At 46.2% G+C, this 57,671-nt stretch carries 47 protein-coding genes and 1 pseudogene (1 of these 48 running past the window's edge); 8 read left to right on the top strand and 40 right to left on the bottom strand.

Annotated elements, in window-relative coordinates; genetic code table 11:
• From NV381_RS15010 to NV381_RS14970, 9 genes are all read right to left on the bottom strand, one after another.
• Positions 1-740: the start of an AraC family transcriptional regulator gene (locus NV381_RS15010; RefSeq protein WP_258214103.1), read on the bottom strand. Its footprint begins 1,585 nt before the window's first position; only the first 740 of its 2,325 coding nucleotides appear in the window; its start codon is at positions 738-740; its stop codon lies off the left edge, out of view.
• 182 nt (positions 741-922) lie between these two features.
• Entirely contained in the window at positions 923-2,953 is a 2,031-nt protein-coding gene (locus NV381_RS15005) for an alpha-amylase family protein (RefSeq protein ID WP_258214102.1), read from the bottom strand.
• 118 nt (positions 2,954-3,071) lie between these two features.
• The gene (locus NV381_RS15000; RefSeq protein WP_258214101.1) at positions 3,072-4,616 is read right to left on the bottom strand and encodes an extracellular solute-binding protein; all 1,545 of its coding nucleotides are present in this window, start codon (positions 4,614-4,616) and stop codon (positions 3,072-3,074) included.
• 88 nt (positions 4,617-4,704) lie between these two features.
• Positions 4,705-5,586 (bottom strand): carbohydrate ABC transporter permease, encoded by an 882-nt coding sequence (locus NV381_RS14995; protein WP_258214100.1) that lies wholly within the window; start codon positions 5,584-5,586, stop codon positions 4,705-4,707.
• Between the two features lie 18 nt (positions 5,587-5,604).
• Entirely contained in the window at positions 5,605-6,570 is a 966-nt protein-coding gene (locus NV381_RS14990) for an ABC transporter permease (protein WP_258214099.1), read from the bottom strand.
• A gap of 38 nt (positions 6,571-6,608) precedes the next feature.
• Positions 6,609-8,615: an alpha-amylase family protein gene (locus NV381_RS14985; protein ID WP_258214098.1), complete on the bottom strand. Its 2,007-nt coding sequence runs from the start codon at positions 8,613-8,615 to the stop codon at positions 6,609-6,611.
• 170 nt (positions 8,616-8,785) lie between these two features.
• Entirely contained in the window at positions 8,786-9,229 is a 444-nt protein-coding gene (locus NV381_RS14980) for a hypothetical protein (RefSeq protein ID WP_258214097.1), read from the bottom strand.
• Between the two features lie 845 nt (positions 9,230-10,074).
• Complete coding sequence (locus tag NV381_RS14975; protein WP_258214096.1) at positions 10,075-10,386, bottom strand: hypothetical protein; 312 nt, start codon at positions 10,384-10,386, stop codon at positions 10,075-10,077.
• A gap of 178 nt (positions 10,387-10,564) precedes the next feature.
• Positions 10,565-10,789, bottom strand: coding sequence for a DUF1128 domain-containing protein (locus tag NV381_RS14970; RefSeq protein WP_258214095.1), 225 nt, complete (start codon positions 10,787-10,789; stop codon positions 10,565-10,567).
• Between the two features lie 191 nt (positions 10,790-10,980).
• Between NV381_RS14970 and NV381_RS14965 the strand changes: the two genes are divergently transcribed.
• The gene (locus tag NV381_RS14965; protein WP_258214094.1) at positions 10,981-11,382 is read left to right on the top strand and encodes a secondary thiamine-phosphate synthase enzyme YjbQ; all 402 of its coding nucleotides are present in this window, start codon (positions 10,981-10,983) and stop codon (positions 11,380-11,382) included.
• 94 nt (positions 11,383-11,476) lie between these two features.
• Here NV381_RS14965 and NV381_RS14960 read toward each other — a convergent pair whose 3' ends face one another.
• The 3 genes from NV381_RS14960 to NV381_RS14950 all read right to left on the bottom strand — a co-directional run bounded on the left by NV381_RS14960 (position 11,477) and on the right by NV381_RS14950 (position 14,264).
• On the bottom strand, positions 11,477-12,067 hold the full coding sequence (locus NV381_RS14960) for a TetR/AcrR family transcriptional regulator (RefSeq protein ID WP_258214266.1): 591 nt from the start codon (positions 12,065-12,067) through the stop codon (positions 11,477-11,479).
• Positions 12,068-12,170: 103 nt separating this feature from the next.
• On the bottom strand, positions 12,171-12,815 hold the full coding sequence (locus NV381_RS14955; protein WP_258214093.1) for a YigZ family protein: 645 nt from the start codon (positions 12,813-12,815) through the stop codon (positions 12,171-12,173).
• Positions 12,816-12,908: 93 nt separating this feature from the next.
• Positions 12,909-14,264, bottom strand: a complete 1,356-nt coding sequence (locus NV381_RS14950) for a glucose-6-phosphate isomerase (protein ID WP_258214092.1) — start codon at positions 14,262-14,264, stop codon at positions 12,909-12,911.
• 156 nt (positions 14,265-14,420) lie between these two features.
• Between NV381_RS14950 and NV381_RS14945 the strand changes: the two genes are divergently transcribed.
• Entirely contained in the window at positions 14,421-15,653 is a 1,233-nt protein-coding gene (locus tag NV381_RS14945) for an NAD(P)-binding domain-containing protein (protein ID WP_308861887.1), read from the top strand.
• A 107-nt stretch (positions 15,654-15,760) separates the two neighbouring features.
• On the opposite strand, the gene NV381_RS14935 is transcribed toward NV381_RS14945, so the two are convergent.
• Both NV381_RS14935 and tkt read right to left on the bottom strand, forming a co-directional pair.
• Positions 15,761-16,078 (bottom strand): pyrimidine/purine nucleoside phosphorylase, encoded by a 318-nt coding sequence (locus tag NV381_RS14935; RefSeq protein ID WP_258214091.1) that lies wholly within the window; start codon positions 16,076-16,078, stop codon positions 15,761-15,763.
• Positions 16,079-16,162: 84 nt separating this feature from the next.
• Positions 16,163-18,172, bottom strand: a complete 2,010-nt coding sequence (tkt, locus tag NV381_RS14930) for a transketolase (protein WP_258214090.1) — start codon at positions 18,170-18,172, stop codon at positions 16,163-16,165.
• Between the two features lie 288 nt (positions 18,173-18,460).
• On the opposite strand from tkt, the gene NV381_RS14925 reads away from it, so the two are divergent.
• Positions 18,461-19,570 (top strand): sensor domain-containing diguanylate cyclase, encoded by a 1,110-nt coding sequence (locus NV381_RS14925; RefSeq protein WP_258214089.1) that lies wholly within the window; start codon positions 18,461-18,463, stop codon positions 19,568-19,570.
• Between the two features lie 3 nt (positions 19,571-19,573).
• Entirely contained in the window at positions 19,574-19,792 is a 219-nt protein-coding gene (locus NV381_RS14920; RefSeq protein WP_258214088.1) for a hypothetical protein, read from the top strand.
• 85 nt (positions 19,793-19,877) lie between these two features.
• Here NV381_RS14920 and nirD read toward each other — a convergent pair whose 3' ends face one another.
• The 4 genes from nirD to NV381_RS14900 form a co-directional block, all read right to left on the bottom strand.
• Positions 19,878-20,207 (bottom strand): nitrite reductase small subunit NirD, encoded by a 330-nt coding sequence (gene nirD / locus NV381_RS14915; RefSeq protein WP_258214087.1) that lies wholly within the window; start codon positions 20,205-20,207, stop codon positions 19,878-19,880.
• 1,077 nt (positions 20,208-21,284) lie between these two features.
• A complete protein-coding gene (locus NV381_RS14910; RefSeq protein ID WP_258214086.1) occupies positions 21,285-21,767 on the bottom strand; it encodes a YhcN/YlaJ family sporulation lipoprotein in 483 nt (160 codons plus the stop codon).
• Between the two features lie 635 nt (positions 21,768-22,402).
• On the bottom strand, positions 22,403-23,296 hold the full coding sequence (gene purU, locus NV381_RS14905) for a formyltetrahydrofolate deformylase (protein WP_258214085.1): 894 nt from the start codon (positions 23,294-23,296) through the stop codon (positions 22,403-22,405).
• 37 nt (positions 23,297-23,333) lie between these two features.
• Positions 23,334-24,458 (bottom strand): deoxyribonuclease IV, encoded by a 1,125-nt coding sequence (locus tag NV381_RS14900; protein ID WP_258214084.1) that lies wholly within the window; start codon positions 24,456-24,458, stop codon positions 23,334-23,336.
• 192 nt (positions 24,459-24,650) lie between these two features.
• Here NV381_RS14900 and NV381_RS14895 point away from each other — a divergent pair, with 192 nt between their 5' ends.
• Positions 24,651-25,079 carry a DUF2621 domain-containing protein gene (locus NV381_RS14895; protein WP_258214083.1) on the top strand — a complete coding sequence of 143 codons (429 nt, stop codon included), beginning with the start codon at positions 24,651-24,653 and terminating at the stop codon, positions 25,077-25,079.
• Positions 25,080-25,872: 793 nt separating this feature from the next.
• On the opposite strand, the gene NV381_RS14890 is transcribed toward NV381_RS14895, so the two are convergent.
• From NV381_RS14890 to galE, 8 genes are all read right to left on the bottom strand, one after another.
• Positions 25,873-27,912, bottom strand: a complete 2,040-nt coding sequence (locus tag NV381_RS14890; protein WP_258214082.1) for an alpha-amylase family protein — start codon at positions 27,910-27,912, stop codon at positions 25,873-25,875.
• A gap of 46 nt (positions 27,913-27,958) precedes the next feature.
• Complete coding sequence (locus NV381_RS14885) at positions 27,959-29,416, bottom strand: sulfatase (protein WP_258214081.1); 1,458 nt, start codon at positions 29,414-29,416, stop codon at positions 27,959-27,961.
• A gap of 93 nt (positions 29,417-29,509) precedes the next feature.
• Positions 29,510-31,096 (bottom strand): extracellular solute-binding protein, encoded by a 1,587-nt coding sequence (locus tag NV381_RS14880; RefSeq protein WP_258214080.1) that lies wholly within the window; start codon positions 31,094-31,096, stop codon positions 29,510-29,512.
• Between the two features lie 58 nt (positions 31,097-31,154).
• The gene (locus tag NV381_RS14875; protein WP_258214264.1) at positions 31,155-32,075 is read right to left on the bottom strand and encodes a carbohydrate ABC transporter permease; all 921 of its coding nucleotides are present in this window, start codon (positions 32,073-32,075) and stop codon (positions 31,155-31,157) included.
• Positions 32,076-32,087: 12 nt separating this feature from the next.
• Entirely contained in the window at positions 32,088-32,945 is an 858-nt protein-coding gene (locus NV381_RS14870) for an ABC transporter permease (protein ID WP_419182271.1), read from the bottom strand.
• A gap of 826 nt (positions 32,946-33,771) precedes the next feature.
• Positions 33,772-36,078: a helix-turn-helix domain-containing protein gene (locus NV381_RS14865; protein ID WP_258214079.1), complete on the bottom strand. Its 2,307-nt coding sequence runs from the start codon at positions 36,076-36,078 to the stop codon at positions 33,772-33,774.
• A gap of 197 nt (positions 36,079-36,275) precedes the next feature.
• Entirely contained in the window at positions 36,276-36,455 is a 180-nt protein-coding gene (locus tag NV381_RS14860) for a YjfB family protein (protein ID WP_258214078.1), read from the bottom strand.
• Positions 36,456-36,635: 180 nt separating this feature from the next.
• On the bottom strand, positions 36,636-37,649 hold the full coding sequence (gene galE, locus NV381_RS14855) for a UDP-glucose 4-epimerase GalE (RefSeq protein ID WP_258214077.1): 1,014 nt from the start codon (positions 37,647-37,649) through the stop codon (positions 36,636-36,638).
• A gap of 234 nt (positions 37,650-37,883) precedes the next feature.
• Here galE and NV381_RS14850 point away from each other — a divergent pair, with 234 nt between their 5' ends.
• Together NV381_RS14850 and NV381_RS14845 are read left to right on the top strand one after the other, a co-directional pair.
• Positions 37,884-38,387 carry an NUDIX hydrolase gene (locus NV381_RS14850; RefSeq protein ID WP_258214076.1) on the top strand — a complete coding sequence of 168 codons (504 nt, stop codon included), beginning with the start codon at positions 37,884-37,886 and terminating at the stop codon, positions 38,385-38,387.
• Between the two features lie 442 nt (positions 38,388-38,829).
• Positions 38,830-40,569: a GT-D fold domain-containing glycosyltransferase gene (locus tag NV381_RS14845; protein WP_258214075.1), complete on the top strand. Its 1,740-nt coding sequence runs from the start codon at positions 38,830-38,832 to the stop codon at positions 40,567-40,569.
• A 211-nt stretch (positions 40,570-40,780) separates the two neighbouring features.
• Here NV381_RS14845 and NV381_RS14840 read toward each other — a convergent pair whose 3' ends face one another.
• The 13 genes from NV381_RS14840 to rpoN form a co-directional block, all read right to left on the bottom strand.
• Complete coding sequence (locus tag NV381_RS14840; protein ID WP_258214074.1) at positions 40,781-41,494, bottom strand: SDR family NAD(P)-dependent oxidoreductase; 714 nt, start codon at positions 41,492-41,494, stop codon at positions 40,781-40,783.
• A complete protein-coding gene (locus tag NV381_RS14835; protein ID WP_258214073.1) occupies positions 41,491-42,051 on the bottom strand; it encodes a DUF2179 domain-containing protein in 561 nt (186 codons plus the stop codon). Before NV381_RS14835 ends, NV381_RS14840 begins: the two co-directional genes overlap by 4 nt.
• A gap of 72 nt (positions 42,052-42,123) precedes the next feature.
• Positions 42,124-43,233, bottom strand: a complete 1,110-nt coding sequence (locus NV381_RS14830) for a Zn-dependent alcohol dehydrogenase (RefSeq protein WP_258214072.1) — start codon at positions 43,231-43,233, stop codon at positions 42,124-42,126.
• Positions 43,234-43,254: 21 nt separating this feature from the next.
• Positions 43,255-44,745, bottom strand: coding sequence for an aldehyde dehydrogenase family protein (locus NV381_RS14825; RefSeq protein WP_258214071.1), 1,491 nt, complete (start codon positions 44,743-44,745; stop codon positions 43,255-43,257).
• Positions 44,696-46,057, bottom strand: coding sequence for a lyase family protein (locus NV381_RS14820; protein WP_258214070.1), 1,362 nt, complete (start codon positions 46,055-46,057; stop codon positions 44,696-44,698). The genes NV381_RS14825 and NV381_RS14820 overlap by 50 nt, the downstream gene beginning before the upstream one ends.
• A gap of 78 nt (positions 46,058-46,135) precedes the next feature.
• Positions 46,136-47,269 (bottom strand): mandelate racemase/muconate lactonizing enzyme family protein, encoded by a 1,134-nt coding sequence (locus tag NV381_RS14815; RefSeq protein WP_258214069.1) that lies wholly within the window; start codon positions 47,267-47,269, stop codon positions 46,136-46,138.
• Between the two features lie 31 nt (positions 47,270-47,300).
• Positions 47,301-48,215 carry a glycine betaine ABC transporter substrate-binding protein gene (locus NV381_RS14810; protein ID WP_258214068.1) on the bottom strand — a complete coding sequence of 305 codons (915 nt, stop codon included), beginning with the start codon at positions 48,213-48,215 and terminating at the stop codon, positions 47,301-47,303.
• A 64-nt stretch (positions 48,216-48,279) separates the two neighbouring features.
• Positions 48,280-48,957: an ABC transporter permease gene (locus NV381_RS14805; RefSeq protein WP_308861880.1), complete on the bottom strand. Its 678-nt coding sequence runs from the start codon at positions 48,955-48,957 to the stop codon at positions 48,280-48,282.
• A gap of 19 nt (positions 48,958-48,976) precedes the next feature.
• Positions 48,977-50,107, bottom strand: a complete 1,131-nt coding sequence (locus tag NV381_RS14800) for a betaine/proline/choline family ABC transporter ATP-binding protein (RefSeq protein WP_258214067.1) — start codon at positions 50,105-50,107, stop codon at positions 48,977-48,979.
• Positions 50,108-50,396: 289 nt separating this feature from the next.
• Entirely contained in the window at positions 50,397-51,362 is a 966-nt protein-coding gene (locus NV381_RS14795; RefSeq protein WP_258214066.1) for a glycine betaine ABC transporter substrate-binding protein, read from the bottom strand.
• Positions 51,359-53,530 (bottom strand): PAS domain-containing sensor histidine kinase, encoded by a 2,172-nt coding sequence (locus NV381_RS14790; RefSeq protein WP_258214065.1) that lies wholly within the window; start codon positions 53,528-53,530, stop codon positions 51,359-51,361. Before NV381_RS14790 ends, NV381_RS14795 begins: the two co-directional genes overlap by 4 nt.
• Positions 53,531-53,545: 15 nt before the next feature.
• Positions 53,546-54,919 carry a sigma-54-dependent transcriptional regulator gene (locus tag NV381_RS14785; RefSeq protein ID WP_258214064.1) on the bottom strand — a complete coding sequence of 458 codons (1,374 nt, stop codon included), beginning with the start codon at positions 54,917-54,919 and terminating at the stop codon, positions 53,546-53,548.
• Positions 54,920-54,987: 68 nt separating this feature from the next.
• The gene (gene rpoN / locus NV381_RS14780) at positions 54,988-56,304 is read right to left on the bottom strand and encodes an RNA polymerase factor sigma-54 (RefSeq protein ID WP_258214063.1); all 1,317 of its coding nucleotides are present in this window, start codon (positions 56,302-56,304) and stop codon (positions 54,988-54,990) included.
• 269 nt (positions 56,305-56,573) lie between these two features.
• Here rpoN and NV381_RS14775 point away from each other — a divergent pair.
• Positions 56,574-57,098, top strand: a pseudogene (locus tag NV381_RS14775) (Rpn family recombination-promoting nuclease/putative transposase).
• Between the two features lie 97 nt (positions 57,099-57,195).
• On the opposite strand, the gene NV381_RS14770 reads toward NV381_RS14775, so the two are convergent.
• Entirely contained in the window at positions 57,196-57,327 is a 132-nt protein-coding gene (locus tag NV381_RS14770) for a hypothetical protein (protein WP_258214062.1), read from the bottom strand.
• Positions 57,328-57,671 lie beyond the last annotated feature (344 nt).

Here is a 57,671-nt window from a genome sequence, read left to right as displayed (position 1 = left end):
TCAGCGGACTGACCCAAATTATTTTTGTCGGTGGAATGCAAAACAATCTGGTTGTTCGAGTCCAGCAGCAGAAGGGATTGTTCTTTGGCAAATGTGTAGTTCACCAGGTTTTTTTCCAGTATGTCTTCCTTTACGTGAATGGCGAGAACGCCTTGCGCCTGCTGGTCAACCGTCATAAGAGGAAGCTTTCTGACAAAGGACAAATACCCCTCCCTGCTTGCAGAGGGCAGATAAACCCACTTGCCGGAGCCCTCCATTTTCAGAATCTGGTCGATATCCTCATGATCCTTATACTCTTTATAAGGCAAAAAGCCGTAGTTGTTCGTTATAACCGCACCCGATTGCTTGTCGTAAACCATGATTTCGCTAATTAAGCTGCTGGAGTTTTTACTAACCTGAAACGTATCTATAATCGAAGCATATAGCGCATAATCGTCAAAATCGGGCGTACCCAGTGTACCCTTAATAAGGGAATTGGAGGATATTTTGAGAGATTCATGCTCGATGCTGGTCAGCACGTTCTCCATCCTGTCTTTTAGAAGCGTTAAGGAAGCCAAGTTATCTACTTTGAACTGGTTCGTTAGCTTCACTATGGAAAAGTGATAATAGGCGCTGCCTGCAAGAACGATTGGAATGGATACGGACAAACAACCGAACCAAATGAGCCGGTTCAAATAATTGGCTCGCGGCAGCAGCGGAGCTATGACTTTTCGAATCTGATCCATCCACTTACTCAACATGTTGTTACCTCCGAGCCCCAAGGATAGACGGCCAAATCATTCCTTTACCCCATTAAATTCTGAGTACATTATAGCATATACAAAGCGGTTAAATGGGAAGAAGAAGGCCGGCCGGGCAGCACTTTAGCACCGCGGCACAGCCTCCTCACCCTTAATCATCCAGTTCAAGAAGGAATCGGGATTTATTGCATTTCTACCCGAATGCAGTCCCATACAAGCAGATTAGGAACCGTAAATACGAGGCTGCCTGACTCTTCCTTCGAGTAAGACACGGATTGTCCTGAAATAAGCTGGTGAACCGACTTCACCTGGCCATTGCCCGGCAAACGAAGCTTGACCTCGATTTGTGTAAGCGGGATATTGGCCGTCAATGGCCGTCGTCCTGCGCCATTGACCATATGGATCAGCAGATTGCCTTCCTTCTCGAACAACGTGATTTGAAGCCCTGGTATATGCGTTACTTCGATCAGCTTATCTTCTCCCAATGCGTAATCGATCGCATTGGATAGAAGCTGGTAATGCTCAACCAATTTGTATTCATTAATCAAATGGCTCAAGGAGAAGGGAAGATACAGAGCGCTTCCATTTCCTGTCCGGTTGGTTAGAGCGAGCGGCAATTCCGTATGGCTGACAGGCAGCGAAGCCCGCTCCGGAGGACGCCCTACCCCATCCATAGGCGAGAACGGCGGCACCAATGTCGCCAACACCTTCGTATTCTCACCTATCGGTGTACAATACGCTACTTTACCACGGTGAGCGATCAGCTCCGTATGCTCAAGGCCCTTCTGCAGCGGATTGCCGTTTCCTTCAAACCGCAGGTAGGAAGCTGTCAAAGACTGACTGACATAGATATTGTCGCTAACGCCCAGCAAAGCAAGAAGCTTCTCATTCCGCGGAACATTCCCTTCGATGATGACGCAGCCGCCCTGCTCCACATAAGCGGACAGGATTTCAATGAACCCATCCGTATATTTCATCCCCTCGGGAACTATCAACGCTTTGTAACGGGATAGCCGCTCTGGAACCGCTTGCTCCATCAACAGCACATCGAAGGGAACCTGTTGATTAATCAAGCCATCCGCCATGCCTTCAGCGGAAGCGTCGGCTGTCCACATCAGAGCTACTTGAGACAGCGGTTCCGCATTCTCCATATCCTGCTCGATCTGCTGCACATCATGATTGAATGCGCTAACAACATCAAGAATCCGCTTATCTCCGATTGTATCGGGAATACCCGTCAAGGAATGCCAGATGCTTCCCCCATGCGCCGGGATTTGTGCCAGCCAGAAGCGGTATTCAGCCGGCGGGAGCCCTGTATGCCTCCAATCCATGCCCGGTGAGGAGTGAACGATGCCGAATGGAATCGGTCTGTCCGGAAGCGATCGTCCCAGCTTCATACTGAGCGCCGGCTTCCAGAACTCAGGAATATGATGATGGCCGAGAGATAAAATATCCTGCGGCTCCGTGCACAGCATATCCGTCGTTTCTGCACGGTCGAACAGGTTGTCGTGGTACAGGTTATAGTACAGAATCATAGGGATATCGGGATTTTTAGTTTTGATCAAGGAATAAAATTGGTCCATATTATCGCGCATGCACGATGATGCCCAATCCTCAGCGAAGTCCTTCTTGCTTACTGGGATCGGCTGCCCGTACTTGGCGAGGTATTTCCGCTGGCAGGCTTCACACCAGCAATCGCTGTAGCCAGGGGCATTGAAGAAGATACCATCGAGATCATAGTTGCTTATGACTTCATCCAGAACAGGGAGCGCAACCGCCTCGTTGCGATAAGCCCCATTAATGCATGTATTCATCAGCATAGACCAAGGTCCGGGTCTTGTTAATCCGACAATGTCGGGCTCTCCATTCGCTTGCTTGGCAAACCACTGCGGCTTCTGCAGGTAGATCGAATCCTCTGCACGACTAAAATCGAATCGTCCGATAAAGCGAAGCCCCTGTTTATGGCAAGCTTCTATAACCTCCTTCAGCAAATCGGATGACTGAGGCAAATACTCGTTAACGGTATGAAAAGGAACCTTCGTAGGATACCAGGCGTAGATGCCGGCAACATTAAACACAATGGTATTAGCTCCCATTTCTTTCATCTGCGAGGCCAGTTTATCCGGGTTGATTAGTGCTGTGTCTTTAATTTGCAAATTCGGTTGAATGACGCGAAGCGGCTTTTGCCACCAAGCTTTAGCCATGTTTCCCATAAAGCGCCTCCTGAAAACGGCTGCCGAAAGGCAGCTTCGGCAGCCGTTCGTGGTTGATTTGGTGTTCCTCAATCTGTTCCAGCCGTATCCCTACAACTCTGCATTTAAATTGGAATGCTTACTTTTTGCCGTTAAATTCATCATTAGAAGCTTTATTTTCCTGATAAGCTTTCTTCATTTCAGGTAAATTATTAATTTTGTCGACAAATGCTTTGTACTCATCCATTGAAATCTGCCCTACGATAGCTTTGGTAACCATTGATTTCCACTCGTTTTCATATTTGGGCCAAGTGCTGTTGAACGTTGCCGAATAGCGGTAAGGATCTACTTTACCTATAGTATCGTATGCTTCAACTTCCTTTTTCTTAATATCGTTATACGCCTTGTCTCCCGAAGCGCTTTCAACTTTACCCCACTTGGCATAAGCAAGAACGCCAGCACCTTTGCTCGTTGTATTTACTTCTTTGACCCCTTGCTCGGTTAATACCTTTTGTCCGCCAACTACTTTATGGTGTATACCTTCTAGGCCGTAGTAAGCGAAATCTGTAATTTCATCCGATGCGGTTTGATCAAAGTATTTCAATAATTGCTTCACTTTAGCTTCCGGTACTTTTTTGGAGATATAATAGCCCCCGGATACGCCTGTAGATAATACAACCGCGTCTCCTTTAGGTCCCTTCAAGGTCAGCTCAAGAATTTTGGGGTTAGGCTGTGTTTTGGCGATGGAATCTTCCCACTCCTTATCCCACCATACACTGCGCACATAAGATGCCGCTCTCCCTGTTTTGAACAGTTCCTCAGCCTGTGTTTTCTTCGTTACCGAAAATTCCTTGGACAAAACGCCGTCCGCATACAAGCCTTTGAACCAGTTAACCATTTCGGCATATTGAGGAGTAAGTCGGGTATCAATCATACCGCCCTCCTGGTTATAGGTCGGATCCAGAGCGCCAAAACCTGCCGCAAACGCCAAGTCGCCATCATTGACAATAACACCGTGACCGATCAAGCCAAGCGTATCCTTCTTGCCGTTGCCGTCCGGATCGCTTTCTACTATCTTTTTCAACGCCGCGCCGTATTCATCCAATGTTGTCGGTACCGGAATATTCAGCTTATCCAGCCAGTCCTTACGGATCTTCATCCCTTGGTCAATCCTGGAGCGCGAACGCGGTACTGCATAAATTTTGCCGTCTACGGACAAATACTTCTCCCAGTTAGGAGCCATATTTTTCTTCAAATTCGGGTACTGGCTGAAATCGCCCAAAAGAGGCGTCAGATCCCAGAAGGCCCCGTTCTTAACAGCACTGCGAAGCGTCGGCCAAGTAGCATCCGGGGAGGATACAACCTCAGGGAGGTCGCCGGATGCGAACAGCAGATCCGCCTTTGTCTTTATATCACCGTCCGGCACCCATTCGATATCCAGCTTACTATTCGTTCTTTTTTGCCATTCGGTCCAGAAGGCATTATTCATGTCGGGCACCTCGTTATACAGACCGGCAAACATTTTGATCGATAATGGCTTATTGTCCTGAGCAGGATCTGTTTTGGCACCACCATCCTTGGTGGCCGTTCCGCTGCCTGAAGAGCAGCCTGCGAGTAAAGATCCTCCCATGACTACGGACAATAGAACAGCCGGCAGCTTCTTTTTCATTTGATTCGATTTCATCTTTGTTTCCTCCCCAAATTGATTTACTTAGCGTTTGTTCAACCCAACCTTTATATGTGATTCAATCGGCTTGTTCCAAGGCAGCTTTCTACCCTTTAACGGAGCCGAGCATAACCCCTTTGGCAAAATGCTTTTGCAGGAATGGATAGATCAGCAGAATCGGCACCATCGACATAACAATCGAAGCCATCCGGATCGTTTCCTGAGGAATCACCCGGTCATCGCCGCCCGCACCAGCCTGCCCAACTCCAGTCGAATCGGAATCAACAACCAATGTTTTAACCAACACCTGCAAAGTCCACTTCTTGGAATCCGATATATAAATGAGGGCATTGAAATATGTATTCCAATGGCTCACAGCGAAAAACAAAGTGAATGCGGCGATAGCCGGCATGGAAAGCGGAATAATAATCCGCAAGAACACTCCGATATCCGAGCAGCCGTCAATTTTACCCGAATCCTCCAGCTCAGCGGGCAGCGACTCGAGAAAGCTCTTGATAACGATCAAGCTCCAAGCGTTCGTAAGCGAAGGCCATATTAACGACCAATATGAGTTCAGCAGCCCCAGCTCTTTAACCAGCAAATAGCTCGGGACAATTCCTGCACTGAACACTAATGTGAAGATAACACCGCCCATCATAACGCCCCGGCCCGGCATCGCCTTTTTAGTCAAAGCATAAGCCAGTGTGAAGGAAACGATAATATTGAACACCGTACCGACCACCGTAATAAACGCCGTGCTTTTTAATGCATTCAAGAAGCTGTTCGTCGATAAGATGTATTTATAGGAGGCCAATGACCAGGAATCCGGAAACACATAAAATTTCAAAGGAATGTAAGCCTTAGGATCGGTAAAGGACACACTGAATACATATAAAAAAGGAAATATGCAGGTTATCGAAATCAAAGCCAGGAGCGTATAGTTCACCCAGTCAAACAACGTCATCTGCTTCTTAGCTACAAAGCTCATACGATCTGTCTCCTTTCTTTAATAGATTCCTTCATGCCCGAGTTTTTTCACAATATAATTGCTCGCCAATACCAGCACAAGCCCGACAACGCCTTTAAACATCCCCACTGTAATCCCCATACTGATCTGGCCTTTCAAAATACCATGGGTATAGGCATACGTATCGAACACTTCAGCAACGGACAATACGAGCGGATTCATCATAAGCAATATTTGCTCGAAGCCAACATCCGCCATATGACCAAGCCTTAATATTAAAAGAATGATAATGGTCGGTCGGATAGCCGGTAAAGTGATATGCCAGATTTGACGCCAACGGCTCGCGCCATCGACTACAGCTGCTTCATAACGCTGCGGATCAACGCCGGCCATTGCCGCCAGGAATATGATCGTGCCCCAGCCCGCCTCTTTCCACATGCTTTGCGCTGTCAGAAGTCCCCAGAAGTAATTCGGATTGGATAAAAATGAAATGGTCTCATGCCCCATGCCGCTTATTACTTTGTTCACGATGCCTACATCCGCCGAAAGGATGAAAAAGGTCATACTGGCAACAACAACCCAGGACAAGAAATGGGGCATGTAAACAATCGATTGATTAAAACGTTTGAACGCCTCATGCCGTACCTCGTTAAGCATTAAGGCCAGCAGAATCGGAATAGGGAATAAAAAGATGAGCCCAAAAATGTTGATTGCAAACGTATTGCGCATCATCATATAGAAGTTAGCGTCAGCGAACAGCTCGGTGAAATATTTAAAGCCCACCCATTCGCTGCCACTGAAGCCAGAGTAGGGGTTGTACTCCTTAAAGGCCAGCAATAATCCCCATAACGGAATAAATTTGAAAATAATAAAATACAGGATACCGGGCAATGCAAGCAGATACATATATTTGTACATAGCCATTCGCTTCAAGAGAGACGAGCTTCCGCTTCCAGCTTTGGTTCCGTTAATCGTTTTGTTGCTTACGACAGTCGATTGCTGCATTAAGGCACCTCCTTCACAAAAAAATTATATCGTCTATTCTACTCACTGAATTCCAGCACAATAGCATCGTACAGCTCCAGTGTTTCTACAACGAGGGTGATTCCTTCCTGATTAGAGCAAGTCGGCACATATTTCTGACGCATCAAACTATACGCCTTGCAGTTCTTTCCAGCTTGCCCATGTCCCACTACAATCTGGATGCCTGCGACAGCAATCGGATCGCTGTAGGTCACTCCGTTAAAGCCTGTCAAATTCAGCAGTTGGAGCATATGCTTGCTATCGTCGATCTTATTATAAAATAACTCCACTGCCTGCGGCGCATCCGTAGTTACGGCATAGCGGCCGTCGAGCATGTAATGGAGCAAGTCGGTCAGCACCCGCTTGTGGTCTTCATAGCCGTATCTGTAATATAGGGTGCCCGCTTCCCATGGCAAGTAGGCGCCTCTCTCTCTGCTCACTCCCACTCCATATTCGGACGACCTCTGATGTCCGTAGGCTCTTTCAGGAGGACCGAAGGTCGATGGCAGCACGAAAGGAAGCAATGTCTTCTGGTCTCCCTCGAAGGACATCTTGCTGAATCCCTCGCCGACAATAACCCAATCGCGAGCTGGAAAGCTGCGGAACACCTCTTTATCCGATGTTTCCAAATAAGCCGGAATCGTATCCGTGATGGTCTCTCTATACTTGGCCTGAAACAGCTCGTACAGCATTTCTCGGTTCCGTTCATCCCCTGTCAACGCATGTCCTGTAGCCATAATACGTACACCGCTGCTGTGCTGCAGCTCCTTCAGGGCGGCTAATTGAGCGTTGTCCATATTCCGAATGCCTGGCACGATTACCGCTTGAACGCCTTTAAGCTGCTCCAGCTTGGCCGATAGCCTGCCTTGCGGCACGACATCGAACTGGATATGCTGCTCCTTCAGCATTTTGAACCATCCGAAATATTCCTGCGGATTCGCACGGTCTAATGAGTCGGGCTTGATCAGTGCCACGTCAGCCATGGAGCCCAAGCTGCCGAAATATTTCTCGTTCTCTTTATGGAACCGGTATACTTCCTGCGCAGCTGTTATGTTCTCTTGATCCGGATATCCATCAAATATGCCAATGATGCAGAAGTCCAGCCCCGAGCCGCTGGCTATACTTTCATACAGCCGGATTTGCACTTCATTGGCAGATACGCCGGTGAACCGGTAGGTTAAATCAATCGCATTGATACAGCAATTGCTGATCAGCTTGTCATCCCAGCCGTCCTCAATCGATTTCACATTCTCTGAAGCTGAATACTGCCATACTGGATGAGGCCTGTGAAGGGCGGTGTTGGATTCATTACGGACAATATCCACCTGATGGGTGTGATACGTACATAACGCAATCTCCGGATTCTTCCGTTTGACCATCTCGTGTACGGAATCCAAAATTTCTTTTGTCGTAATGGACTGGAACTTTTTGTACTGCTGGTATACCTCATTGTTCGGGTCCCTGTTCTCCGGCAACCCAGTGCCATACATAGCCCGGAATCTTCGCTTGCAGTTGTCACAATAGCAGAGGCCATAATCATTTCCGCTGTAATCTTTAGTTTGATAGCCAAACATATTGAAGAAAATACCGTCAACCGCGTAGCTATCGAGAACCTCTTCGATAATCTTTAGCGAATGCTCTTGTTGGTAGCCACCATTAATGCAGGTATGCACAATCCCGTGATAATTGACTTCCTTGCCTTCCTTAGTCCGGTAATACCATTCCGGCTTGTCTGCGAACAGGCTCTCATGGGTTTTACTGAAATCGAATCTGGCGATAAAACGCATCCCATTCGCATGAGCCTTGTCTATTGCCTCCCTTAGCAAATCCTTCTTTAAATAGGGAGTCACATAATGATGCTCCAGCTTACTTGGATAAAATGCAAAAATTCCTCCAGCGTTAAGCATCAGCACATTTGCATCAAATTGTTTTAGCTGAGATATTAATAGATCGACATCAAGATCCGCATCGATTTCTCTCAAATTATTCTGAATCAATCGCAGCTGGTTATTATGCCACCATGCCATATATATCCTCCTTCCAGCTCTTTCCTCTTATTCGGTGCTGCTCTACACAGTTGATTATAGATGCATACGAAAAAGCAAAAAACGGACATTTCATGACTTACCATTCAATTGCCTCACTGAGCCGTTCCTGTCCTGTCGATACACTGACTCCTTACATACTGCGCATGGCCCTAGGGAATGGCCTGTCTCAACGATGACCAAAAATGTCCGGTTTCATCCAGTCCGATATATTTCCAAAAAGCTTTATAACGCCGGTACATAACATCTGCAAGCTTATGTCCAAAGTTACAGCTTCCTTTGTCTGCTTCGTGCTGCTTCGAGGTGAGCTTAAAAATTGCTGCAAAGAACAGCGAAGCCAAGCTATTCGCTTCCACGTAAGAAAAACCGTCAGCGATGACGGTCCTTTTATGTGCAAACTCATACGTTGTGCGTGGGGAGGGAATCCAGTGCGGGACTCCTACCGCTCTTGCTTCCTTTGATTGGCAGGCTTGCAGCGGTGGGAACACGGTCTTCAAAGTTAGGCTGCATACCCGGGCAGTTACCGGGGTGACGACCTGGGCGGACGCTATCGCTCTTCCATTCCACCCATGCCTGCACATAACCTTAAACAACACGCAAGTACTGCACTACGGAAGTGAAGGGCAATGCGGAAGTAATTGTTCCTTTATCACCTGAAAAGTCCAAAAATCAGAGTGATACGGGAACAGCCAGTTCCGTTATTGCTCAGTTTTTGTACATAAATGCTCCAATTTGGCCAACATAACGGAATTCCCGCTTCCGCTATCGCCCCAGATTGGAGGCAGCAGATGGAATAGCGGAAATCTCCGTTCCGTACAAAATCCTCCAGGGATCATAGCCGCTATCCATATAAAAATCCTCCTTGATCATGTCTTAAGCTCTAATGCAGCTCTAATCTAAACAAGGTAAGCAGGTTACTCGCTCATTCTTCATTCCTACGAAAAACTTTCTATTTCTTTGTATCATCTAACATGAATTCCGCTGATTAACGGAACGTCAATGCTCTATTGTTCGAGAACTCATCCCATTTCGTGAAGTCGCGGAACTACGATTCGTTATTTCGACTTTTATAGCCTGAAATGCGATATTTTAAACAAATAAGAGATCCTAGTTCCGTTTCACTTGAATAATAACGTTAAAACAATGAAATAGCGCACCTCACTTCCTTTTAAGCCAGTTAGGTGGATGAAAATATGCATCATGTTCCCACCCCCGCAAGAGAGAGACTTCCTCTATACTGTACATAGATTTGTGCTATCCGTACCGGTCGAAGACCCGTAAGCTCATCGAGACCTATTGGCTTCCATACGTTCGAGTCCATACCTCTACCTTGCAAAAATCGAAATAAGGGGTAAGCTTCGTTCACCCCAAAACATATAAATTGCATAAAAAAAAGCTTACCCGATTGCCGTAGGGCATATCGGATAAGCTTTTTTTGCGTTTAAAAGAAGAATGGGCTGCCGAAACCAAAGCCGCCGCCGAACGGTCGACCGAAGCCAAAGCCATCACCAAAACCGCCAAAGCCTCCAAAACCTCCGACAAACGGTGAAGTACCGATAGCCAGCAAGTCGAATAAAACGAGCGGGACTAGCGCTGTAGTTCTAACTTGCTTACCTTTTGTCGGTGCTAGAAATAGTTGATTGCCACTAATACGAACAAGCTTGCCACTTACCGTACTGCCGTCCTTCTTCAGCGCATATACGGTTTTACCGATCAACTTGCGAACATTTTGTTTACGAACCGCTTTGTGCAATGAGTCCACCTCCATTAATATTAGCGACGGGTTGTTAACCCATAAAAAAAAGGAACTACGCTATATTGTACGGGGGTAAAGTGCATATTGCTTGTTCAGTTGTCCCATATCGGCCAAAGATATGTCAAAGGCTGCCGAGTTAGTTCAACCCTCGACAGCCTTTGACATACATGCTTTATTACGGTTTACGCAGACGGCCCAGCTCTGTCGTAATAGCTTCAATTTCACTAATGCTGAATTGAGATTTACTAGCTACCATCTCATAGATATCCTTCAAATCGACATATTGCTCATTGTTAAGCTGAGTAGCTCTAAGTGCAGCTCCAGTTGCCATCCGCAGCTTGGTTTTTATTTCCTCCATCATAAACTCGGTATTTACCAATGTGTTTTCCGATAAATCCATTCTACTATCATCCTCTCCTGCACAATACGATAACCCTTGCATATGACTGCTGAGCTCGATTCTCTCTCTGCCTTCATAGATATTTTCCATTGTAGCATGTTTTGAGATGAACCGCGCATTGTATTATAATGGGATCAGGCTAATGATTCATCGATACAACCTGATTTTTACACGAATAAGGAGATGATTGTATGATTCATACGCTGCATATTCAAACCAAACGGCGCGATGAAATGATTGATATTACCCAACTTATTATTGAGCTCTTGAAGCAAGAGTCATTCGATGACGGTATGGCTGTCATTTACTCACCACATACAACAGCCGGCATTACTATTAATGAAAATGCAGACCCTGATGTGAAACGCGATATCTTGATGCGGTTGGATGAAGTATACCCGTGGGAGCATCCTAAGTATTTGCACGCGGAAGGCAACACTGCAGCACATCTCAAGACCATCACCACAGGCACCTCTCAGACTGTATTAATCGCTGGAGGCCGCCTCATTCTAGGTCGTTGGCAGGGTATATACTTCTGCGAATTTGATGGACCTCGGGCACGCAATTGCCTTGTTCAATTTATACACAGCTGACAATTGGGATAGGCTGGCGGATAATAATGCGCTTCCACGATTCAATCTAATATTAATTGTTAAATAAGCTGCCCTATTAACAGGCGGCTTCTTTCTATTTGGAATTCAATCCCTCGCATAAATACCTTACATGATGCTCAGCCAGCTTTTTGACATCGTCATACGATTGGCGGTAGCGGATATTATAAGAAATAAAGCCATGCATGGACATGAACAAGCTCCAGGGAAGACTATACATTTTAGAATCATTACCCGGCTGACGTGCGATAACTGAACGCACCACCGTAGCGAACAACTCGAGGCATTGCGCTTGTTCGGTTCTTGAGTAATTCTGCAGCTCCACATCGTCAATCATAAACATAATTTCATAATGATAAGGATTTTCCAGCCCAAAACGGATAAACTCTTGCATCAGCCTCTCCAGTTGACCTATATCGCCCATTCGGGTTCGACTGAGCATATCCTTCTGCCTGTGCAACAGCATTTTGAAATCTTCCGTCACCAATGCATAGAATAATTCCGCTTTTTCTTTAAAATGATAATAAAGCGCTCCATGACTGTATCCCATCTCTTTGGCGATGCTGCGCATCGTTAAAGTGTGATAGCCGTGCTCAGCAAAAAGCTGACGCGCTTCCCCCAATATCCGATCTCGGCTAAGTTCCTGCGCCACTACTTTTCTAGCCAACACGATTCAACTCGCTCTCGTCTATAATTCCCTCACTTTAATAGTTTATCACTTTATTGCTGCAACGCAAGAGAAAATAGAGAGATTAATAGAGTTCCGCTACCTAGGGCAGCGGCCATGCATCATGTTCAACATACAGCTGCGCTCCGAGTGCAATAACTCCTTGCCCTTGAGTGACATCGGTCATCCATGCCGCAAAATGTTCAGCCTCTGCAGCAATTGGCAAACAGGTCAATGTTACTTTGTCCGTAAATGCCGTTTCCCCCATCAGCATTTCGCGGCTGCGCAGCTCATTCTCCACCTTCCCGTGCCACGTATAATCAATTTCTACATGCACTTCACGGTGCAGAACTTGATATACCGGCACTGCCGCGGCTATGCCTTCCACAGCCCCATCGGTATATGCGCGAATCAGGCCTCCTGCCCCGAGCATAATGCCGCCAAAGTACCGGGTGACCACAACTGCGATATTTTTCAAGCCCTGGTTTTTGATCACTTCAAGGATGGGCTTCCCTGCCGTTCCACTGGGCTCACCGTCATCCGACTGCTTTTGGATCTCATCGCGCTCCCCAATCATATAAGCGGAGCAATTATGTGTAGCCATCGAGTGTTCCTTTTTGATACTCTGTATAAACTGTATAGCTTCCTCCTCCGTCGAGACAGGCTTCGCATGCCCGATAAAACGAGACTTTTTGATTACAATCTCCGAGACGCCAAATTGTTTAACCGTTTTATAATGTGCCAACATAAATATGACCCTCCTTTCTTTCACAACCACTATAAGATATCAACTGAAAAAAAGCAGTACACCCTCAAGGTGAACCGCTTTTGTCATCGTACATTACTTGGTCAATCTTGCTTCCAGCTCAGCCTTCTCTTTCTCGTATCCCGGCTTGCCCAGCAGCGCGAACATGTTAGCTTTATATGCTTCTACGCCCGGTTGGTCAAAAGGATTGACACCCAGCAGGTATCCACTGATGGCGCAAGCTTTTTCAAAGAAATAAACCATATATCCAAATGTGTATGCACTTGTATCAGGAAGTGTCACAATCAGGTTCGGCACGCCGCCATCCGTATGAGCCAGCATGGTTCCCTCGAATGCCTTTTTGTTGACGAAATCCATCGTTTTACCGCTCAGGAAATTCAAGCCGTCCAAATTGTCGGCATCCGTCCCGATCGTAATTTGCTCTGACACCTCAGCAACCTGAATGACCGTTTCAAAAAGTGTCCGGTTTCCGTCCTGGATGAATTGTCCCATGGAATGCAGGTCCGTAGAGAAGTCAACAGCAGCAGGAAAAATCCCTTTGTAATCTTTGCCTTCGCTTTCCCCGAACAGCTGCTTCCACCATTCCGAAATAAAGTGCAGGGACGGCTCGTAGTTAACGAGGATTTCCGTCGTTTTGCCTTTACGGTACAATGCATTACGAACTGCCGCATATTGATAGCTTTCATTCTCGCTCAAGCTCGGATTCGAGTAAATCTCTTTGGCATCCGCCGCGCCGCGCATAATAGCTTCGATATCAACACCTGCCGTAGCAATCGGCAGCAGTCCAACTGCTGTTAATACGGAGTAGCGTCCACCCACATCATCAGGAATAACGAAGGATTCGTAGCCTTCTTCGTTAGCAAGAGTTTTTAACGCGCCTCTCGCACGGTCAGTTGTTGCATAAATGCGTTTACGAGCTGCTTCTTTACCATATTTCTTCTCCAACAGCTCCCGGAAAATACGAAATGCTATGGCTGGCTCGGTCGTTGTCCCCGATTTGGAAATAACGTTAACCGAAATATCTTTTCCTTCCAATAGCTTCAGCAAATGAGTTACATAGGTGGAACTGATATTATTGCCTACAAAATAAATTTCCGGCGTCTTACGCTCGCCCTTAGGAAGCAGGTTATAAAAAGAGTGGGTCAGCATTTCAATAGCTGCACGCGCTCCCAGGTAAGAACCGCCGATACCAATTACTACGAGGGCATCAGAATCAGATTGAATCTGCTTGGCCGCTTTCTGTATACGAGCGAATTCTTCCTTGTCATAGTTGACCGGCAGGTCAACCCATCCCAGGTAATCAGAACCCGCACCCGTTTGATTATGTAATTGCTCATGCGCCATTCGAACCGGCTCGGCTAAGTAATCCACCTCATGCTGTTGAATAAACGAAAGAGCTTTGCTGTAGTCAAAAGTAAGTTTGTTGCTCATGAAAACAACCTCCTTAGAGTTTTTGTAAGAAATAGCCTTTTCGTAGCAGAATCATATCTAACACTTAAATTAGAATACTTTAATTGGCAACGTAAAAGCAAGTATGTCATTCACACTGATTACGGGAAGTGCTACAATAAAACTCGAGGTGATTCGATGAAAACGATAGCATTTATCGGGTTGGGAACTATGGGCAAGCCTATGGCTGCCAACTTGTTGAACAAAGGCTTTACCGTTACAGTCTATAACCGTTCTTCAGAAAAAGCGGTTGAGCTCGTCCCGCTTGGAGCAACCGTTGCAAGCACTCCTGCTGAAGCAGCGAAGGGTGTTGACGTGGTCATTACCATGCTGAGCAACGATGCTGCCGTTCTGGATGCAGTATTGGGCCCTAATGGAGTTATTCAAGAAATTAAAGCAGGGCAAACGGTTATCGACTGCAGCACAGTATCCCCTGAGACAAGCCTGCAAATTCATGCAGCTATGTCTGAGCGCTCCGTAGAGTTTCTGGATGCTCCGGTAACCGGCAGCAAGCCGCAAGCAGAAGCTGGACTTCTTGCCTTCATGGTAGGAGGAAGCTATGCCGCAACGGAGAACATGCGCCCTGTATTCGAAGCTATGGGAACGAAGATCATTCATTTGGGCCCTTCAGGCTCGGGAGCTTATGCCAAGCTAGCTAATAACACCATGGTTGCCATCAATGCACTTAGCTTGATTGAGGGGCTATCCATTGTTACCAAGGCCGGTATCGACGCCGAGCAATTCTTGCAGATCGTCAAATCAGGTGGCGCTAACAGCCGTATCACCGAGATGAAGAGCGATAAAATCTTGAATCGTGACTTCAGCACTCAGTTCTCGCTTCAGCTGATGCTTAAGGATTTACTGCTGGCAAGCGAAGTATCAAGCCATTTTCAGCTTCCTTCTCCTATGCTCAAAGCAGCTACCGGTGTTTTCCAAATGGGTCTCAGCAAAGGCTTCGGAGAAGATGACCTGTCCGCTATCGTACAATGCTATGAGGAATGGATGAACGCTCAGGTCGGCAAGAAGCTCTCAGGAGCCGAGAGACGGCGTAATACTCGCGTCCATCTGGATATTCCGCTGCACCTGTCGGTGCATCAGTGGGAGCAAGAAGGCTCCTTTACCGGTCAGACCATCGAAGGCTCGCTTTACGACTTGTCCGAATCCGGAATTCAGATCGTATCCTCTTTCCCGCTGGCTCAAGATATGTTCATTGTTATTCACTTCCCGCAGGAGGCCGAGCTTCCTCCAATTACAGCCAGAGTTATCCGGATCGAGAACGACAACGAGAAGTTCCGTTACGGCTGCATGCTATCTGGACTTGCTCCTTATGTACGCCTGAAAATCGAAGAATACCTTGCGAGCAAGCTGTAAATAAAAAAAGAAAAATACCCTGTGAATGCGCGAAACTCGTGCGTTACAGGGTATTTATTGATGTAGTAAAAGCAATAACAATAGCAAGCGTTGCCAGGATAACTGGTTTACTCAGCAATATAGGAGCAGCAATAGTCCGTCGCTGTTTTTACAACCAGCTTGAACTTGGAGTTCGCAGCAACTGTAAATTCACCCGTACCATTAATTTCAATCCATTCTGTAGAACCAGGAAGCTGAACCGTCAATTCACCGGCGAGAATCTCCATAATTTCTTTTGCATCGGTACCGAACTCATATTCTCCAGGAAGCATAATACCCAAAGTTTTTTTCGTTCCATCTGCGAAAATAACTGTGCGGCTTGTTACTTTGCCGTCATAGTAAATATTGGCTTTTTTGACAACTGTTACTTGTTCGAATTGAGACATTATTCTGCTTTTCTCCTTTGGAATGAAGGCCGAACCATCAGGTCCGGCCTCTTCATAATTTTCTTTTCTTAACAGCCTAAACCTTTATTTCAAAAGATGCTTCACGCGAGCAACTACATTTTCAACCGTAAAGCCATATTCTTTAATAACAATTGGACCTGGAGCGGAAGCGCCAAAACGATTGATGCCAAGCACTTCGCCTTGATCACCAACATAACGGTCCCATCCGAAGGAATGACCCATCTCAACAGCTAGACGCGCTTTTACATCAGGCAGCAGGACGGAATCCTTGTAATCCTGAGGCTGCTTGTCGAACAACTCCCAGCTCGGAATACTGATGACACGCACTTGAATGCCCTCTTCTGCAAGCTGCTTCTGAGCGCCGATAGCAAGCTGAACTTCTGTACCTGTCGCAAGAATTTGCGCTTGCGGTTTACCGTCTGCAGCATCGGACAACACATAAGCTCCGCGACTTAGGGATGCTTTGGCTTGCTCACTGCCTGCCAGCTTAGGAGCTGCTTGACGGGAGAAGATCAAGGCTACTGGGCCCTTCTTGTTCTCAACTGCATAACGCCATGCTGCAGCTGTTTCGTCGCCATCCGCAGGACGAATAACTGTTACACCCGGGATTACACGAAGCGCCGCTAATTGCTCGATCGGCTCGTGAGTAGGACCGTCTTCGCCAACGCCGATACTGTCATGTGTGAACACATAAATAGCTGGCACATCCATGATTGAAGCCAAACGGATAGCCGGACGCAGGTAGTCGGAGAATACGAAGAACGTACCGCCAAACACTTTCAAACCACCGTGCAGAAGCATACCGTTAACAGCTGCGCCCATACCGAACTCACGTACACCGAAGTATACATTTTGTCCGCTATAATCTTTAGCCGTTACTACGCCAAGGTCTTTCAAATGTGTCATTGTTGAGGATTCCAAGTCAGCGGAACCACCCACCAGCCAAGGTACATTCTTAGCGATTGCATTCAGAACGATACCGGATGCAGTACGAGTACCTTTCTCAGCTGGAGCCGCTTCAGGAATGTCTTTATCCCAGCCCTCTGGAAGCTCGCCACTAACAGCCGCTTCGAATTGCTTTGCAAGCTCCGGATAAGCTTTAGCGTATTCAGCAAATTTGCTTTCCCAAGCCGCATTCGCTGCGATACCTTTTTGTTTCACTTCGCCAAAATGGGCGCTTACTTCAGCTGGAACATAGAAATGCTGATCTTCCGGCCAGCCGTATGCTTTTTTAGTCAAAGCTACTTCATCAACACCAAGCGGGGAACCGTGAGGACCAACATGTCCACCTTTACCTGCTTTATTCGGGCTGCCGAAGCCGATTACCGTTTTCACCTCAATAAGTGTCGGACGGTCATCATTTTGCGCTTCTTGAACGGCTTTGCCGATTTCGTCCAGGTCGTTGCCTTCCTCTACGCGAAGCACTTGCCAGCCGTATCCTTCAAACCGCTTCATAACATTTTCAGAGAATGAAAGGTTTAACTCTCCATCCAGAGAAATATCATTGGAATCATACAGAACTACCAATTTGCCAAGCTTCAAGTGTCCCGCCAGAGAAGCCGCTTCTGAAGAAAGACCCTCCATCAAGTCCCCGTCTCCGCAAATTACATAGGTGTAGTGGTCTACAACGTTAAATGGACCTTTATTATAAGTAGCTGCCAATTGGGCTTCAGCCAATGCCATACCTACCGCCATACCAAAACCTTGTCCCAACGGACCCGTTGTAGCGTCAACCCCTGCAGTATGTCCAACTTCCGGATGCCCAGGTGTTTTGCTTCCCCACATACGGAACTGCTTCAGCTCTTCGATAGGCAGGTCATAACCGCTTAAATGAAGCAGGCTGTACAACAGCATGGAGCCATGTCCTGCAGAGAGAACAAAACGGTCACGGTTAATCCAAGTTGGATTATCCGGGTTATGGTTCATAAATTTAGCAAACAACGAATATCCCATAGGCGCTGCGCCCATAGGCATACCAGGGTGACCCGATTTGGCCTTCTCAATTGCATCTATGGAAAGCGTGCGGATCGTGTCGATCGACAATTGCTCGATCGCTTTATTAACTACTGTCATTAATAGAACCTCCTAAAGTTTTTAGTGTGACGGCAGAGCCGGAAACCAGTTTTTTACTAAAACTGTAAGCGTCGGTCTTAATGTTAACGTGTGCATAAACCTAACGCACTAGATTTCACTTGCACCATTTTACCATTGTCCATTTCAGTTTGCCACTCAAAAAGTAAGACATAAGAAAAAATGATATAAAATATAAATCAAAACCCGAAGGAATTGCCAAAAATCTGGCGAATATATAATACTTGATTATTTGAGCTTTATGTTTATTTTGAGCGATGGGAGTCGATCATGAACCATCTATTGGTAGAACTGGCTAACAAACGTCAAACCTATAGAAAGATGCTAAATTTATATTGGATGACCATTATACTAACAGTGCTTTTAGAGCACTGGATTCACCGTCTAGGGCCTTCAAGCGTATCCAATATATTCACGCAACAGCTAATTCTTCAAACCTTGGGGCTCGCCGCAGTTACTGGCATAACGGAAATGCTGTACCGTTACCGCAAGGTACAAAGCGACAATTTGCTGCTCATAACCGGAATCATCTACGCCTCATCGATCATATATATCAATCCTACTATCGGCATCGTTCCAGCGATATACATTTTTCCCATCCTGACCTCTGTTCTCTCCTTCAACAAGACCCGAATTCTGCTTGCTTTCTCATTGACTCTACTTTGCTTTGTCTGTATGTATGCGTTATCTCCCGATCTTCGTTTCACTATGCAGCCCATCCATATTTTTGGAGTACTGTTTTTGTATATCGGCGTAACTATTATCGCACTATCGATAACTACAAGCGGCATCGAGCTGCTTGATAATTTGAAGCATGCAACCGAAGCCAGACAAGAGCTGCTGGTAAAAAATATTATTATGGACAGGCTCTCCAAAATCGATGCATTAACCGATCTCTACAATCATAAAACCTTCCATGAATATTTGGAAAAGCTGGTGGAGCAAAACGAACACAACCAGCTCTCACTCCAATTGGCTATTATGGACATCGATAATTTCAAAAAAATTAATGACACATACGGACATTGGGTCGGTGATATCATGCTGCAGCGGGTAGCCAATATCATTAAAGAAACGGTCACACCCAATGATTTTGTGGCACGCTATGGCGGTGAGGAATTTGCTGTTATTTTCACCGAAAAAACATTGGAGGAATCCCTCGCTATCGTTGAGCAAGTCCGCCAAAAGCTGGCCGTGAGCCTTCACCCGGAGCTAGAATCTCAAGCCGCAACATTAAGCATCGGATTGCAGAATTATGCCAAAGGCGATGGTAAAGAGGCGCTGTTCAAGGGCGCCGACGCTTCCCTCTATACAGCCAAACGTACCGGCAAAAACAAAACCGTTGTGCATTCCTTAATCAGTGACCCTAAAGGCGCTTGAGAGATGAATGATTTCCATCTTAAGATTGCGGCTGGTACTCGGCATGCTGTTCGGTTTGACGGCAGGATGCATACTGGGCTCTTTTTTAAAGCAGTCCAATCACTGACCGGGAGCGGCGTCTACACCGTGCTGTTAAATGTTGATTTTCTACCGATCCCTAAGTGGTTCGGCCTGCCCGTGCAGCCTGTTATAAGCTTATCCATCGCAAAATCCATTCAATAGCAACGAGTAAAAAGAAAGATTGACTCTCAATGAGCTTCATCGATGGTCAATCTCTTTTTTACATATAACGATGTGATCGTGAATCCTAAGCGGATAAACTGTCTTTGCCCACAATCAAATACACTTGACCCGACGCTTCCACCTCTATCGGGAACGTGGTCACACACCCCTCATCTGGTGATTGCACCAAGCCGTCCTTCACATCGATTTTCCAATCATGCAGAGGACAGAATACGTAGTGGTCGCATACTATGCCTTCCGAAAGCTTCCCATTCTTGTGAGGACATTTATTCTCTACCGCATAAAACTCACCGTTCGAAAGCTTAAATATGGCAATCTCCGTGCCCCCTACTCGTACCGTTCTTGATCTAAGCTTCGGAATGTCATCTACATTAGCTATCCATAAACGTTCCATACCCTATCACCCCAGGAGTAATTTTTTAATAATGAATTTTATAAGAACCTTTTGTAGCCTACGAATTACATTTTTACCTCACAACATTTATAACGCGAACCTAACACTGTATTGTATAACAAAGCCAAATATAGATTTAAAATAAAAATTAATAACATTTATGTCATATATTATAACGTATATTATTAATTTAAATGAATTAAGCGGATGTTTCAATAGTTTAAAGTAAGTTTATATAACATTAAATTGAGTTTATTTTGAATTAACGAACATTCGATTAAAAGGATAAGTTAATCATTCGTTTTTAAGCATTCTTGAACTTGCTGGGAGTCAAACGTTACATACCCCACCAAGGATTTGGGACTCTACGAACAAATAAGAGGCTGTCCCAAAAGGGTATCAGTGAATGAATCAGTCCCAAACTCTGTACAAAGACGCCTCCAAAATCACCCTGTAAGCGGAAATGGAAGCGTCTTTTTTGTAGGGAAGTCCCCATCAGAGTGGGGGTTCGAAAATCGAAAAATGAATCCGGCCGCTTTTTGGATGTTACTTAAGTGATGGGGCGAGAAGCGATGTTCAAAGGCTGCTTCAATCTGGAGGAGACCATGATTTGTCGGGGCCGCTGTGGAAGGAATGAAAATAGATGGAAATTGTAACGCTAATCCAGCGTGGATATCGCCTGAAATCAATCTAACTGGAAAAACTAACTCTAATATAGGTGAAATGATCGATTTCAGCCAAAATACGTAGAATTAGCATGAGGAATTCCAGCTATAAGACTTGGAACGCTATTTTCGGAGTAACTAACTTGGCATTTTCCTGATAATTGCAAGGAGTGCGCCAGACTACCATGCAATGCCGTAACCGAACCACGAACCCGATACCCGCGATGAGTACGCGCTGGAAAGCGACCTCATCTTATTCACCACTAAGAATACACAAGAATATGCAAAAAAGCCTTCAACTATTAAAGTTGAATTGAGGGCTCTTTTGCAACCATCTATTCAGGATAAAATGTTGGAGGGGTTGTCTCAAAATGACTTTTGGGACAGCCCCTCTGCATTTTCCGGCTATTGTTTAATGAGCGCTTGGAAATAATCGTTTTACCATTTCACTGAATTCGTTGAAGAAGCCGGAGACGGGTTTGCCCTGGCGAACATCTTGTACATACGTATTGATGCGCCCTACAAAATCCGGATTCGTCGATACGTATACATTTTGAATGTTGGAGTCTGCCGCTCTGACCTGCGCAGCGATCTGATCTTCCTCTGCACGTGAGAGTTCAACTCCACTTTTCAATACAGCAGCTACATAGGCATTGCGGTTTGTAACAAGCACATTCGCTTGCCGGACTTCGTTCAGTTTCAAAATGTTCGCTACAGCTTGGTCGGCAATTTGGATTCGATTATCCGTGGCTGCCTGCTGATGAACGGTTCCATTGTTCATATTGGTACTTTGCTGCTGGACCTTGTTGTTAGCCTTGCTGCAGCCAACAAACAGCAATGTCGAAGCAATCATCGTTGCTATAACCATCTGTTTAGCGAATTGATTCTTTTTCATAAGGTTCACTCCTTGTTTTAGAAAATGGGGCATGTCTTAGTATGTCGATTTTGGTAAAAAGCATACAAAAAATCGCCTTTTATTTTCCAGAAAGGGTAAATAAACTGGCAGCCCTCCACTCTAAAGCGAGCATACCTGCCAAGATTTGGGGTAAAGCAAGAGTTTAGACTCCCTCCACTTCAAACCATAATGCAAAATCATCCTTCTCTATGTGCAAACTCCTATGTAGCGTACCTGGAGAGCGAAAAACTATGCTGCGTCCAAGGAAGTCGTACATACCGGAAGTACTTTTTCCTTTATCACCCGGAAAGCTCACAAAAACAGAGCGATAACGGAACAGCAAGTTCCGTTATCACTCTGTTTTTGTGCATAGCACTCGTATTTGCCCAACATAAAGGAATTCGGCCTTCCGCTATCGCCCCAAATGGGAGGAGGCAGATGAAATAACGGAAATTTCTGCTCCGTTCTCGCCCTTAAACGCTCATAGCAGCATAGCAGCCTTCGACGCATCTGCACTCCCTCCCCCGATCATGAAGTAAAATAATACAAATTAAAAAGCGGACCCGCTCCCCCAGCTGCCTGCCGGGTTAACGAATCCGCTTTATATTATGAAATCGATAGGATGACAGCTTTCATTAATTAAAAACAACCGTCTTATTGCCATGCACAATGACACGGTCTTCTACATGCCACGATACCGCTCTCGCCAGCACAATCCGTTCAATATGCCGACCGATACGCTTAAGGTCGTCAACATTGTCGCGATGGCTGACACGCTGGACGTCCTGCTCAATAATCGGGCCTCCGTCCAGCTCCTCGGTCACATAATGCGCAGTAGCTCCGATGATTTTGACCCCGCGATTATGTGCTTGCGCATAAGGCTTGCCTCCGACAAAGGCGGGGAGGAAGGAATGGTGAATATTGATGATACGATTAGGGAAATGCTCTATGAATTTCGGCGTAATGATCTGCATGTACCGCGCTAACACCACTGCGTCCACTTGATCTACTACCAGCTCCAGCTGCTTTCTCTCCGCATCCGCCTTAGTTTCGGCCGTTACCGGAATATGGTGGTATTCGATGCCAAAGGATTCAACCAAGCTCCGCATATCGTTATGATTGCTTATTACCATCGCAATATCCGCTTCAAGATCACCCGCCTGCCACTGCCACAGCAGCTCCAGCAAAGCGTGATCTTCTTTGGAAACAAAGATCGCAAGCTTCTTCTTGCGTCCTGCACGATTGATGCTCCATTTCATTTGGAACTGAGCGGCGACGGACGCAAAATCCGTCTTCAGCTGCTCGCGTCGAGCATCCAGGTTTTCCAAATCAAACTCGATACGGATATAAAACATTCCGCCCTCGGGGTCCATCGTATACTGATCAGATTGCACGATATTCGCTCCATGCTCATATAAAAACCGGGAAACAGCGGCAACAATCCCAGGCTGGTCCGGGCAGGATACGAGCATCCTCGCGCGATTCTTCAGATCCTCCCGATTGCTTTTTATTGCTATGTTCGGTGTCATAATAGATTATTGCTCCTCATAGTTTCATAGATTGCTGCTACAGCTGGAATACCTTTTGACCGGCAAGCCATGCTGTTAAGCGGTGATTGATTTGTTCTTCGCTTAGCTCCGGGAACAAGCGATCCTCAGCAAGCTGATCGAATAAGCGTTCCATTGGCTCGCGTCCATCGGCTTTTTTCGCTTTGGCGTCGTTTTTCAGAACCTCCCAGGTTTGCAGCACATAGTCTCTCGAATGTACCTCGCGTTTATTGAAGAAATGGGCGATGCGCTCAACATCCTCCAAGAAATTGGAGCCAAAACGCTTCTCAGCCGTTCCGCTCAGCAGTGCGATTTCCGCCTCATACATTGGACGCTGCGTTTTATCTTCCTTGCCGATCCAAGGGGTCTCCAGGATGAGCGGCAAAGCTTTAAGCTTGTCATGATGCACAACCCGATTCATCGCTTCGAACCCGATCCACCCCGCTCCAACCGGAGCATGACGGTCCTTGCTCGCGCCCTTCGGATTTTTGCTGTCATTCAGATGCACAACCCCGATCCGATCCAGTCCAACGATTTTGTCAAAATGCTCCAATACGCCGTCCAGATCATTAACGATATCATATCCGGCATCATGAACGTGGCATGTGTCGAGACAAACGGAAAGCTTCCCGTTATCAGCAACCTTATCGATGATCGCAGCAAGCTCCTCAAAGCTGCGCCCCATCTCCGTGCCTTTACCCGCCATCGTTTCCAGCGCAATATTTACATTCGTATCTTTAACGCCTGCCAGCACTTCATTCAAGCCTTCGGCAATCCGATTCAAGCCATATTCAGCATCTTTTTCCGTGTAGGCCCCTGGATGAAGAACAATCTGCTTAACACCGATATAATCCGTGCGGCGAATTTCTTCTTGCAAGAAGCGCACAGCGAGCTCAAATGTATCTTCCTTATAAGAGCCTAAATTAATAATGTAAGGGGCATGAACGATTATTTCGCCAATGCCATGCTTGTCCATCAATGCTTTGCCTTCTTCAATAAATTGTGATTCGATCGGCTTGCGACGCGTATTTTGCGGTGCACCGGTGTAAATCATAAATGTAGACGAACCATAGGAAACAGCTTCCTCTGCTGCATTCAACAAACCTTTATCAGAAAACGATACATGAGAACCAATAGTAGGCATCGTAAAAGTTCAACTCCTTTGTTTTTCACACTATTTCTATTTTACTAGCATTGCCGGAATAAATCTAGAAATAACAAATAGATTCCACTTTTTCCTAAAAAAATCGCCTTATAATTGCCCCTTCCTGATACGACAGACTACTTTTGAAGAAGAACCAATTAAGGTATAATGGATTTAGAGGTGACATTAACGATGAACAATGCTTTTATGTGGTTTATATTCTTTTGGGTGTTTGTGCTCATTACCTTTATGTCCATAGGCGGTTTCTTCATGTTCCGCAAATTTATGAAGGTATTGCCCAAGGAAGACGGCAAATCCAAGCTCGACTGGCAAAATCATTACGTTGAATCATCCCGCCATTTATGGACGGAGGATTCCAAGACGTTTCTTAATATGCTCGTCGATCCGGTACCTACGCCATTTCGCGATATTGCACGCCATTCCATTGCTGCCAAGATCGGTCAGGTTGCACTGGAAAGCCATGCTGATCAGATCACGCAGGACCATTGTATTAAAGGATATATTCTGGCAACTCCCAAGCGGGATTATCGGAGCCTTACCTCATACTTAGACAAGCAGCAGGTCGATTACAGCGCATTTAAGCATCTGCTGAAAGGATAGCCGCTTCACAATCGTTGCACCATTTTGATCGCAAACTCCGCTGTACGGAAAATCGCAAGAGGCTGTCCCAAAGGGTATCAGTGAATGAATCAGTCTTAAAGGATGTACAAAGACGCCTCCAAAACCACCATGTAAGTGGAAATGGAAGCGTCTTTTTTGTAGGGAAATCCCCATCAGAGTGGGGGTTCGAAAATCGAAAAATGAGTCCGGCCCGCTTTTTGGATGTTACTTAAGTGATGGGGCGGCTGCTTTCAATCTAGAGGAGACCATGATTTGTCGGGGCCGCTGCGGAAGGAAAGAAAATAGATGGAAATTGTAACGCTAATCCAGCGTGGATATCGCCTGAAATCAATCTAACTGGAAAAACTAACTCTAATATAGATGAAATGGTGGATATCAGCCAAAATACGTAGAATTAGCAGGAGGAATTCCAGCTATAAGACTTGGAACGCTATTTTCGGAGTAACTAACTTGACATTTTCCTGATAATTGCACGGAGTGCGCCAGACTGCCATGCAATGCCGTAACCGAACCACGAGCCACGAACCCGATACCCGCGATGAGTACGCGCTGGAAAGCGACCTCATCTTATTCATCACTAAGAATACACAAGAATATGCAAAAAAGCCTTCAACTATTAAAGTGGAATTGAGGGCTCTTTTGCAACCATCTATTCAGGATAAAATGGTGGAGGGGGTGCCTCAAAATGACTTTTGGGACAGCCCCTTTTCACTACTATTTCCGGAATGAACCCCTTCATTGCACTCTTACTCAGACAACTGCTTTTTTCCGTCTAATATCGCATCTCCAGAACGCTGTGAATATGAAGCTTTGGCACAATGATTTGGATTCCATTGCCTTTTGAGTCTAAACTTAAATCCAAAACCGTCCCTTCCGGCCACTGAATGACCTCTCTAATTGCGGCATCATGAAACATTACTTTAACATCGTGCACAGGGGTTATCGATTCAATCGGATCATAAAATGATTGTTTACGGCTGCCTGAATGGCCATTATGGAAATTGATCAGATGAAGATAACGAGCCCCGTCCTTCTCCATCAGATTCACTTCCACAGTAGGCGGAACTTCAACGGTAAATGGCCTATCCCTATCGTATTTGTTCAACAAATTATTGACGATCCGCCGCAGCCAAAAGTGGTTGTTATCCCAATATATTGAAAATATAGGACCTGATATATACAATGCATCTCCAAGGCCAAAGCGGTTAGCGGTGATTGCCGGAAAATCACTGATTCTGCCCGCAGGTGGAATAGGGTGACGGAATGCTCTCTGCGGCGCCGGAACAGTTAACGGCCACTGTATGTAGCTTAAAGCTTCTGAAGCAGAAGCTTTCACCTTCAGAAACGGCCCCTCAACAAGCTGAGGGATCGCTGCGGTACCCTCCCATAGCTCAGTATTTTCGGTCATGTAGGCAAAAGGATATGGAGTTCTGTCCAGATAATCCACGCCAAGTACCTCGGCCAACAAGAAGTTGGTCCTCCCCCCGCCTCCACCTTGGTTCAAGGAAGCTTCCCCTGCCGCCAGCAGCAACCCCCCCCGACGCACGAATTCAGCAATCCTTTCAGCGGACTGTTGGTTTAACCGCACCGTTTCAGGCAGTACAACAACCTTATATGCCGACAGATCCGGAAAATCATCATTGAAAAAAATGTCAAACTGGTGATGCCCTTCAATCAGCATCTTGGCGGCACCCAGAGTCGCCGAGTCACCCTGCTCGAAATACCAGTTCTCCGTGTAGCTTCCAATCAGCGCTATATGCTTCGTCGCAGTAGAGCCGATACACAGCTGCTCCCTCTCCTCTACGAACGAAAAAGCGTCCCCGATAATATCGTATACACCGCTTTGAAGCTTGCCGCTCGGCAGCACCTGATCACCAATATTAATGACACCGCCGTTAGCCATAATTGTCGCAAACTCATACTTCAGCTGCTCCGCTGTTTTGCAGCTCATCAGCCCCCAGCCCTCCGTAAATCGTACGGTCATAATCTGGACCGGAACAGGAAGGCTGCGAACAAAGCGAGCTCGGATAGAGTGGCATAGAAACGTACCCGAAGCAGGCTGAGATTCCCATAGACCATAATCACTTGTCGCATTAATTTCTGCAGGCTCACCCATTTTCCAGGCACCGTTGCAGTTAACGAGCACTTCCGGACGAATAGCCTTAACGACATCGTAAATTTCCTGCATACAACGGGCGGCGGATTGCTTCGCAAATCCATTGACCAGCTTGGGGTTGGATGTGAGCAGTTCAGGCGTCAGCTCCATACTGTATTCTTCTGAAAACTTCTTTTGACAATACCGGCAGAAGCAATGGTGGTCCCACAGATAGGGAATATCGATCAAGTAACCGTCCATCGGATATTTCTCTGTAATTTCTTTGAGCTGCGGGATCACGAGCTCCTCACGATAAGGGCTGTTAATGCACGGAAGCTCCCATACCGTCCCTTTACCTCCACGTTTGTTCCCGTCCTTATCAATCTGATACCAATCAGGGTTGTGTTCTACGGCATAAGCATCCGTCCCTAAAGAATAGTAGGCAATCACCTTAATATTGTGTTTATGGGCCTCCTCCAGCACTTCTCCGAAAAAGTCCTGGGCAAGCCCGCTGTGCTTGTGACCTACTTGATTGTCGTAAAAGGCATTGCCGAAATGGCATTTCGTAAAAATACCGATAACGTTGACTTTTGCCCGGACAAACTCAGCTACGAAGGTCTCGGCATTAAAATCCTTAATCGCATCATAAGGAAATTCCGGCGTATGAAAATCGACATGCACCTGGCGTATATGACTGCTGAACCAATTATCTTTCACTGTTCAAGCTCCCTTCTCCTCGCTTACTTACTCCTCATTCACCTATCTATAAAACACTTCCCGCGTCATCGGGAACACTCTGCATATTGCGAAGCAGCCGGTTCAGCAGCTTCTCTTTCATTTCCGCTACTATGTCGCGGTATTCCGGATCATCAGCAAGATTCCGCTGCTCGTAAGGATCTTCCTGCAAATCGTAGAGCGAAATCCGATCGGGCGGCAAATTCACCGGCCGCCCGAAGGCCGGGCCATTATAAGGTGCCGCCTGCAGCTCCTTGCGCGTGTCCCGGGTCAAGTCGCCGTACATCAGCTTGTATCTGCCGTCATAGAGCATTTTATCGCTGCCCATCTCACAGAAGGCATCCATCCGATGAGTCTCCACATCCCCTGTCAGCAGGGGCTTCAAGCTCAAGCCCTGATCCAAATAATGGCTTGAGCAGCCTGCAAAATCACATACCGTCTTCCCGATATCGATAAGCTCGGCAATCGCATTGCTAGCTGCACCTTGCCTAATCCCGGGACCCGCGGCGATAAACGGAACATGAACGGAGCCCTCGTACAGATTGATTTTCCCCCATAAGCCATGGTCCCCTGCGTTGTCACCGTGATCCGAAGTATACAAGATGACCGTGTGATCCAGCTTCCCTGCTGCCTCAAGGGTGTCCAACACTCGCCCGATCCTGTCATCCACCTCCGTAATGCAGGCAGCATAAGCTTGCCACTTGGTGAGCTCACGGCGTCCGCCATCCCCTGCTGCACCTGAAGGAATCCGGTCTTCCACATTGACATCGCTTACATTTAGATCTCTATAGGCTTGCGGCGCATCATAAGGATCATGGGGCCCAACAAAACCAAGATGAAGATAAAACGGCTTGTGAGGTGAAACCTGCTCCAGAAATTCGCAAGCCTTGCGAGCGATGTAAGCATCCTGGGTAAATTCCTTATCCCAGGGCCATGCCTCCTCCGGCTGCATCGTAGCGTTCCCCTGCCGGAACCGGCCGGTCCAGCTTCTGTAGGCTTCGAGCAGGCCCTGCTCCCGCAGAAAGCGGGTGTATTGGCATTCGCAGCCGATGCTGCCGCTGCCCATCTTGCCTGAGGTTTCGTGCACATGCTCGAATCCAAGTGTTTGAACATCCGCTTCATGTGCGATAAAATCGCCATCCCAAACATGGACATGATGATGCAGTTTGCCGATCATCGCCGTGTGATAGCCATTCCCTCTCAAGGCATGCAGAAACGTCGGGATCTGCGGATTTATCGCATGGCGGTTAGTGAAGCAGCCGGTATTCATTGGATACCGGCCTGATGTGATCGCAATACGTGAAGGAACGCAGAGCGGGGCATTGCAATAAGTCCGGTTAACCATTGTTCCGCGAGCCGCCAAACGGTCCAAATTCGGGGTCTTAATTGATTCCTCGCCTGCACAGCCCATATAATCCCAGCGGTGATGATCGGATGTAATCAGGATCACATTAGGCTTCACTCCTGCTCCTAAGCCATTTTCCAAGAGATTCGCTCCTTTGCAGTTGTTTTGAAAGCATGCTTTCATTTACGGTTTTTAATGATTCCTTCCACAGCAGCACCGCCTGAGCTTTACATATCACTTTTTCGTAAATTTGGCATATTCCGCGTTTAATTCCTCAATGATCTTGTCTCCCCCGCTGCTCTTCCACTGATCGATCGCCTTCTTCCAGCCAGCATCGTCCACCTCTCCATAAATGTATTTGACACGTGCATCATTTATTAATTTATCCAGCTCGCTGCCCTTTTCGATCTGTGTATTCGAGACAAGAGGCAGAGTCGGGTTAGCTACGGCTATAGATGTGTTTTCCACATACGTTTTATTTACCTTCTCATCCATTGGAGAACCCGTCATGAGCTTAGGCTTCCAATCCGTGATCAGCAGCTCAATGACTGATGTTACTTCTTCGTCGTACAGCTTTTGATCGAGTCGAACGGGCTTGCCGTTTTCCATTTTATAATGCCGCCCTTCAATGCCATTAACGAGCAGCTGCTCCACCTTTGGATCAGATAATTGATTGATAAACTCAAGCGTATCCTTCAGCTCACTTTCCGATTTAATGCTTGATTTGGGGAACATGTACATCCCGTTAAATCCATTGGAGGCAAACACCCTCTCCCCCTTAGGCCCTTTGATGCGTGTGACAAAGTCCAGCTTCGCATTCGGGTTAGCCTGATATAAGGCCGCCCAGTTAGGAATAGTAGCATGAGCGACAACCGCCGGATATAGACCCGCCTTTTCCTTGGCAATCGCATCCCATGCCTGCCCTTGTTGAATGGCTGCGAAGTCCTGGTTCATCAGCTTTTCGCTGAACATTTTACGGTAAAACTTCATAGCCTCCATATACTCATCCGTGGTGAAATCCGGGAACAGCTTACCATCCTTTACCCCATAACCGTTAGGAGCCCCAAACCAGGCGAGAGCGTTGCCGAAGCCTTGTTGGCTGAGCAGCTTGGGCATGAATTCGACCAGCCCGTAGGTATCTTTTTTACCATTCTTATCCGGGTCCTGCTCCGTAAATGCTTTGGCCATTTGATAAACATCATCTATCGTCTCCGGCGGCTTCATTCCCAGATTGTCCAGCCAGTCTTTGCGGTACAACAGCATCTGCAGGCCAAGCGGACGCTGATGCGGCATGCCGTACAGCTTCCCATCGATAGAGGCGTTGTAAGTCGTTTGCTCGTTGTACAAGTTTTTTAAATTCGGATAGTCCTTCAGGTAACCGCCAACTTCCCAGAACATATTGGAGCGAACACCGGATAGAATCGTAGAAAGCTTGTTGTTTTGCACATTCATTACCATCGGAAGCTGGCCCGAGGCTATAGTTGCATTCACCTTATTATCATAAGCAGAGTTCGGAACCCAAGTAATATCCAGCTTCGTATTGGTCATCTCTTCAATCTTTTTGACCATAATGTTGTCTTTCTTAGGCGGCTCGGCGAAATAATACACCATCATCAGGCTGATTTTCTTAGGCTCCTTAGCTTGTTCTTTAGGCGGAGTTTTCGTCTGCTGTGCATTAGCGTCTACGGAAGGCGTACCTTTATCTGCCGCTTTCCCACCACCCGCGTTGCTCCCTCCACTACAACCTGCAAGCAAGCCTGCAAGCACAATAACTGGACTGATATAGCCTATGCTTTTGGACAAAAGCTTCTTCTTGTTCATTTCGCTTTCCCTCCATAAATTAAATTGAACTTACATTTGAACCGGACTTTTAAACGACTCAACCTTTAACCGATCCCAGCAAAATCCCTTTGGTAAAATGCTTCTGCAAAAAAGGATACACTATCAATATAGGAAGTGTGGAAAGGACGATCATGGCCATGTTCACGGTTTGTGCTGGAATGTTAAAGCTGTCCTGATTTGATTCACCGAGACCTCCCTGAGATAAAATGATCAGCTGCCGAACCAGAACCTGAAGCGGCCATTTCTCAGTGTCGTTAATGTACAGGATGGCTGTAAAATAGCTGTTCCAATGGCCTACCGCGTAAAACATGACGAAGGTGACAATGACCGGCAACGAGAGGGGGATCACTATACGGAATAAAATACCCAGATCATTACAACCGTCCATTTTGGCCGACTCCTCCAAGCCTTCAGGCAGCTGTTGGAAAAAGTTTTTCATAACTATCAGGTTGAAAGCGTTAATCGCCCCGGGAATCATCAATGACCAATAGCTGTCCAGCAGCCCCATCGTTTTGACTATCAGGAAGGTTGGGATCATCCCCCCGCTGAACAGCATTGAGAAAATGACCATTAGCAGGATAGGCTGCCGCCCCTTCAATTCTTTGCGGGCTAACGCGTAAGCCATCAGCACAGTAAACAAAATATTAATGAAAGTGCCGACCGCCGTAATATAAATGGAAACCCCTAACCCCCGAATAACCGCCTCGGAAGCCAACAAATAGCTATAAGCGTCTAACGTCAGGCGGGAAGGAATAAGGACAAAGCCTTGTTTAGTTAACTCGTCCGCCGGTGTCAGGGAGCCTGCCAAAATATAAAGAAACGGAATGATCGTTGCAATCGCGAACAGTGTCAGCAGCAAGTAATTGATCCCATCGAACAACAGGCTGCCCACCGATTTGCCACCTTTTCGTTTTACCGCGATATACGGCCTCTGCCCGGTCTTAGCTTGCTTTTGCATAGTTTCCACCCGTTAGTAAACTCCTTCCTCCCCGAACCTTTTGGCGATGTAATTCGCACTCAGCACCAAAACGAGTCCGATCACGGATTTGAACAATCCAACAGAGGTGCTGTAGCTGAAAAGCCCCTGCTGGATACCAATGCTGTACACATAAGTATCGAATACTTCCCCTACCTGACGGTTTAGCGGGTTTAACATCAGAAAAATTTGCTCAAAACCGGTGTCTAGAAAGCTCCCCAGACGAAGAATTAACAAAATGATGATCGTGCTGCGGATGGCCGGGAGTGTAATATGGTACAGCTGTCTAAGCCGATTGGCGCCGTCCATGTGTGCAGCTTCATAAAGCTGTGGATCAACCCCGGCTAGTGCTGCGAGAAAAATGATCGTTCCCCATCCGGTTTCCTTCCACATCAGCTCCGAAACGACCATCGTACGGAACCAGGCTTCACTAACAAGAAAGTTCAATTTCTCCCATCCAAGTGCTGCGATCCACTCATTTACGATACCGCCCTCTGTTGTGAAGAAGATATAGGCGATTCCGACTACAACGACCCATGAGATAAAGTGGGGGATATAGATAAGTGTCTGCACCGTACGCTTAAACAGCTCTTTTCTCACTTCATTGAGCATCAAAGCAATCACTATAGGCAGAGGGAAAAAGAAGACCAGGTTATAGAAGGCAAGCACGAATGTATTGCGAAACAGCATCCAAAAAACCGGATCTCCAAAAAAACGTTCAAAATGCTTCAACCCTACCCATTTACTAGCTAAAAAGCCCTGAAACACCTGATAATCTTGAAAAGCAATCAAAACTCCCCACATCGGTATATATTTGAAGATGACAAAGTAAAAAAATCCGGGTGCCAGCATCAAGTACAGCCAGCGATATTTGGATACATAAGAAAGCAGGTACAAACGATCCAATGGGTTAACCCCTCCATTCTGCATTAGTGAGCCGCTTGCCATCAATATAGAGGCTCCCGCCTGTAACGTCTACAATCTCTAGAGATCATTCGAGTCTACGGAGGGAGCAATAATCATCTGAGATCATCTAATCATTTGGGTATAAATGCAGCGGTAGCGCAGAGGGGAGCGCAGTTACATATGAACACCCCATCCAGGTGCTTGTCTAATCCCCTACATTTGTGCGTTGGGAGGGAATTGGGTATGGGTTCCAACCGCTGTTGAAATCGTATGCTATGAATTTATTTAGCGGTACACATACGATTTCAAAGGCGGACGCTGTCGCTTTTCTACCCCATACCCATTCCCTCTTTTGTTCTACTCGGTCTGTGCTGCTTCCTTATTCTCCAGTGGGGAATGGACATTCAACCCGTTCCTCGATAATCGATCTGCTCTGTAGGGATCGTTCGCTCAGACTCAAGCTCTTAACGGAACGTCATTCCTCTATTTGCCCTGCAAACCATCAAATTCATAATTACACGGAACTACAATGCTTTATTTCATCTCCGCCCGGCTCGAAATGCCCCGTTTCAAGCAAATAAGTGATCAACGTTCCGTCTCACTTGAATAATCGCGTCTGCATAGCTAATTAACGCACTCCAGTTCCTTTAGCCTGCCGATTAGGTGGTAACTAATTGAACGAAGCCAAATACGCTCCCGTTCAACAGAAAAAAATCCGCACATAGCATACATGCGGATTCCTCCTATCTTCTTATTGGACCTTCATCATTCGTCACATCCAGGTTTTATACTGCTCCCGGTACTTGCCTGGGGTCATGCCTTCCATTTTGCGAAAGTAGCGGATAAAATTCTGGGCATTGTTGTATTGCAGCCTTTCCGCTATTTCATTTATTTTCATTTGCGTCTGGGTCAGCCATTTCTTGGCTGTTTGAAGCCTATGTGCCGATACATATTCGCTGAAGCTGACCCCCACATCACGGCGGAACACCCTCTTCACATGGCTTGGATGAAAATGCAGCCGCGCCGCACACGCCTCAAGCGTCAAGTCCGTTTCGAGCGACTCGTGGATTATTTTCAGCACCTTATCGGTTATAGTTGTATCCTGAGCTGCTCTTGCTTGCTCCACCGCTTCAACAACCTTGCCGATAATGTCTTCACGAAACCAATGCTCGATATCGGATGCTGAATTCATTTCAAGCAGTCTTTCAAAAAGCGATTGATGCCTTTCACCCGCGAGATCCCAAGTAACTCCCATTTGGTTAGCCAAATCGATCAATTCGATGAGAAGCCTTGCAGAAAAAACCTGATAATCCTGATGGGTGCATTCCTTGGAAAAAACATCCTTAATAAATTGGCTGAGCAGTTCGTCAACCCTCTCGATTTCCAACAGTTTAATTGCATCCAGCATATCCCCGACGATAGCTTCCGGATAATTAGGCTTAACACGCTGGACCGGCTGTTGATCCTCAATAAAAATAACCGCTTCCTGCCCTATTCTCATCCGGTATTTTAACGCTTCCAGACCTTCCTGATATGCTCTTGGCATATCGCTCCACTTGGAGTACGGCCGGCTGACGCCGATACTGATTTTGAGTCCGAGGAAGCCACGAATTGTAGCCTGGATGTTTTCTGCCGTCACATATAGGCTGTTTTTAAACGCCTCCCTGTCGTCCGTATCGCTCCCAACCAACGTGACCTGAGACGGATGAATCAGAATCGGGCTCAGCCTGTTTTCTGCAGGTATGATGTCGCTAATCATATTATTGATAGCGAATAGCAATAAATCTTTATCCGATTCGCGAAATCGGCAGCCCTCGAAGGTGTCGATTTGGGTGACTAATACAGCTTTGGTTTTCCAAGCGGATGAAGAATGAAACATTTTCAGGCTTTCACTAATATCTGTCGTCATAACCTCACCTTGAAGCAGCTTGACAACAAAATAGTCCTTCAACTGCTGAAGATGTCTCTGCATTTGCGTTTCCATTTGATTTTGCGTCAGCTTCATCGTTTGGAAGCGTTCGCTGATAAACTGGAATTCGTCCTGCGTTCTCAGATCACTTAGAGGAACAGAGCCTGGATCGGATGCTCCCTTGACAGCTTCATACAGCTTGAGTATCGGACGGTACAATCTCCTAGAGTGCAGGTAAGTGATAATAGAAGCAGCCGCAACAATGCCTAAACAAATCAGAAATGTAATCCAGCCGATGGCTCTCGATTCGCGGGTAACCTCAACAATGGGCGCCATGGTAACATATTTCCAATCATTATATGAAGATCGAAGGAGGTTAACGGACACATCCTTGTCCATCCATACCGCCTTGAATGTGTTCGGAGGGTTTGGTTGATTCATAATATTGCCAAGCGGTTCATCCATGGGAAAGTGCTGTCCATTTATGGAGCCATCCGGACTGGACAAGACGGTATTATTTTCATCCAAAACGTAGGTTTTGCCGCCTCCCGGAATATTTTCAACTAATTTGCTGATTTCACCTGATGCGATTTTTATAACGACTACCATTGTGGGAGCTTGAGAATTTAAGGGCAGCTTGCGGATCAAATGAATACCGTAGCCTTTCCCGATCGTTGAGGTTAAGGGATTGTTGGAGAATGAGGCAGACCAGAAGGAGTTTTTACTGTTTTTGATATATACCATATCCATATTCACTGCATAGTCGTCAAAACGGTACATCCCGCTATTTTCAATAATCCACTTTTGCGACATGTTAATGAGCTGAACATCTTGAATCCCCAGATCATAAGATTGAATACGCTGCATGTACTCACGAAGCTCCTGAATCATTTGAAACTCACGGTAAGAAAGCTCGCGTTCCAGGGAGTTATTTACCAATGGCGAAGTGACCAGCTGCATCGATGCGGCATCGACCGCTTTCAGAAATTGCTCAACGCGAAGTTCGGTTTGCAGCGTAATCTGCGAGTTGCCTTCATTTACTTTCTGCAGCGCGATGCCAGATGACTTGTAGTAGGAGAAGCTCCCCAGCACAATGACGGGAAGGATGACAATGAACACGCTGTACCAAAACAATCGCGAAAAATATTTGGACAGCAAAATAGTTTTCATGTCCGTTCCCCGCCCTTCGAATTTACAAACAATTTCCACTGATAATATGTATTTATTATAACAAGAAAGCTTGGTGGAATTGAATATGATTTATGTATGTAAGCCAGTTACTTTAAGCGTGAATCAGCTTAATTGCCAAAGAGCCTGAACCCTTTGTTTCCAAGGGGTTCAGGCTCTTTGGGTGGTTCTGAGGGACATTAAATTTTAATGTCCAACGACTTGCCCAGGTGAGGATGCTGTGCGGCAGCAAAATCCTGCAGCATCACTGCCGCTTGGGCTGCTTGAGTATCCTGCACCTTGTTAAGCAAGGTGATTCCAACCGCCTGCTGAAGGGCATCTCCGCTGCTCACGGCGGCCAAAGTGCTGTTGATTTCCATTGTCATCACTCATTTCTTTTTCTGGATGCATACCAAGGGATAGCAAAGGGTCCACACTTTATTATCGGCTGCGGTATCCCGACTCTTTATAGTTCAACACTCTACTAAAGAAACGGCACCGTACATACTGCAGCTACAGTGTTAATATTTTAGCCTGTTACCTTTTCATCCCATTTAGCATTAATCATCGTATCCATTAGGGTTATTGACCTGCCAGCGCCAGGAGTCCTCACACATCTCTTCAATTCCCCTAACCGCAGCCCAACCCAATAACGCTTCTGCCTTAGACGGGTCCGCGTAGCATACAGCCACATCTCCCGATCTGCGCTCTGCAAAACGGTAAGGAATCATCCCCCCAAAAGCTTGTTCGAATGCACGAACCATCTCCAGCACACTGTAGCCTTTTCCAGTACCTAGATTATAGGCTTCGATTCCACTGCTAACCGTTACCTTTTCAAGCGCCTTCAAATGGCCAATAGCCAAATCGACCACATGAATATAATCTCTAACTCCGGTTCCGTCCATTGTCGGATAATCGCTGCCAAATATAATAAGCTCCTTCAGCTTTCCAACCGCAACTTGAGAGATATAAGGCATCAGATTGTTAGGTATTCCATTGGGGTCCTCACCAATTCTTCCGCTGGCGTGAGCCCCAATAGGATTAAAATAACGCAGAAGCGAAATGCTCCAGCTGTTATCTGATATGTAAAGATCCTGGAGAATCTGCTCGATCATAAGCTTCGTCTGTCCGTAAGGATTGGTTGCAGCCAGTGGAAAATGCTCTGATATCGGAACGTTTTCCGACATTCCATATACGGTAGCTGAAGAGCTGAACACCAGCTTTTTGACACCGTACTTTTGCATCGTTTCACAAAGGATGAGCGTTCCAGCAATGTTAGTATAATAATAGCGCAAAGGAAGCTCCACCGATTCCTCCACGGCCTTAAGTCCAGCTAAATGGATAACCGCCTCTATTCTGCTGTGAGCGAATACCTCTTCAACAGCCGAGCGGTCCAAAAGATCCAAGTGGTGAAATGGAAAGTCTTTACCTGCAAGCTCACGGATACGTTTCAAAGCTTCCGGCTTGCTGTTCGTTAAGCTATCCACAACTATGATTTCATAACCGTTGTTAAGCAGCTCGACACATGTATGACTTCCTATATAGCCTGCTCCGCCTGTAACCAGTACTGCCATTGCCAAGCCTCCAATCATGGATGGTCGATATTGCTCCTACGGATTGCTTTTTTATTATAACAACCTGATTAATGGATTCCAATAATAGTGGACTAATCTTTCGTTGTGCAAAAAGTCACCTTCATGAAAAAGCTGTGCCACCCATTGCAAATACCGGCTCCGTTTATTAAGATTTTTATATATTCTTCTCAAATAGATGCCAGAATGCTTTTATAACATTGGAGGAGCCATTGTATGAACAATAAAGAAGCTATACATTTTCTTGAGAACCAAGTTACCAAAGACAGGGATGGTCTTCCCGAGGATTTATTTTTGTTTGTGAGCCGGTTAACCCCCCTTATTTGTGTAGACCTGCTTATCAAAGACGATGAGGATCGAACGCTGTTTACATGGAGAGATGATGAGATATTCGGTAGAGGTTGGCATCTTCCGGGCGGCGTTATCCGGCATAACGAGCGATTCGAGGACCGTATCCTTAAAGTAGGGCAGATTGAACTGGGAGCCAACCTCGCTTTCGATCCGGAGCCTTGCAGATTTATTCAGGATCTGGATATCAGTAAACGGGATAGGGGACATTTTATCGCCTTTCTATACCGCTGTCGTTTGTTGTCCCAACCGGATGAATCCATACGGTACTCTTCAGCTGGGGAGCCGCGTGTGGGAGAATGGGCATGGTTTAGTGGCAAGCCTGAAGCTTTATTGAAGGTGCATGAGGTATATGAGCCCTATTTTGTTTAATAAATTTAGCATTCCAGGTTTATATTGCATCTAAGTTGGCCATATTGAATGATGTTGGTGTTGTTCAGGCAGAGACGAACGATAACCTCAGCCAAAGTCATGGTATGCATATTGCAATGGACTGATAGCTTATTCAACTTTGAGTTGTACTCATCGGTCAGAGACAGGTTGACCCGGTTGAAGCTCTTCTCGCGAACAAATAGCCTCCTCCACGCTCACTTAACATCGTAACTTCGTTACAGTGTTACTTGATGAGCAGGGGGAGGCTTTATTGAGTTTTTACACTTGCCAGCAAGTTGTTATGGATCTGGGTTATCTCCTGAATCTACTCTATTTTAGTCTTAAGCATAGAGCAAGCAATCTATTACTGCATATCCTATATTAGTATAAGGGGTTGTTTAAATAGCCCCCTTTTGATCACGGACTATAAGGGAGTGGTAATATGCCCCAGCTTAAAATTTTATATTGTACTAATGATCGCACCAGCAATATTATCCGATCGGGAGAATTTTTCAAGCAGGAGGTCATGAAGCAGCAGGATGTGCTGGTTTTTTGTCTGGATGAGGAGGCAAATATAAAGCAAATATTGTATGATCACGAGTTTACCCCCGATTTTATCTTCTTCGATGATGTCATGTTGAACAAGCCATTACACGGCTTAAAATATGTAAATATACCTAAAGGCGTATTGTATTGGGACCTTCAAAAGGATCAAAAGAAATTTCGTCGGTTTGTATACGAAAATGACATCGATCTTATATTTTCGTTCCATAGAGACGCTTTTATAGACAATTTTCCGGAACTGCTTAATAAATTTCGTTGGCTCCCCCATCATGTGAATATCCAGCAGTTTAAAGACTATGATCTGAATAGGAAAATTGATTTTTTGCTGATGGGTGCTGTAAATGAAGACTACTATCCGCTAAGGCATACAATCTCAACAGAAATGAAAGGTTATCCGGGCTTTGTCCATCATCCGCATCCGGGATACAGGGATTACGATAGAGATGAGGATGATGAGGCGGAATCTTTAGTAGGGGAATATTTTGCAAGGGAGATTAACAAAGCCAAAATGTTTTTTACCGATGATTCTATTTACAGGCTTCCCAACGCCAAATATTTCGAAGTCCCTGCTTGCAGAACCCTATTGCTGGCTAATGGATCTAAAGAGCTTAGGGATTTAGGATTTATAGATGGAGAAACGTTCGTAGAAGTCAATGAGGAGAATTATTTGGAGAAGGCATTGTATTATTTAGAACATGAAGAAGAAAGAACGGCTATCGCAGAACGCGGCTATCAAATGGTGAGGAAAAAGCATTCAACAACAAATAGAGTCCTGAAATTCATTAATTATATTAGAGATTATTTGGACAGAATCGACTGGAACTATGAAGAGCCTGTAATAAGCTTAAGCCCGCAAAGGCTGCATAGCGGTGAAGTTATGGATAAAGTTATATACGCATTGGACAATAAAATCCCTTATGCCGTCGTTTCCGTTGGCGAAACTGAAGCCTTTGTCATGGCCCAGTACTATATACTTTCCGAAGAAGAATTTATGAATAATAAAGAAGCGACTATTGCCAATGAAAAAATTGAACGAGGCCACCAGCACAGAGGTATTTTATTTCCTAATACAGCAGCACGTGATATGGCTATCGATGCGGTGAAAATATGCGATATTGTCGGCTACAACACATTTTTTTGGAAAAAGAATGCGGGACAATTTACTGAAAAAGTATTCGATACGTATGACATATGGCGAAAATATTATTTTGAAGCGTATATTCGCAGAGTGATCATCTATTCACAGGAGAAAAAGTTCCATCAAATGCTGCGTGGCAAAAACATATTGATAGTTTGCGGCTATGCCAAAGAAGTGAAGAAATCACTTAACGCCAACTTAAAAGCAGATTTAAACTTTAATATCGTTGGCACCGTGATGGTTAACGCATTTGAAGACTTGCCGCGGGCAATGGAAGAAATTGCAGAATACGAGTTTGATTTGGCCTTATTGGCTGCGGGAACCAATGCGATCATACTGGCCGGCTACATTAAGGAGAACCTCGGAAAGGTAGCTTTTGATTTAGGGCATGGAATGGAAAGTATAGCAAGAGACTATTTTTTTGACGAAAAAGACTTTATTAAAGAATATATCGGAATCAATAGACTGATGAATATGTAATGGAGACCCAAGAAATATCCCTAATCGCACTCCAATCAAATGGCAGCCATGTTGCAGTGTTTATCTAGACGGGAAGGTGGCGATGGGATAAACGCTTTGACGTTTGACCCACGCCACCTTGTCATATTTTTTACAATTCATGTATCCGATGCTTGCTTTTTCACTTCAAGTCGAAGTCGTCAATTTAATTCAACCGTTCACTGCGGCCTTACTACCATGGGAATGGCATATTTCCGGTCCCAGGCTCAAGAAACTGTCCCGTGTTAGAAGAACAAGCCGATTGGCACCATGCAAAAATAGACCCAGCAGCTTCATGCGGTTCCAAGTTAGCATCGTGGGAGGCGCAGCTTGTATACATTTTACCCGGATGAATCGAGCTCACATGAATACCTTTTTTTCTAAGCTCTTGATCCAAACAAAGAGAAAGCATATTTTGTGCAGCCTTAGCAATTCGATAAGAGTAAGAAAATCCGCCTTCGTTGAACTCCCCAGATGCGGTCATGGCAAGAGAGCCCAGTCTTGAAGAAATATTAATGATTCTGGGGTTCGCAGACTGCTCAAGATAGTTAGATACCGCTTTAACGGTTCGGATGACTCCAAGGCAGTGAACATTAAACAGCTCGCCCACCTCTTGGGTTGTAACCTCTGAAAATTGATAGGCAATTCCCGGAATGCCAGCGTTATTGATCAAAATATCGACTGTATCCGTCAGGTCTCCCACAACAGTTCTGATGCTATCGATACAATCATCCTCACCCACATCGGCAATAATCGGATGGCAATACGGCATTTCCATAAGCAGCTCTTCAGCAGCCGTTTGCGTTCTTACCAACGGGAATACTCGGTATTGGTGCGCGTAGAAAATCCTGGCCAGCTCATAGCCCAATCCCCTGCCCGCGCCCGTGATAAGCACCGTTTCGCTCACTTCCCTGCCTCCTTCCGGGCTCCTGTTAACCGATCCAGCCTCGCACCGGACCCGGGCCTCATAAGATATCCGCCCCGATAATATTTGGCATCGTACGATACGACAAAGGCAGCAGGATCTAGGGCCATTATGTCCTGATAGAGCCTGGATTGCTTTTTACGCAATATAATAATGGAGAGAACAAGGCTTTTCCCATCAACCCCCTCAGCCTCCCATATCGTTAGCCCATACCCTTTCTTGGAAAGCTCTTGAACTATAAAATGGCGCTCCTGCTTAGTAAACACCTGGACATTCGTAAACCCTAAAGCCAGCCGCTCCTCAATTTTAATTCCGGTTAATATACCAACCCCATAGCTGAGGCAGTAAACGACCAGGCTGACCGGTTGATCCAAATGGTCCAGAACGATTTTAAACCCGATGACGTAGATCATAATATCAATCGAGCTAAGCATCGCCGCCGTATAACGGTATCCTTTGAGCGTAAAAATTTGTCGGATCGTCAGAACCGTTACATACACAATTTGTATAAAAAATATGGTGACTAACGTTGGCCACATGGCACTTCACCCCTCAACGAAAATGGAACAGAGGAATCCCGGTGAATGCAGAAATTCCTCCTTGATATCCCATTAAAATACAATTACGCTGCGCCCTACATTCACACAATTGCAATCGTGGAAGGAGTCGAAGGCCTTATTAATATCCTCCAGCTGAATCTTCTCAAGAATCAGCTCATCGAGCATAAGCTTGCCATCCAAATAAAGCTGAGCCAATGTAGCTATATCGCGAAGCGGATGAACGTCTCCGTAGAAGCTCCCCTTCAAGGTTTTACCTACACGATGAAATCCGCCAGCCGGAAGACTCAGTTCCTTTTTCGGATCATAAGCCCCGACAACAACCGTCGTTCCACCCTTGCGAGTACCCTGCCATGCACTGCTTCCCGCGTTCGTATTTCCGGAAGCGTCAATTGCAAATTGCACACCATAACCGCCAGTCAAATCCTTTAAAGCCTGAACCGCATTTTGCTCCGCTACGTTAATCGTATGCGTGGCTCCGTAGGCTCTTGCCAGCTCCAGGTTTTTCGGCTTTACATCGCAAGCGATAATTTGGGAAGCCCCGGCAATTCGGGCGCCTTGAATAGCGTTGATGCCTACACCTCCAATGCCGAAGATGGCAACGGAGGAGCCCGGCGTAACCTTAGCCGCATTGACGGCGGCTCCATATCCCGTTGCTACGCCGCAGCCAAGCAAGGATGCTTGAATAAGTGGCATTTCATCCGGCAATTTGACGCAGGATCGTTCAGCCACTACGGCAAATTCCGCGAAAGTTGAGAGCAAGGAATAATGGTATAATTTTTGCCCTGCCTGGCTCAACCTGGAAGTGCCGTCGAGCAGCGTTCCGTCAAACATCGGGCCGAACGCGATTTCACATAAATGCACCTGACCTTGTTCGCAAAATGGGCATACCCCGCAAAACGGTACCCAGCTCAGAGCAACTTTATCGCCTGCCTTCACATGGCGAACATTCGAGCCTATTCCTACGACAATCCCTGCGCCCTCATGTCCGAGAATGGATGGGGTAGGCGTTGATGTATCCATCAAGCTGTTCATATCACTATGGCAAACGCCGGATGCTTCAATTTTGACCAAAACCTCATTAGGCCCCGGCGACGCAAGCTCCACTTGTTCGATCGTTAACGGCTTGCCAACCTCTCTCATTACTGCAGCTTTCATTCTCATCTAGTTATTCCCCTGTCCGGCTTAAATTTTGATCCAAATGGATTTGACTTTCGTGTATGATTCCAATGAATGAATGGCATATTCTTTGCCCCAACCGCTCTGCTTCGTACCCCCAAATGGGCTGGCGAAATCGTAACAGCCGTATTTGTTGACGAACACCATACCCGCTTCCAAACGACTCGCGACCCTATGGGCCCTCGAAACATCATTCGTCCACAAGCCCGCTCCAAGGCCATAGATGGAATCGTTAGCCATCGCCACCGCTTCGTCCTCGTCCTTAAAAGGAATGACTACCAGAACCGGTCCAAAAATTTCTTCTTGAGCGATACGCATACTATTGGAAACGTCAGCAAAAATCGTTGGCCTTACATAGTAACCATCACGGTTCGTTCCTTCGGTATCGCGTTTGCCTCCAGCTACCAAACGTGCGCCTTCCTGTTGGCCGATCTCGATGTAGTTAAGAATGCTCTCCATATGCGCCTTCGTGCACTGCGGACCTTGATCGCTCAACGGATCAAACGGATCTCCGCACACATAGCTATCCGCAAGCTTAGCCAATTGTTCAACAAAATGGTCGTATATGTTCTCCTGAACGAATAATCGGGTTGGAGCCGAGCATTTTTCCCCTTTATGAGTAAACAAGCCATAGAAAGACCGTTCGATGGCGAAATCCAAATCCGGTACATCGTCAAACACAATATTAGGCGACTTTCCGCCCAACTCCAGTGTCACTGTCTTTAAATTGGAATCCGCCGAATCATGCACCAGCTGTTTGCCAACAGAAGTGCTTCCGGTAAACGATATTTTGTTCACATCCGAATGCTTCGTAATATAAGAACCGATACTGCCGCTGCCTAGAATAAGGTTGATCACACCAGGCGGAAGCACTTCTTCCTCATGCAATATCTCGAACAAGCGAATCGCCGAAAGAGATGTGGCGCTTGATGGTTTAAGCACTACCGTGTTCCCCATTGCGAGGGCAGGAGCCAGCTTCCAGCAAGCCATGAGGATCGGGAAGTTCCACGGTACGATTTGTCCGCATACCCCGACCGGCTCTCTAACCGTGTAGCTCAGGAAGGAGCCATCTACAGGGCAGTTTTCTCCGTAGAATTTGTCCGTCCAGCCCGCATAATAATCAAATATGTCAGCGGATTCAGGAATATCGTCCGCGTAAGCTTCTTTATACAGCTTGCCGTTATCCAAGGATTCCAGCGTAGCCAGCTCCGCATGATGCTTGCGGATAACATCTGCGATGGTATGCAATACTTTGGCCCGCTCCTTGCGGCTCATTTCTTTCCAAGGGCCTGACCGAAAAGCGGCCTTCGCTGCCGCTACCGCAGCATCCACATCCTCCTTGCCTGCTCCGTGGAAGGTGCCTAGAATGCTGCCATCCGCAGGATTGATCGTTTCCACCAGCTTGCCGGCAGCATTGCTCCTCCACTCTCCATTGACATAGAGCCGCTTAGTTGTCTCCAGCCATTCCTTTGCCCATTTCAGACGAGCTTGTTCCAAATAAATCTCCTCCTTGTTGAAGCCATGTTTGTAAATCTATACCTTGCCGGGCTGCTTCTTTCACCCCATGTGAAACGGCTGCATACCCGTATTTCTCCTTTAAGCTGACCATACGTGGAACCATGCTCTCTGAATAGGTTTTGCAGCGCTCCGTATTCACCATCGCACCACGAAGACATAGCTCCGTGAACTGGCAAATCGCTTTGGTCAACATCTCCACCGCTTCCAGGATGTTGATCCCTGCGACCGCCTCCCATACATTCAAGTTCAGCTCCCCGTGCTCCACGACCGCCTGTACGGTCCGGTCGCAGCCGAGCACTTGAAAGCAGCATTGAATGAGCGTTTCCGCTACCACGGGATTGACCTTACCCGGGAAGAAGGACGAGCCCGCTTGCACGGCTGGCAGGATGAGCTCCGCCAGTCCGGCCTCCGGTCCGGAGGACAGCAGCCGGAAGTCCTTGGCCACCTTCAGCAGCGATGCTGCCAGCAGAGCGAGCTGCGCCGAGACTTCCGCCAAATCATCGGGGTTTTGCGCTGCATCGTACAGATTGCTGCGTAATTCGAAGTTTTCACCTGTTACAAGGTTCAGCTTCTTTATAATCACTTCACGATAAGCTGCAGAAGCACCGTGGCCTGAACCGACTACGGTTGCGCCCAGATTGATCTGCCGCAATCTGTGAAAGGCACCTGCCAGAGCGGTACTTCTTCGCTCCACCAAGGCTGCGTAACCGCCGAACGTATCTCCGTATGAGATTGCCATTCCATCCTGCATGCAGGTACGGGCTATGGTGATTGTGGCTCCGAGCTCAGCTTCCTTTGCTTTCATCTGTGCATACAGCTTGTCAAGCTCCTGCTTCAAGCCCTCCCATATCGAAACAAGCGCCATTCTAATCGCCGTATGGCATACATCAGATGTAGACTGCGATAGGTTGACATGCTCGATCGGATCAACCGGCTCGTAATCTCCGGGCTTCCCCCCCGCGCTTATATTGCTGAGATTCGCGATCACTTCGTTCAGATTCATATTGACGCCAATCCCACCGCCCCCATGCAGTACGTCCACGGGAAAATGCTTTGTATGATTACCGGCAATCAATTGATCGCAGGCCGCTTCTATTAACCCCGCTCGCCTCGCATCCAGCTCACCCGTTTCATGGTTCGCTTGCACCGCCGCTTTTTTCACGAGCGCCAAGGATTGGATATAAACTGAATATTGACTAAGGAAGCGGCCTGAAAAAGATAGATTCTCACATGTCCTCAGCGTCTGGATGCCATAATAGGCATCCGTTGGAATGAGAAGCTCTCCGAACATATCCTTTTCTATACGAAAAGATTCAGATGATTTATCGATGGCAGGCTCCTCCTCTACTGCTGCTTTTACTGCTGCGTATTAATCCGTACCCCAAATGTATGCATTTTTAATCTCATACTTTTCCAATACTTCAGGATCAAGCTCGAAGCCGAGCCCCGGCTTATCCGACAGTACCAAATACCCATCGCTGTCAACATTGAACTTCTCCTGCTGTACGAAATCACGGCGTTCCGGTGTCCATGTCGGCGGATCGTAAGGGAACTCAAAATAAGGGCATGTGCTGAGCCCGCAGCTCAATTGCAGGTTAGCCAAGAATCCGATACCGTTGCTCCAGCTATGCGGCGTAAACCAGTGGCCGCCCATTTGCACCATGTCGGCAATTTTACGAATTTGCGTGATCCCACCTGTCAATGCGACATCCGGCTGGTACACATCCAATGATCCGTGGCGGTACATTTCTCTGAAATCATGCCATTCCCGGTTCATCTCTCCTCCTGCAATACGGATACCCACCTTCTGCCGAAGCGCTGCCATTCCTTCAAAATCATGAGAGGGCAGCGGTTCTTCTAGCCAGACTACATTTAATTGCTCCAGCTCCTTCGCTACCTGATAAGCCATTTTCACATCCCATGTTCGTTCCACATCCCAAGGCATCTTCCAGCCCTGGTTCGCATCTACCATAATGTCCAGCTTATTGCCAACCGCTTTGCGTACCGCTTCTACGACCTTGATATCCTTACGGGGATCTTGATTGTGGAAGCGGATTTTCATCGCCTTGAAGCCCTGCTCAACGAATGCTTCAGCACGCTCGGCGCGAACTTCGGGAGAGACCAATTCACCGGTAGAGGCATACGCCAGCATTCGGTCGCTGCGGCCTCCAAGCAGCTTATAGACAGGCAGCCCCGTCGCCTTCCCCATCAAATCCCATAAGGCCAAGTCTAAAGGCCAACAGCGTCCATAATGAAAATCAATATTATCGATGATTTGAGCATGGCGCTCGATGGCAAATGGATCCTGACCAATAAACAAATGCTCGTGTCCGGCGAAACCCGTCATCAGATCACCCGAGCCAATACCTGTAATGCCCTCGTCCGTATGAACATAAACAAGTGTGGTACCGAATTTCTTCCGGGGGGTAGGATCCCAGGATGCATGAAAGGCCGGATCTAGCGGAATCATATATTGCTTAATTTCAATTGATGTGATTTTCATAACGATCGCTCCCTTGGTTTGGCTGTTATTTTTACTTAATTAGTCCTGACTTGGTTAAAAACTCTTTTGCGACTTCTGCCGTAGGCTTCTTATCCATATCGACCTTGGCGTTTAGCTCTGACATCGTTTTGTCATCGAGCTTGCCGGCCAATTGATTTAATACTTGAGCCACGTCCGGATACTTTTCAATCAGAGTCTTCGGAACGATCGGAGCGGCAAAATAAGGTGGAAAGTAGCCCTTATCATCCTTCAGCGATTTAAGCTTCAAGGCAGGAATGCGGCCATCCGTAGCGTAAGCAACCAACACATCGAATTTACTGTCAGCCAACGCCGAAAATGCGAGTGAAATGTCCATTTCCTTGAAATCTTTAAATTTCATGCCATATTTATCCGTTAAACCTTTATATCCATCCGTACGAGCATAGAATGCGGCATCCATGCCAATTACCAAATCCTTGGAGTGGGCCACCAGATCAGAGAACGAATTAATATTTAATGCTTTCGCTTTGTCCTCTTTCATAATGAGGGTGAATGTATTGTTCATGCCAAGCGGCTCCAGCCATTGGAACCCGAACTGCTTATCATAGCCTTCCTTCGTTTTTTGGAATACGGAATCCGGCGTATCGTCCGGTTTCAATGTATTTTTTAACACATTGATATAGCCTGTTCCCGTGTAATCGACAAATACTTGAATGTCCCCGTCCTTCATCCCTTGATTCAACACAGCGGAGGCCGCATACCCGCCTTCTTTAATCGTTACTTGATGCTTTGTTTTATTTTGCAGAAGCTGTCCCATGATTTGTGCAAGCACATATTGCTCCGTGAAATTTTTACTAGCAACCACGATCTTCGCCGAGCTTTGTGCATCCCCCGCCGATGTTTTGTTCTGAGAGCATGCTGACAATAACAACACCAAACTCACAAGAAGTATCAACCACTTTTTCATAAAATTTCCTCCCAAGTTTTTATTAACATACATTTGCATGATTCTCTAAGCCATTTTGCAGACATTACTTGGATGCCGGTTGTGCAGCGATTGGACTCCTTTTGCGTGTGGCACGGGTTTCCAGCTTCTTCAACAGCACTTCCACCACAATCGCGAGCAGTGCTGCCGGTATCGCCCCGGAAAGAACCAGCTCCGGACGCATTAAGGTAACACCCCGGAAAATAATTTGGCCTAGTCCCCCTGCCCCAATAAATGCGGCGATAGTTGTAATCCCGATTGTCCAAACAGTAGCGGTTCGAATTCCCGCCATGATAACCGGCAGTGCAAGCGGAAGCTCAATCATCCGCAGGATTTGCCAGTTCGTCATGCCCATGCCGCGCCCTGCATCCACTGTGGAAGGACTCACTTCCGTGATGCCTGTATACACATTTCTCACAATGGGAGCTAGTGCGTACAAAACGAGTGCAATAATCGTAGGCTTCACCCCAATGCCTACAAGCGGCATTAAGAATCCGAATAAGGCAATGCTTGGAATGGTTTGAAACATTCCGGCGAACCCGATCACCGCATCCGCCACCTTTTTATTTCTTGTTAAATAAATTCCGAGCGGCACCGCCAATGCAATGGCAATCAGCATCGACAGCATGGAGATGTAAATATGCTGCCATAAACCGGTAAGTATCATGTCCGGTTGATCCCGATAAACCTCCCACAACGAACTCCACAAATTTTGCTCCTGCATTACAAATTCCCCCTTTCCCTTACCCACTCATTTTCGATAAACCACGGAGTATACTCGTCTGAGTCACGACACCAATCACCTTGCCATGCTTCATCACAGGCAGGCCGCTTACTTGTGATTCCATCAATCTCTCTGAAGCCTCACGCCAACTTGAATCCGCTTCCACACAAAGCAAAGGCTTGTGCATAATTGTGCAGATAGTCTCATTACCCCGACCTGCATTTCGTTCCAGCTCTGCTAATGAGATGACACCGGCCACACCCCGGTCCCCATCGTAAACCAGAAAAGCTTCTTCCTTCGAGCTCTTGGCGACCGACAAGGCATCTGCAATTCGATGCTCCTCATACAGCTTCGTGATCGGTTGAATCATCATAGCCTCTACTTGTGAAACGATCCCGTTCCCACTTGCTCCTGCAGCTGCCGCACCCAATCGCTTCTCCCCGATAAAACCCCTTACAAATTCATTGGCAGGATATTTCAAAATGTTCTCCGGGGTATCAAGCTGGATAATACGGCCTGCATTCATGATGGCGATCCGATCCGATATTTTTAGTGCCTCGTCGATATCATGAGTAACAAATACGATCGTTTTCTGAATCTCCTTTTGCAAACGAACCAACTCCTCCTGCAGCTGCTCACGAGAGATCGGGTCCAAGGCGCTGAATGGCTCGTCCATTAGAATAATTGGAGGCTCGGCAGCCAATGCGCGGATAACTCCGATCCTTTGCTGCTGTCCGCCGCTTAATTCGGAAGGAAAGCGGTTTCGAAACACTTTTGGATCGAGGCCAACCATATGCATCAGTTCATTGACTCGTTCCGTATAGTCTGCGTCCTTCCAGCCCTTTAGCTTGGGAACAAGGCCGATGTTCTTGCCAATGGATAGATGAGGCAGAAGGCCAATTTGCTGAATCACATAGCCTATTCCCCTTCTAAGCTCCACAGGATTCGTGTTCGAGATATCTTGACCATGAATCTTAATGGTTCCGGATGACGGCTCAATTAATCGGTTAATCATCCGAAGCGTCGTCGTTTTCCCGCAGCCGCTTGGCCCTATTAAAGCAACCAGCTCTCCCTTGCCTATGTGCAGGTCTAATTCCGTCAATACCTTTACAGCACCATACACCTTGCTTATCTTGTCGAAACGGATCATGTACTTCCCACCCCCACAATATTTACGAAAGCAGCCTTTAGCAGGCAAAATACTTTACACTTTTATATATAGCAAAATGCGTGCCAATAATTTTTCCGCGATTTTAGGCAGCTATAAGCATGGATTGTAGGTTTCTTCTACAAAAACGTTGTTGAATTTTTCTACACTGTAATTTTTCACAACAATGAAACACAGCATAAAAAATCCCTTCAGTGCAAACCTGATAGGACCATAGCGGTTCCAATCGTTCGCCCAAAGGGATTCCTGTACACTTATATTGTGATTATACTTACTTTTTCTGACGTATCAGTCCCGTATCCAGTAAATATTGCCTTGCCAGCTCAGTAACATCCTCATGCAGCACATCGGCCTTGTATAAATACGCCTTGAACTTGTCATGATCTAATTGATTTGTAAGCCCAGTCAACAATGGTTCGATCCGGGGATTCTGCTTCAAGACCGGGTCCTTGACTACCGGCGCCGGATTATAGGGCGGGAAGAAATGACGGTCATCCTCCAGCTCCACCAAGCCATAAGCATCGATCCGGCCGTCCGAGGAGAAGCCTATTGTCGCTTGAACACGTGATTCTTTGACGGCCTGAGCAAACAGCTTCGTATCCGAGACGATAACATTCTCACGTGGAATATCCAGATCATATACGCTCTCGAACTGCTTCAAACCGTCAGCGCGGATGAGAAATTCACTATTCGTTGCGATATTGAGCCGTTTATGCTCCTTGGCATAAGTCCCCAAATCACTAATCGTATTGATACCATATTGTTCAGCCAGTTCTTTCTTGATAAGCACTGCCCAAGTACTATTAATTTCAGTTGTTATAGGGAGCCAGTGCAGACCGATTTTCTTATCCTCCTCCGAAACAATTCGGAACGCTTCATTCGCGTCTTCGATCCCGGCTTGATGCTGATAATAAATTCTTGCCGTATTGGCATACTCCCAGTATTGATCGATCACTCCTGCTTCCAAAGCAGAACGGATATTGGTGCTTCCTTTAAAAATGATTTCCTTTACGTTAAATCCGTTTTCTCTCAGTAAGATGCCGGTCATTTTCATTAACAAATACTGCTCGGTGAATGATTTGGAGCCAATGGTAATGACAGGCTTCGATTCGGGAGATTGCTCCTCCGCCCTGTCAGACTCTTTATAAGTCCCCAGACCAAAAGGATTAGCGATCAACATAGAAGCAAGCATCAGTACGATCATCAGCGCCAGGGGGATAATCCACTTGTTTTTCATGGGCTCTCTCCCTCCTTCTGCAAGGGAAATTCACACCTCATCGTTGTCCCCTCATCCGCTTTGCTTTGAATTTGCAGTGACCCTCCGTGCTCCATCATAATGTCTCTGGCAATAGTAAGCCCCAGACCAGAGCCCTTCTCTTTCGTTGTAAAATACGGATTGAACATCCATTCCATCGTTTGCTCGGAAATCCCCATCCCCGTGTCCTTCACTTCGACAACAAGTACTCCGTTCCCAGCTCCCCCACTAACCGATGTACGAATGCTTAATGTTCCTCCGTCCGGCATAGCTTCAATACTGTTTAAAATCAAATTTAAAAACACCTGCATTAATTTATTGCTTTTTCCCACAAAAGAAGCCTGCTCAGCCGCATAATCCTTGACGGTTTCGATATTTGCACCTCTGAGCTTAATACGTAGGAGATGCAGTGTCTCATCCAGCAGCTTCTCCACCCGGATCGTTTCTTCTTGCTCACTGGTCATTTTGGAGAAAGACAGAAATTGATTGACGATACCGTTCATACGCCTAACAACCCGGTAAATATCATTTACAAGTTCATTTACCGTTTCATCCTGAGGCATGGCAGCTATCTCATCCTTTAATAATTCAGAGGCACCGGAGAGGATGGCCAACGGATTTTTGATTTCATGGGCAATGCCTGTGCTGATCTGTCCGATTAAAGCAAGCTTCTCGCTCTGTTTGGCATGCTCCTCCAGCAGCTTCCATTGGGTTATATCCTGAAAAACAGCGATGCTGCCGATATTGCCGCCCTGCATATTATAGAATTTGGAGGTGACGATCTTAACAACATGCTTGTGTCCCTTCGCGTCTATAATATAAGTTTCCGCATCTTCAGCCATATGCTCGTCATTCAAACTGTTCAATATTCCAAAATCAGCTTCCTTGTTCTCGATCTGCATATCCGACAAATGCATACCCATCATGGAGGCTCTCGGATAACCCGTAATCTTTTCAAACTGCTGATTGATATGGGTTATCCTTCCTTCATTATCTACAGTCAGGATCGCGTAAGGAATCCCTTCGATAACATCGCGCAAATAACGTTCCTTTTCCTCAACCATCCTCTGCTTTTCGCTTAAGCTTACTGCCATTGCAGCCATCGAGTGCCATAAAACCGTCAGCTCATCCTTCGATCTACTCGTCAATTGAGGAAGTACAGCGATGGCATCGTTTCGTTCTATACTTCTGGCAAATTGAGTTAGCCTCACAATCGGCTGCAAAATTTTTTGCACACCGATTCTGATGAACAAGAGGGTTAGTAAAAGGATGCATACAAAAGTTCCCGTCAACGCTTGGGACAGATCCGTCATCGGTTTAAAAGCATACCGCTCCGGTACTCCGAGGACTAGCCCCCAGCCATCCCACATCGTCTTGTAAGCCATAATACTGGATTCGTTGTGATACTCGCCTTTCATGGAGCCGGAAGTATAACGGGATATGTTTGCTGCTGCTGGAAACGTAGAGAAATTCTCGCCAATTTCGGACATTACGGTGGAAGCAATAACCCTGCCGCTGCGATCCACGATAAAGCTAAATCCATTGCTTGGAACGCTGCTCACACTTAATACTTCCGAGAGATGCTCCTGGCTTAGCTCCGCAATTAACATCCCTATGAATTGTTCATGATTGTCCAGAATCGGAAGTGAAATACATACTACCCGCTGTCCGTGAGGATTCAGAAATACATCGGAAACTGCATAGTTTTTACTCCAGCGTACAATCTCGAAGTTGGGGAAATCATAAGCGGCCCTTTGAGTTTGCAAGGCAAAAGGCGCCTCAAAAAGCATTTGCTTTTGAGCATCCACCATAGTAACAGATTGGATCATAGTACTGCTGGCTATCGTTTGCTTAGCGCGTTCATACATTCTCTGGGGTTGAAGCTTGGCTTCTTCGTCCACCTCGGCGATCAGCTGCATTTGCAGCACCGCGTCGGATATTTCTGTATTAAATCGCTTTACCAAAGCGTCCGCGCTTAGTAAATTTTTACTCACTATATCTTTTTCTACAATCCGGTGCGTATAGCCAAGAATCAGATTATAAATAAGCAGTACAGGAACGATAATAACGATAGAGTAGATGATCAAATACTTCTTCTTGATGCTTTGGGAGACGGAATTCATCGGGAAATTAGAGAACATAGATGCCATGGTTTCCGCCCGTCCTTATCTCATTTTTTTCATTTTATAGATGAGCGTGTGCCTTGAAATGCCGAGCAGATCGGCTGCCTTGGTCTGATTGCCGCCTACTTCCTCCAGTGCCCTGGAAATAATTTCTTCCTCAACCTCTTCAAGAGCCTTCTGCAAATTCAACTGACCGGATTTCATTTTACGGGTGCCCACAAGTTCAGTCTCTACATGCTGGGGGAAAAAGAGTTCACCCGAAACCTCATGCAAATGAATCATGCCGCTTGAATGAACAATGTGCATTCTTTCGAGCATATTGAGAAGTTCTCGGATGTTCCCAGGCCAATCGTGAGCCGTAAGCATTGCAATCGTTTCGTCAGACAGCTGAACCTGCTTGCCGTATTTATGGTTAAGCTTATGGATATAATTAATAATCATGTATGGAATATCTTCTCTTCGTTCCCTTAGCGGCGGCACTTCAATTTCAACCAGATTCAAACGGTAATACAAATCTTGTCGGAACTGCCCTTCCTTGACAAGCTTCTTAATGTCTTTATTCGTTGCGGTAATAATTCGCACATCAACGCTTCGGTAGGAATTGCTCCCTAGCTTCATGAACGTTTTTTCCTCGATGATGTGGAGCATTTTCGCCTGCATGGCTAGAGGCATTTCCCCAACCTCGTCGAGAAAAATAGTACCGCCGTCGGCAGCCTCAAATTTCCCTGCCCTTGATTCTGTTGCGCCTGTAAAAGCACCCTTCTGGTATCCGAACAGCTCGCTTTCCAGTAATGAGTCAGGAATGGCCGCACAATTAATGGAAACAAAGGGCTTGTCCTTGCGTTGGCTAATCTTGTGTATCCATTTGGACAGAGCTGTTTTTCCAACTCCACTTTCCCCTAGTATTAAGATGGATGCATCCGTCTCCTTCACTTTATTAAAAAGCTCACAGACACCTTTCATTTTCTCACTTTGAAACACCAGCTCTTCATGATCGCTCGTTGACGCAAGCTGCTCCTTTAGAACCTGATTTTCGAGCTGAAGACGTTTTTTATCGCATGCCTTCCCAACAATTTCTTTAATCAATTCTAGCTCGCTTGGTTTATTAAGATAATCAAATGCCCCCAGCCTCATAGCATCAACAGCATTCTCTACATTTCCGTATGCGGTTAGCATTATCACTTCCACATGGGGAAACTCGTTTTTAATTTTCTGAAGCACTTCTAGTCCAGTAAGGTCAGGAAGCATATAATCAAGGATCACAACATCTATATCCTCTTCTTTGACAATTTGCAATGCTGCATCCCCAGTTATCGCCTGAAACGTTCGAAAACCTGACTTTTTCAGCTTATGGGAGATGATACGGCATAAATCCTCTTCGTCATCAACGGTCAAAATTCCAAAAGAATAAGCCATTCTAATCTGCCTCCTACTTGTATGATAAGGCTTTACTTTGGAAATAAACTCTCGTTTTCCAGCCTCTGCTAGTTTACACTCTCTGCTCCTCGTAACCGCGAAGACAAAATTTGCATTTCCTCCCTGTACTTCATGACCGTTCTCCGGGAAATTTGAAGGCCTTCCCTGGTTAGCGTATCGGTAAGCAGTTGATCCGAGAGCGGCTTGCTTTTATTCTCTGCATCGACTAACTCCCGAATTCGACATTTGATCCGTTCAGCGGAAGCAGCTTCTCCATCTGCTGTTATTAATCCAGTCGCGAAGAAAAATTTCAATTCAAACATGCCATGCGGCGTTTGGACCACCTTGTTCTGGATAGCGCGGCTTATCGTGGATTGATGGAGCTCTAGTCTATCAGCAATCGTTTTCAAATTCATTGGCTTCAAATAAGATAACCCTTTATCCAAAAAAAGCTGCTGCTCTTCAGTAATCGCCTCAATCACCCGGTAAAGCGTCTGCCTTCTTTGGTCCAAGCTTTGGATCAGCCACGTCGCGGTCTGAATGCGCTTTCTTGCGTAATCTCCCGTTTCCTTGCAATCGCTCTCAGCACAAAGCTTCTGGACTTGTGTATTTAAAGACACTTTAGGCATTCCATCCTCATGCAGCATGATAACGTACTCGTCGTTTTTCTTTTGTATCGTGGCATCGGGTTTTAGATCAACTTGGCGCTCGTGTCTGTAAGCAAGACCTGGACGCGGATTTAGCGTTCGAATAAATGCCAGTGATTGTTTTACCTGCTCCAATGAAACATTCAGAATTTGAGCCAGGTGTTTCCATTTGCCAGCCCCTAACTCATGTATGTGATTACTAACCAGCACTTCCGCTAAGCGATCGGCTTTCTCAGCCCGCTGCAGCTGAATGAGCAAGCATTCTTGAAGCGTTCTCGCTGCTACCCCTGCAGGCTCTAAAGCTTGCAAAGCTTCTAGTGCTTCTGCGACTTCCGAGACCTCCACTTGCAAGCAATATGCCGCTTCCTCAAGTGAAATATCTAATAAACCGCTTTCATTTAGGCTTCCAGCTAAAAACTTTGCAATATTATAAGAGCGATTATTGAGCCCAGTCAGGCGAAGCTGGCTTATCAGCACCATCTCCAGCGTATCGGGTTCGTTCGCGGTAAGCTCTACAAAAGCCGTATTCCCATTGTTAGCTGCTTGCTTTACCTTGCTTCTACGGCTCTTGTTCTCGGTCCAGCTGACTTCAAGCAATGGATTTTCAGAGGATTGCTCGTGCAAGTAGCTAACTAAATCCGCTGAAGATAATTGCAATATATGCATGGATTGAATGAGTTTTGGCGTGATAGTCAGGTTCAAATTTTGCTGCAATACTGCCGCATGGTTTACATTCATCCGGTTCACCTACCATTCGAGTGTATAAATATTATACAATAGCAGCATTTAAATAAAAATAACTAGATTTTAGTCGAGCCGTTCTTAAGGGGGGCCCTGATGCCCGTGAATGTCCGAGAGCTTAACTCCCATAAGGCTTTCGGACGTTTTCCCTCCCCTTTGAAACCCTGATTTCCGAGTATAATTTGCAGTATGCTAATGCTACTACGGCAGCAATCTTGTGACAAAACAGAACAAGTTTATTATGTTATAATATCCATAAGTGAGGATTGGAGTTGATCATATTGAATGACTTGCTTGATCCAAAAAATGACTTCGTGTGAGCCTCCGCTAACGGAGATCATTCTAATGAATCCTTATACAGATAAGGATTCACCGCGTGACAAACAATCCATCTTTGATATTAAAGCAAAGACAACCGAAGGCGAACTTATAAATATTGAGATGCAGCTCTTTAACCAATACGATATTGAAAAGCGAATTGGTTGCTGTTTTTGAAGGGTCCTAGTAAATCGAACTGGGAGGTACTGACCATGAACGAACCTGTCTTACGTAAGGCGATGAATACGCTGGAGTTTTTAAGCCAGGATGCGGAAGCGCGGCGGTTGTACGAAATGCGTCAAAAAGCTTTGCATGACGAGGTGTCGATGATTGAAGGAGCCCGCGAAGAAGGAAGCTACAAGAAAGCCATTGAGGTAGCAAGGAAGATGCTGGCTAAGGGCAAAGACATGGACGAGATTGTTGAGTTTTCTGGACTGACGATTGAGGAAATTGAGCGTTTGAAAGCTCACTAAAATAAAAAGGCTGCATGAGAACTGTGCCCTGGTTTGTAGACACGCTGAAATAAACGCCTAGGACCATTACACGACTAAGAGATGATTCCTGTATTCGTCAGGGATCATCTTTTTCTAATTCCCATTGGTAACGTTCTGAGTTATAAAAATGGATGTTTCCTCTATTGAAGTCATTCTCCCCTTCAAACAATTGAATCCGTGCTTCAGCACGTTTCAATTGTTCTTCCATAGACAAATCTTCAGCTGGTTTCGCCCCGTTGCACCTTTATCACGGCGTTCTTCAAGAGGCCCACTCTCTCCAAGCGCTGAATAAGCTGCCCGCCAACGTTTCAATCACTCATTAGGCTTTCGGTTAACTATGATCGACAACTGAAATCCAGCCTCAATAAATATTTGCTGGGGAGTTCCTCTTTTTAGATAAGCTTGAATGGCATGCCCCGGAGGGCCAATGTCATTAAGTTAAGCTCAAAAACAATAGCGGAATTAAAATGGAATTCGAAACGGTATGGGAAAAATCCCTGTGCCGTTTGTTTTTTGGTGTAAGCCAGAAAAAAGCGTACAGCAAACAAGGCG

Origin of the sequence: Paenibacillus radicis (ex Xue et al. 2023), from assembly GCF_024722015.1 — a bacterium.
Classification (GTDB): domain Bacteria; phylum Bacillota; class Bacilli; order Paenibacillales; family NBRC-103111; genus Paenibacillus_S.
Note: the sequence above shows the minus strand (reverse complement) of the source record. Positions and strands in the feature narration are given on the sequence as shown.

Bases quoted from the DNA above. Each gene is read 5' to 3' on its own strand.
- NV381_RS15005 (WP_258214102.1), bottom strand. From the start codon at position 2,953: ATGGGAAACATGGCTAAAGCTTGGTGGCAAAAGCCGCTTCGCGTCATT.
- NV381_RS15000 (WP_258214101.1), bottom strand. From the start codon at position 4,616: ATGAAATCGAATCAAATGAAAAAGAAGCTGCCGGCTGTTCTATTGTCC.
- NV381_RS14995 (WP_258214100.1), bottom strand. From the start codon at position 5,586: ATGAGCTTTGTAGCTAAGAAGCAGATGACGTTGTTTGACTGGGTGAAC.
- NV381_RS14990 (WP_258214099.1), bottom strand. From the start codon at position 6,570: ATGCAGCAATCGACTGTCGTAAGCAACAAAACGATTAACGGAACCAAA.
- NV381_RS14985 (WP_258214098.1), bottom strand. From the start codon at position 8,615: ATGGCATGGTGGCATAATAACCAGCTGCGATTGATTCAGAATAATTTG.
- NV381_RS14970 (WP_258214095.1), bottom strand. From the start codon at position 10,789: ATGGATTTATCGGAAAACACATTGGTAAATACCGAGTTTATGATGGAG.
- NV381_RS14965 (WP_258214094.1), top strand. From the start codon at position 10,981: ATGATTCATACGCTGCATATTCAAACCAAACGGCGCGATGAAATGATT.
- NV381_RS14955 (WP_258214093.1), bottom strand. From the start codon at position 12,815: ATGTTGGCACATTATAAAACGGTTAAACAATTTGGCGTCTCGGAGATT.
- NV381_RS14950 (WP_258214092.1), bottom strand. From the start codon at position 14,264: ATGAGCAACAAACTTACTTTTGACTACAGCAAAGCTCTTTCGTTTATT.
- NV381_RS14945 (WP_308861887.1), top strand. From the start codon at position 14,421: ATGAAAACGATAGCATTTATCGGGTTGGGAACTATGGGCAAGCCTATG.
- NV381_RS14935 (WP_258214091.1), bottom strand. From the start codon at position 16,078: ATGTCTCAATTCGAACAAGTAACAGTTGTCAAAAAAGCCAATATTTAC.
- tkt (WP_258214090.1), bottom strand. From the start codon at position 18,172: ATGACAGTAGTTAATAAAGCGATCGAGCAATTGTCGATCGACACGATC.
- NV381_RS14925 (WP_258214089.1), top strand. From the start codon at position 18,461: ATGAACCATCTATTGGTAGAACTGGCTAACAAACGTCAAACCTATAGA.
- NV381_RS14920 (WP_258214088.1), top strand. From the start codon at position 19,574: ATGAATGATTTCCATCTTAAGATTGCGGCTGGTACTCGGCATGCTGTT.
- nirD (WP_258214087.1), bottom strand. From the start codon at position 20,207: ATGGAACGTTTATGGATAGCTAATGTAGATGACATTCCGAAGCTTAGA.
- NV381_RS14910 (WP_258214086.1), bottom strand. From the start codon at position 21,767: ATGAAAAAGAATCAATTCGCTAAACAGATGGTTATAGCAACGATGATT.
- purU (WP_258214085.1), bottom strand. From the start codon at position 23,296: ATGACACCGAACATAGCAATAAAAAGCAATCGGGAGGATCTGAAGAAT.
- NV381_RS14900 (WP_258214084.1), bottom strand. From the start codon at position 24,458: ATGCCTACTATTGGTTCTCATGTATCGTTTTCTGATAAAGGTTTGTTG.
- NV381_RS14895 (WP_258214083.1), top strand. From the start codon at position 24,651: ATGAACAATGCTTTTATGTGGTTTATATTCTTTTGGGTGTTTGTGCTC.
- NV381_RS14880 (WP_258214080.1), bottom strand. From the start codon at position 31,096: ATGAACAAGAAGAAGCTTTTGTCCAAAAGCATAGGCTATATCAGTCCA.
- NV381_RS14875 (WP_258214264.1), bottom strand. From the start codon at position 32,075: ATGCAAAAGCAAGCTAAGACCGGGCAGAGGCCGTATATCGCGGTAAAA.
- NV381_RS14870 (WP_419182271.1), bottom strand. From the start codon at position 32,945: ATGCTGGCACCCGGATTTTTTTACTTTGTCATCTTCAAATATATACCG.
- NV381_RS14865 (WP_258214079.1), bottom strand. From the start codon at position 36,078: ATGAAAACTATTTTGCTGTCCAAATATTTTTCGCGATTGTTTTGGTAC.
- NV381_RS14860 (WP_258214078.1), bottom strand. From the start codon at position 36,455: ATGGAAATCAACAGCACTTTGGCCGCCGTGAGCAGCGGAGATGCCCTT.
- galE (WP_258214077.1), bottom strand. From the start codon at position 37,649: ATGGCAGTACTGGTTACAGGCGGAGCAGGCTATATAGGAAGTCATACA.
- NV381_RS14850 (WP_258214076.1), top strand. From the start codon at position 37,884: ATGAACAATAAAGAAGCTATACATTTTCTTGAGAACCAAGTTACCAAA.
- NV381_RS14845 (WP_258214075.1), top strand. From the start codon at position 38,830: ATGCCCCAGCTTAAAATTTTATATTGTACTAATGATCGCACCAGCAAT.
- NV381_RS14835 (WP_258214073.1), bottom strand. From the start codon at position 42,051: ATGTGGCCAACGTTAGTCACCATATTTTTTATACAAATTGTGTATGTA.
- NV381_RS14830 (WP_258214072.1), bottom strand. From the start codon at position 43,233: ATGAGAATGAAAGCTGCAGTAATGAGAGAGGTTGGCAAGCCGTTAACG.
- NV381_RS14820 (WP_258214070.1), bottom strand. From the start codon at position 46,057: ATGTTCGGAGAGCTTCTCATTCCAACGGATGCCTATTATGGCATCCAG.
- NV381_RS14815 (WP_258214069.1), bottom strand. From the start codon at position 47,269: ATGAAAATCACATCAATTGAAATTAAGCAATATATGATTCCGCTAGAT.
- NV381_RS14810 (WP_258214068.1), bottom strand. From the start codon at position 48,215: ATGAAAAAGTGGTTGATACTTCTTGTGAGTTTGGTGTTGTTATTGTCA.
- NV381_RS14805 (WP_308861880.1), bottom strand. From the start codon at position 48,957: ATGCAGGAGCAAAATTTGTGGAGTTCGTTGTGGGAGGTTTATCGGGAT.
- NV381_RS14800 (WP_258214067.1), bottom strand. From the start codon at position 50,107: ATGATCCGTTTCGACAAGATAAGCAAGGTGTATGGTGCTGTAAAGGTA.
- NV381_RS14795 (WP_258214066.1), bottom strand. From the start codon at position 51,362: ATGAAAAACAAGTGGATTATCCCCCTGGCGCTGATGATCGTACTGATG.
- NV381_RS14790 (WP_258214065.1), bottom strand. From the start codon at position 53,530: ATGGCATCTATGTTCTCTAATTTCCCGATGAATTCCGTCTCCCAAAGC.
- NV381_RS14785 (WP_258214064.1), bottom strand. From the start codon at position 54,919: ATGGCTTATTCTTTTGGAATTTTGACCGTTGATGACGAAGAGGATTTA.
- rpoN (WP_258214063.1), bottom strand. From the start codon at position 56,304: ATGAATGTAAACCATGCGGCAGTATTGCAGCAAAATTTGAACCTGACT.
- NV381_RS14770 (WP_258214062.1), bottom strand. From the start codon at position 57,327: ATGGAAGAACAATTGAAACGTGCTGAAGCACGGATTCAATTGTTTGAA.